Genomic DNA, 51677 nt, shown 5'->3' on the forward strand with positions numbered 1-51677 from the left:
CGCTGCCGCCCGGCGTCGGCGCCAAGGATATCATCCTGGCGATCATCGGCGAGATCGGCACGGCGGGCGGCACCGGCCACGTGATCGAATATGCCGGCGAGGCGATCCGCGCCCTCTCGATGGAGGGCCGGATGACGATCTGCAACATGTCGATCGAGGGCGGCGCCCGCGCCGGCCTGGTGGCGCCGGACGCCACCACCTACGCCTACGTCAAGGACCGCCCGAAGGCGCCCAAGGGCGCCGCCTTCGACAAGGCGCGCACCTATTGGGAGAGCCTGCTCACCGACGAGGGCGCGTTCTTCGACCGCGAAGTCCGCCTCGACGCCGCCAGCCTGCCGCCGATCGTCAGCTGGGGCACGAGCCCGGAGGACGTGATCTCGGTGCGTGGCCGCGTGCCCGATCCGGCCGCGATCGCCGACGAGAACAAGCGGCAGTCGAAGGAGAAGGCACTGGCCTATATGGGCCTGACGCCGGGCACCCCGATCACCGACATCACCCTCGACCGGGTGTTCATCGGCTCCTGCACCAACGGCCGGATTGAGGACCTGCGGGTCGTCGCCCAGATGGTCGAGGGCCGCAAGGTTCATGAGAGCGTCTCGGCCATGGTGGTGCCGGGCTCCGGCCTCGTGAAGGCGCAGGCCGAGGCCGAGGGCATCGACCGGGTGCTGAAGGCCGCGGGCTTCGACTGGCGCGAACCGGGCTGCTCCATGTGCCTGGGGATGAACGCCGACCGGCTCAACCCGCTGGAGCGCTGCGCCTCGACCTCCAACCGGAACTTCGAGGGCCGCCAGGGCCATCGCGGACGCACGCACCTGGTCTCGCCGGCCATGGCGGCGGCGGCGGCCGTGGCCGGTCGCTTCGTCGACATCCGGGACTGGCCGCAGGGCTGAGGCCAGAAAGCCAAAAACCCGATTGACGGACCCCGCCCGTCCGCATAAACGAAGCCGTCGCCGACCGCTGGGTCGGCGGCAAGCCCAGGTGGCGGAATTGGTAGACGCGCTGGTTTCAGGTACCAGTCTTGCAAGAGGTGAAGGTTCGAGTCCTTTCCTGGGCACCAATCGCTGAAATCGAAACGGATTTCACAGCGGTTTCCCCCTAAAAGTCCCAGCGGCTCACTGAGCCTCGAACACTGGGACTTTACCTGACCCCGAAGATCTCAGTCTATCCGGTGCATGGCACCGCCGCCGAGTGCTTCCGCCGATCGGTGCAGATCTGGCGCTTGGGTATTCCTGACCTTCCTCAACTCGATATCGTCGTGATCTGACGCGTCGTCGCGCCGGAAACGGAATCGGCGTGCCGGTCAGGTGGGCTGCATCCGCCGGCTTGGTGGGCCGGCGTCGGGCAGGACTGTGCCGGCAACGCAGTCGCAAGCCTCTGCGGCGCGCCCTCCGGCGCTCCGTTCAGTGCCGGCATAGATTTATTCCGCTGCGGCACGTGCGCGACGGCACGTCATAGCGTGATACCCATCCCCATATCGGTCTTACGCAAGAAAAAATGGGCCGGACAATCCGGACTGTACTGCGTTAATGGGTATGAACGACGTTATGAAAATCCGTATCGCCGCCGTCGCCACCGCTCTCGTCCTCGGCATCGCTCCGATCTCGTCCGCTATGGCCTTCGACGGCTCGCCCCGATGGGGCTACGCGCCCGACGAGGTCGAGACCACGGGCTCGCTCGGTGCTCCGTTCGACAGCCGTTATGACCGGAACCCCTTCACCTGCCCGCATAGCTCCGCGGCCGAAGGCAACGCCAACCAGCAGAACTTCCCGGTCAAGCAGTACGGCCAGACCGCGGGCGGGAATCGCTGCTGATCGCCGGCCCCGGTCGAGACCGTGCAGCTCAAGCTATTTTCCTACGCGATGATCGTGGTGTTCGCCTGCGGTCTCCTGGCGACGGCCCTCGGCTCCGCCGCCGTGCTTCTGGGGCCGTGACGCAGACGATCCGATAGACGGAAGGCGGGGTGGGAGCCCCGCCCTTTTTTTGGAACGCACCGGTCGCGATCCCGCGCGTGGGTCCCGTCCGCCGGCCGGAGCCGCCGTCGGTCCGTGTCGGCCGATACGGCGCAGTCCCGCCCCGATTCCAGCTTCGCGCCACCAAGACCTGTCATGGGATCGCCGCCCGCCGTCTATCCGGGGTCGGCAGCCCGTCGTACGGGGGAACGACCGCACCCTGGAGAGACCCTGACCCCGCTCGGATCAGGTGTCGCAGCACGCCGGAAGGTGGATCACGGGATGACGAAGTTCTCCACGACACTCGCGGCCGCCCTGCTCATGGCGGCGTCTCCCGGCCAGACCGCGGAGGCTCATGCCCAGACGCAGGCCGACGAGGGCGATCTCGCCGAGAAGATCGTCGGGACCTGGGAGCTCGTCTCCTACCAGGTCGAGGACAAGGCGACCGGGGCTCTCATCGACGCGATGGGCAGCGCCCCGCGGGGCCGGGCGATCTTCACCAAGGACGGCTGGGTCGCCTTCAACCTCGAAGGCACCGACCGCAAGCCCGCCGAGACCGATGCCGACCGCGCCGCGCTGATGAAGACGCTGGTCGCCTATATCGGCCGCTACCGGATCGAGGGCGACCAGTGGATCACCCAGGTCCAGACCGCCTGGGCGCCGGAATGGGTCAACACCGAGCAGCGGCGCTCGATCACGCTGAAGGGCGACGAGGCGGACGTGACGACGCCCTGGCGCATCATGCCGAACTGGGATGCTGGCCGGCTCTCGCGCAGCATCATCCGCTTCCGCCGCGCCCGATAGCGGTCTGTCGCCGGCGGGGCGACCGATTGCCCAACACCGTAGATTGTTCTTTCAGACCTCATCCTCTAAGACGCGGGCATCGACCCGCTGGGCCAAGTCAGCCAGCGTGTTTTCGCCTTCGGCGGCCGCCGAACGTCGTGCGGCCACCAAATCCGACCCTGGCTCTATTCGGCGTTGCCGTTCCGAACCCGGTGCTTGGTTAATAATAGACGCTTCGTTCCGGAAGTGGGCTTCTGGAATCTGCTTTCGTCGACGGCCCTGAAGCCGCTGCGACCGATAGACAAAAACGCGATCGCATAAGAACGATCGATCACGCAAAGTGTACCGCATCACCTGCGGGGGAAACGTTCTGGAAGGCTGGACGCGCGGGTCTCCCGATCGTGTCGATCCGACGCCTTCTGGACCGGAGCGTGCCAGCCGCGCAGTCCCGGTCCGCAAACGATGAGATGTGGCGATGCGTGCCGACGACAACAACAAGCCCCGGTCCGAGCTCTCCGCGCAGGACAGGCTTGCCTTCAGCCGCCGGCAACTCCTCGGCACCGCGGCCACCGGGCTCGCGGCGGCCTCCCTGCCGGGCTCCCTGGCTTTCGCGGACAGCGCCGACGGCAAGGTCGACGTGCTACTGATCGGCGGCGGCATCATGAGCGCGACGCTCGGCGTGTGGCTCAACCAGCTCGAGCCGACCTGGTCGATCCAGATGGTCGAGCGCCTGGACCAGGTCGCCCTGGAGAGCTCCAACGGCTGGAACAATGCCGGCACCGGCCACTCCGCCCTGGCAGAGCTGAACTACACCCCCGAGAAGAAGAACGGCCAGGTCGAGATCGCCAAGGCGGTGGAGATCAACGAGGCTTTCCAGGTGACGCGCCAGTTCCTGGCCTCGCTGGTCAAGACCGGGGTGTTGAAGAACCCCCATTCCTTCATCAACTACACCCCGCACATGAGCTTCGTCTGGGGTGACGACAACATCACCTACCTGAAGAAGCGCTGGGAGGCCCTGAAGGCCAGCCCGCTCTTTGCCGGCATGGAATATTCGACCGATCCGGAAAAGCTCAAGACATGGGTGCCCCTGATGATGGAGGGGCGCGACCCGAAGCAGAAGGTCGCCGCCACCTGGACGCCGCTCGGCACCGATGTCGAGTGGGGCGAGGTCACCCGCCAGTACGTCGCCCACCTGCAGGGTCAGCCGACCTTCAAGCTGAACCTCTCCACCGAGGTCGAGGGCATCACCAAGAACGCGGACGGCTCCTGGCGGGTCACCTCGCGCAACACCAAGGACGGGTCGCGGCGCAGCGTCGACGCCAAATTCGTGTTCATCGGCGCCGGCGGCGGCGCCCTGCACCTGCTGCAGAAATCCGGCATCCCGGAGGGCGAGGATTACGCCGGCTTCCCCGTCGGCGGCTCGTTCCTGATCAACGAGAACCCGGATGTCGCGACGCTGCACCTCGCCAAGGCCTACGGCAAGGCGTCTGTCGGCTCCCCGCCGATGTCGGTGCCGCACCTGGACACACGGGTGCTCGGCGGCAAGCGCGTGATCCTGTTCGGACCGTTCGCGACCTTCTCGACCAAGTTCCTGAAGGAGGGCTCGTATCTCGACCTCCTCAGCTCGACCACGACCAGCAACATCTGGCCGATGGTCCGGGTCGGAATCGACGAGTATCCCCTGGTCGAGTACCTGGCCGGACAGCTCATGCTGTCGGACGACGACCGGATCGCGGCCCTGCGCGAGTACTTCCCGAAGGCCAAGAAGGAGGAGTGGCGCCTCTGGCAGGCCGGTCAGCGCGTGCAGATCATCAAGCGCGACCCGAACAAGGGCGGCGTGCTGAAGCTCGGCACCGAGATCGTCAACGCCAAGGACGGCAGCATCGCCGCCCTGCTCGGGGCTTCCCCGGGCGCCTCGACGGCAGCGCCGATCATGCTGCAGGTGCTGGAGAAAGTGTTCGCCAAGAACGTCGCCACGCCCGAGTGGCAGGCGAAGATCAAGCAGATCGTCCCGAGCTACGGCACCAAGCTCAACGACGATCCGGATCGGGTGGCCGAGGAATGGGCCTATACCAGCGCGCAGCTGCAGCTTCCGGCCCCGCCGCAGATCGACAAGGCGGCGCTCAAGGCCGTCCCGAGCAGCAGCACGGTGCTGAACAGCAGCAACACTGCCGTCCCGGCGCCGGTGCACGATCTGGCCCCCTGAGCCGCCAAGATCCCGGGTCTCGCCACTTTGCGCGAGGCCCGGGGCCGGCTCCGGTCGAACCGCTCAGGCGGAGCGAACCGGGGTCGCGCGGCTGGCGAGGTGGAGCCAGCCGAAATCCACCGGATAGCCGAGGCCGTGGAGCATCTTGACCCGCTTCCACGAGGCCGAGCGGGCCGAGGCCTCGTTCTGCCCGGCCTCGATCTCCGCGGCTTCCATCTCTTGAAGCTCCCGGGTCAGCTCCTCGCGCAGCCCCGTCGCCTTCATGGCGCCGAGCGCCGCCGTGAACGCCTGTTCGGTGACCCGCACCTGATCGCAAATCTGACGCACGCTCATCAGTCCTGAGCCCTCTCGCGCAACCGTTTGACTGCTGTCTCGCAGTCGTCGGATCCTAGCATCCGGGTCCGCCGCGGGAGATGTACGTCTTTGGTACAGACAGATTTACTGTCCGATGTAGTAAATCTCAAACCCTACCGCAGTGGGAGCGAGCCGAGGCGGCGCGCGGCCCGAAACGAGCGGCGCCACCGCCGCTTGCGCCCGAAGGTCCGGCGCGGATCGATGATCCCGGCGGCGAGGTCATCCTTCTGGATGATCCGGGGCTGCACGGCGGCCCCGATTGCGACCAGAGCAGCCGATCCGACCAACGCGACGATCGCGGCGCCCCAGAACAGGCTCTCGAACATCTGGTCCATCCGATCGGCGAGTCCTCACATAGGCGTGAAGTCTGATCGAAATTGCGGCAGAATCTAGACTGCGCCAGTTATTTTGCACGGTTATCAGTATCCGCCGGGATAGTCCGAGCGAAAGCAGCGATTTCGACCGCCGTCATCGCCACGAACGATCAGTCTTCGCGGATCACGCCCACCGTCCGAGAGGCTTGTTCGGACAGAATTGGGCGCCGTGATTCTGGATCAGGCGATACCGAGAAACACCGCCAAGGCTCGGGTCACGGCCAGCATGGCTTCCGCTTCGAGATGGCCGATCGTCGGGCCGACCCTGTCGCGCTTCACCGACATCGCCTTGTCGATCATGACCTGTGACGGCTTGCGTAACCCGTTGGACGGCGTCGGCGCGATATCGGTCCGGATCAGGGGTGCGTCCACCAGGGTCCCGGATATCAGCAGGACCGTGACCGTGCCGGTCTGATCGAACAGGTCTGACTGGATGACGAGAGCCGGGCGCGGCTTGCCGAAATCGCCGGTCAGCGCAATCGTGACCAGATCCCTCCGCTTCACGCCTCGCTCTCGGGATCGAGATCGTCGAGCGCAGCGTCCAGGACGGCGCTTAAATCGTGATCGGCTGCGTCGGCCGCGGCCACCGCCCGCGCTTGGCGCCGGCATTCCTCGGCAAATCCGGGCCGGCGGGTGTCCGGCACCCAGATCTGGATCGGCCGCAGGCCGGAGGCACGGAGCGCATCGCGGCGCTTCTGGACGCGCTGGCGGATGGGTGCGGGCATGACGTCATTCTTCCGATCTCGTTACATGTAACATAGATCGCATGGCCCGAGCGGAAAAGGCGACGGGCGATGCTCCAGCGCTCACCAGTCGGATCGGGATCGCGCAGCGGCGCGCGGCGACGGATCTTTCGACCGCAGCCATAAAGCCGCCCCGCCGACAGGCCAGGGCATCCCGGACGCCGCAGGCCGGCTCGGCGGGTCACCTCTGGGTGTATGATTTACGACTCGTTCATCCTCTAGGTGTCCCCTGGTCTCAGCCGGACGCCGATCCAGGCCACCGGCGGAACGGGACGATCACGCGGGGCGAGGGCCCCATCCGCAGGACAGCATGCGAAACAGGGAACCGGAAGCGATGCCGCGCAAGTCCGAGACGACGACCCAAGAGCCGATCATGGAGCTCTGGCGGATCCTGGCCCTCGCGCTGATCGTCGCCGCCGGGATGCTGTTCGTTCACCTGGTCGTGCCGGAGGAGGCCGAAGCCTCCGGCGAGCCCGCGAGCGCCATCACGGTCGTCCGGTAGTCGGCCCCATCAGGGGAGCCTGGGCCAGAGGTTCGCCGGGTCCAGGGACGCGGCATCGCCAGCGACATCCGCCGGCGTCAGCCCGATCAGCACGGCAGCGGCGAGGATCGCGGCGGCCAGGACCAGGACGACCGCGACGCGCTCGGGATCGATCCGTGTCGATTTCAGCACGGCACACCCGATCGTGAAGGTCGCGGCCTCCGTCAGCGGCAGGATCTGCACCGGCCCCATGCCGGACGTCGCGGCCTACTCGGTCCCCGCCTGTCTGAGGCCGGCCGAGTCCAGGGCGGTCGTCGCGGCCCGCATATCGCGCCGGGCCTGCGCGATCGCCGCCGCCTTCGCGTCGCCCTGCGCGTTGAGCGCCTCCAGGAAGGCGATCCAATCCGCCCGCGCCTGATTTGGAATCTGCCCGTCAAGCTTCTGTCGCAGCTGGGCGACCCGGCCATCCGGGGTCGCGGCGGTGGGCGCGGATTGGTCGGTGTCGTAGACGCCGACCGCGCACATCTGGTCGCCGGCCTTGGTGTAGTAGGTTGTCTTGGGTTCCTCGATCGTGCTGCCGGGCTTCGGGAACAGGTAGTGGATCACCGCGATCTGCCCGGGCTTGGCGGTATCGAGCATCGTCTGGATGAAGCGGTTGCCGGTCTTGTCGTGCAGATCGCGCACGTCGTGACCCTTCAGGATCGGGTTGGGATGGGCGCTCATGACGCCGTCCGGCGCGACGCAAAAGACGTAGGTGTCGGCGGTGCGGAAGCCGTTCGTGCCCGCGGAGAACTCACCGAGGGCCTTGGCCGGGTCGGCCTGTAGAGCCCGGCCGACGCGCCCGAGCATCCAGGAGGCGAAGCCGTTCGGGCTCGGATCGTCGCAGGAGGTCGGCGCCTCGCCGTCGCCGCAGGCCAGGGCAGACATCGGCGGCTGCACGGCACACATCAATGTTGCCGCCAGCAGCGCTGCTCGCAGAGCCATGCGACGCCCCCAAAATCAATATAGTCGCTTCGATAACGGAGATAGAAGACCGGATCGATTGAATATGCAAGCGTGCATGATTGTCGCCACGGCCTGGGCAGGCCGCAACGCAACGCTAGACAATCCTGGGCCGAACGGGGCGCCGGACCCGTAACCGGGTCCCGGCGGCCTACTGCATCGGAAGCGGCAGCGCCTCGACGGCGATCTCGCCGATCCCGCGGGCGGCGAGTGAGGCGCGCAGCGGTGCGGTCAGGCAGGTGCCGGCCGTGAAGGCGCCGTGCACGGTCCCGTCCTGGTCCGCGTTTCGCCGGGCCGGGCCGATGAGCTGGATGACCCGCCGGGCGATGGCCGGGGCCGGATCGATCCAGGTCACCGGCCAGGGCGCGAGGGCTTCGAGGCGCGGCAGCAGCAGCGGATAGTGCGTGCAGGCGAGGCAGACCACATCGGTGCGCCGTCCCTCCGCATCCATGACGAAGCAGGGCGCGATCTCGGCGGCCAGGGCCGCGTCGTCGATCGGCGTGCCGGCAAGCTCGGCCTCGGCGAAGCCCGCGAGGTTCGGCGAACCGACCAGGGTGACCGCGCAGGATCCCGCATAGGTCGCGATCAGGTCGTGGGTGTAGGAGCGCGCCACCGTCCCGGGGGTGGCCAGCAGCGAGATCAGGCCGGAGCGCGTCGCCGCGGCCGCCGGCTTGATCGGCGGCACCACGCCGATGAACGGGGTCGCGAAGCGCTGGCGCAGGGCCGGCAGGACCAGGGTCGAGGCGGTGTTGCAGGCGATCACAACCAGATCGGGCCGGTGCGTCGCGAGGAGCTGCTCCATCACGGCGAGCACCCGGGCGACCAGGGCCGCCTCGCCGAGCCGGCCATACGGGAAGGCGGCGTCGTCGCCGGCATAGACGTAGCGCCCATCGGGCCGGGCGCGGCGCACGGCATCGAGGACGGTGAGGCCGCCGAGGCCCGAGTCGAACACCAGGATGGTGGGCTCCGGCGACACGCGAAACGCCGCGGCGGACAAGCTGGCCCCGGCCATCAGATCGATCCGCATGGAAATTCTGGACTCCGCACTCAGCGCCTCGAATCTCGATGCCGAGGGTTAAGGCCTCCTCACTGCGGCGCAAGAAAGGCCCGCCAATTCCAGTTCTCCCCATTAACCGCGCCTGCTGCACCGGCGAATGAGCGGATCGGACTGGGCGGCGGCAGAATCACTAGCGGAGGTTGTCTGACCACGGCGGGGACATATCTTCTGCGACCAAGCTGGGCGTCGATAAGACGATCCCAGGAGAAATGCGAATAAGGGAAGATCCGCATGGCAGCCACGGCGGCACTCCGCTCCGGCGACACGCGCGCGCAAACGGCAGCGGCTTTCCCGCCGCCGCCCGTGACGGCCCGGCCGATCGATCGCGCCGCCTGGATCGCGGCCTTTCGCTTCGTCCGCAGCGAGACCGAGCGCCGAGCCGCGCCGCTCTCGGCTGAGGACCAGCAGGTCCAGTCGATGGCCGATGCCAGCCCGACCAAGTGGCACCGGGCGCATGTGACCTGGTTCTTCGAGCAGTTCCTGCTGCGCGAGCACCTGCCGGGCTACGCCATCTACGACGAGCGCCTGCACTACCTGTTCAATTCGTATTACGTGGCGGCCGGCCCGCGGCAGCCGCGCATCCAGCGGGGCATGATCACCCGCCCGACCATGGCGGAGGTGACCGCCTACCGAGCCCATGTCGACCGGGCGGTGGAATCGCTGCTCGGCCAGGCCGCGGACGGCGCCCTGGAGGCCGTGCTGCCGATCCTCGAGATCGGACTCTATCACGAGCAGCAGCACCAGGAGCTCCTGCTCACCGACATCCTGCACGCCTTCGCGCAGAACCCGCTCGGGCCGGTCTACGATGCCGAATGGCGTTTCCCGGCAGTTGCGGGGCAGGGCGGTCAGGCCCCGCTCGCCCGCGGCATCGCGTGGATCGGGCACGAAGGCGACGGCTTCTCGTTCGACAACGAATCGCCCCGCCACGAGGCGCTGATTCTGCCCGGCCGGATCGACAAGGCGCTGGTGACCAACCGCGACTGGCTCGGTTTCATGGAGGCCGGGGGCTACGCCAAGCCCGAGCTGTGGCTCTCGGATGGCTGGTATGCCGGCCAGGCCGAGGGCTGGGAGGCGCCGGGCTACTGGCGCCGGGACGGGGAGGGCTGGGCGACGATGACGCTCGGCGGCGTCCGTCCGGTGGAGCTCGACGCGCCCGTCACCCACATCAGCTATTATGAGGCCGACGCCTACGCCCGCTGGGCCGGCCGCACCCTGCCGACCGAGTTCGAGTGGGAGGTCGCGGCCCGGGACGGGGCCTTGCCGGACGCGTTCGGCCTCGTTTGGCAATGGACCCGCAGCGCCTACGTCGCCTATCCGGGCTACCGGCCGTTGCCGGGGGCCCTGGGCGAGTACAACGGCAAGTTCATGGTCAGCCAGTTCGTGCTACGCGGCTCGTCCGTCGCCACGCCCGAGGGCCATGCCCGGCTGCCGTATCGCAACTTCTTCTATCCGCACCAGCGCTGGCAGTTCACCGGCCTGCGCCTCGCCGACGTCGCCTGACGCGCCCCGGAGCCTCCCTTGACCGTCAAGCCTACCTTTTCCGACGCGACCCCGGTCGCCCTGGACACACCCGCGTTGGCCTTCCTCGCCGATGTGCGGGACGGTCTCTCCCGGCCGCAGAAGGCGCTCTCGCCCAAATACTTCTACGATGCCGCCGGCTCGGACCTGTTCGAGGCGATCACGCGGCTGCCGGAATATTACCCGACCCGAACGGAGGTCGGCATCCTCGACCGCAGCGGGCCCGAGATGGCGGCGCTGCTGCCGGCGCGGGCCGCGCTGGTCGAATTCGGCAGCGGCTCGACCAACAAGCTGCGCCGTCTGCTGCGCCACCTCGACAAGCTCGCCGCCTACGTGCCGGTGGACGTGTCCGGCGAGTTCCTGCGGGCGCAGGCGGAGGTGCTGAGTGGCGACTTCCCGCATCTGCGGGTTGAGCCGGTGGTGGCTGATTTCACCCGCGATTTCGACCTGCCCGAGAGCCTGCGCGACATGCCCCGGGCCGGCTTCTTCCCGGGTTCGACCATCGGCAATTTCGAGCCGACCGAGGCCGAAGACCTGCTGCGGCGGTTCGGGCGGATCCTCGGGACGGGCGCCCACATGATCGTCGGTGTCGACCTCGTGAAGGATGCCGCGATCCTTGAGCGGGCCTACGACGATGCCGCCGGCGTCACCGCGGCGTTCAACCTCAACCTCCTGACCCGGATCAACCGGGAGCTCGCCGGCCGCTTCGATCTCGGCGCCTTCTCCCATCGCGCCGTGTTCAATACGCAAGCCTCGCGGATCGAGATGCACCTCGTCTCGGAGGGCGCGCAGGACGTAGGCATCGGCTCCGACACGATCGCCTTCGCGGATGGCGAGACGATCCACACGGAGAGCAGCTACAAGTACACGGTCGAGACCTTCCGGGCGCTCGTGGAACGGGCCGGCTGGACCTGGATCCAGGTCTGGACCGATCCGGAGGGCCTGTTCTCCGTCCACGCCCTCCGGCAGGACTGAGACCGGCACCGGGGACCGGCGTGTGGGGTGAGGACGCCCGGATGCGTTTCAGCCCACGCTGTTTCTACCTCGTCGCCCCCGGGCTCGGCGCCCTGGCCGGCCTGCTGTACGGATCGATCTTCCCGGTCGGTCCGCTGCTCGGCTCGGCGATCCGTGGCGCGATCATCGGCACGCCGATCCTGCTCTACGAGCGCCGGCTCCTGTGGCCGCGGATGCGCGAGCGGGTGCGCCAGATGGCGACGCCGCTGTTCCTGCTCGCCACGGTGGTGCTCTACATTTTCTTGATCGTCATCGGCAACGCCGCCGCCAGCACGGTGCTCAACCGCCTGTTCCGCTTCATGTACAGCGAGCGGAACGCGATGCTGATGTCGCAATCCGGCCTGCTCTACGCCCTCGGCATCTCGGCGCTGACGGTGTTCGTGTTCCGGGTGCGGGACCTGATCGGCCCGGGCGTCTTCGCCAACCTGCTGATCGGCCGCTACCATCGCCCGATCAGCGAGGAGCGCATCTTCCTGTTCCTCGACGTGACCGGCTCGACCCGCTTCGCCGACCGCCACGGCGACCGGGCGGCGCAGGCCTATCTCGGGCAGGTGTTCAACGCCCTGGCGCTGCCGGTCTCGCGCTCGCGCGGCGCGATCGACGACTATATCGGCGATATGGCCCTGGTCACCTGGACGATCGAGCGGGGAGTCCGGGATGCGGCCTGCCTGCGCTGCGTCTTCGAATTCGCCGAACGGCTCACCGCAGAGTCCGAAGCCTGGAGGCAGCGCTTCGGGCAAGTCCCGGAATTCCGCGCGGCCTTGCATTGCGGTCCGGTGGTGACGGCCGAGGTCGGATTGGAGCGCCACAAGATCGCGTATTTCGGCGACGTCGTGAACACCACCGCCCGGCTCGAGAGCCTGTCCAAGAGCCTCGGTGTCCACGTCCTCGTCTCGGCGGATCTTCTGGACCGGATCGGCCCGCTGCCGCCCGACCTGGTGGCCGAGGATCTGGGATCCCATGCCCTGCGGGGCCGCGACGCCCCCTTGGCGGTGGCGGCGATCCGAAGACGACCCTAGGCGCCCAGCACCCTCAGCACGTCCCGGGCGGCACGCTCGCCGTCGAGGGTGGCGCCGCCCACCGTCATGGCGCCGCCGCCGGCCAAGGCTTCGCCGGCGAAGAACACCCGCTCGCCCACCGGGTCGCGCAAGCGATCCCGGGCCTCCGCGTGGCCGGGCGCGACGATCGCGTACGAGCCGCAGGCATGCGGATCGGTCCACCAGCCGGCGAGCCGCCCGGCCTGAACCGCGCCCTGCGCTTTCGATCCCAGGATCACGCCGAGCCGCTCGGTGGCATGCGCGACGGCCGCGGGCTCGCCTGCGCGGCACAGATCGCGGGCCAAGTCGCCGCCGAGATTGGCCACCGCGAGGGGGCGGCCGAACGGGCCCATCTCGAAATACAGGGTCGGGCCGCCGGTGATCACCGACACCGCGTCGCCCAGCGCCGCCGGATCGACTTGCGCCGGGTCGAGACGCAGGCCAATCTTGGTGTAGGCGCCCATGCTCAGGCCTGCGAGGGCCGCCTCAGCGGGATCGGGCAGGCGCGGCGTGAACCGGAGCGCGCCGGATTTCAGCACTCCCACGGGCACCGTGACGATCACCGCTGCGGCGGCAAGGGTGCCGCCCCCGGTCTCGACCCGAACGGTCTTCTCGGACCAGTCGATCGCCCGCACCGGGCAGTTGAGGCGCACGGGAACATCGGAAAACCGCCGTGCCACGAGGTCGCCGTAGCCGTCGACCCAGAGGTCGGTCCCGGACCACAGCCGGTCGTAATCCACCGCCGAGACCCGCTCGGGATCCTCGCCCAACGACAGTCGGCTCAATCCCGCCGTCGCCCGCTCGGCATTCGGGCCGCCGGCGCGGGCGGCCTCGGCCAGCGAGGTATCATCGCCCTTCGGGACGAGCAGCGCGTCGAGCCCCGAGAAGCCGGCGCGGCGACCGGCATTCTCGGCATCGGTGGCCGGCCTGCCATCGATCGTGAGCGTGCGGGCCCAGCCACCGTCCTGGGCAAAGCGCACGCCAGCCGCCCGGGCGACCGGCGCCCAGGGGTTGCGCTCGGCCCAGTGAATGTATTCGGCGCCGGCGTCGAAGCGGCAATCCGGCCCGAGCGCCCGGTCTGTGAAGGCGCGACCGCCGATCCGGTCCCGCGCCTCGACCAGCACGACATCCCGGCCGGCCGTCCGCAAGGCCGAGGCCGCCGCTAGCCCTGCCGCCCCGGCACCGACCACCACCACGGTCCCGTCGCGCGCCGCCACGCGGATCGCGGGGGCCGCCAGCAGGGCGGAAGCCAGGATCGTGCGTCGGGTCGGACTCATGGCGTCCCCGCTCGGATTCTTTTTTCGATCGGGGCTCGCGCCGATCTCGGATCGGCTGCGCGTCGCGCTAGCCGCGCGCGCCCTGAGTGCCAGACCGCTTCTCCATCATGGTCTTGACCTGCATCAGCTGGTCCCAGACTTGGCCCGGCGAGGTCCCGAAGAAGTCGAAGCCGGCATTCACGCCGAGATAGATCCCGACGCAGATCAGCGGCACCAACACCCAGGCCAAGACCTCTTCGCCGCGGCGACGGCGCTGCCGACGGCGGCGGCGCTCCTCGCGCCGGGTCAGCTTCTGAGGCGGCGCAGGATGCGTGACGGGGGCGAGCGGCCCCTCGTGCAGATCGTCTGTCATCAGGCGCCTCCTCGCCGCGGCGCGTTCACGTCGCGGCGGTCATAGACCGGCAGGGCGGAGTCCGGAAGCCTGCCGGTCGGGATGCGCGCCCTTATGCACGCACCAGTGGCACCTTCGGCACGGTGCGGACGCCGCCCGAACCGCCATTGCCCCCGCCGCCCTTGTCGTCCTTCGGGGTCTTCTTGCGCGTGGCCGCGCGGGGCTTGGCCCGCTTGTGCCGCTTGGCGGCGTTGGTGACGTCCGCCTCGGGCTTGGGCGTGACCGGCCCGGCTGGGAACTCGAAGCCAAGGCTGTCCTTGGCGCCGGCCTTGGCCTCCTCGTCCTCGGGCTTGCGCACGACCACCCGCACGGCACCGCCATCCTTGAGCTTGCCGAACAGGACCTCGTCGGCGAGCGGCGTCTTGATGGTCGACTGGATCAGCCGGGCCATCGGGCGAGCGCCCATCGCATCGTCGTAGCCGTGCTCGACCAGCCACTCGCGCGCCTCGTCCGACAGCTCGATGGTGACGTTGCGGTCGGCGAGCTGGGCCTCGAGCTGGAGGACGAACTTGTCGACCACCTTCGCCACCACCTCCTTCGGCAGGTGGCCGAACGAGATGATCGCGTCGAGACGGTTGCGGAATTCCGGCGCGAACAGCCGGTTGATCGCCTCGACATCATCCCCCGTCCGCTTGGACTGGGTGAAGCCGTAGGCCGACTTCGCCAGGTCCGAGGCGCCGGCATTCGACGTCATGATGATGATGACGTTGCGGAAATCGACCTGCTTGCCGTTGTGGTCGGTCAGCTTGCCGTGGTCCATCACCTGCAACAGGATGTTAAACAGGTCCGGGTGGGCCTTCTCGATCTCGTCGAGCAGCAGCACGCAATGCGGGTGCTGGTCGATCCCGTCGGTGAGCAGGCCGCCCTGGTCGAAGCCGACATAGCCGGGAGGCGCGCCGATCAGGCGGCTGACCGTGTGGCGCTCCATGTATTCCGACATGTCGAAGCGCAGCATCTCGACGCCCAGCGACGCGGCGAGCTGCTTGGCGGCCTCGGTCTTGCCGACGCCGGTGGGGCCGGCGAACAGGTACGAGCCGATCGGCTTGTCCGGATCGCGCAGGCCGGCACGCGCCAGCTTGATCGCCGAGGTCAGCGCCTCGATGGCGCTCGGCTGGCCGTAGACCACCCGCTTCAGGTTCTCGGTGAGGTGCTGGAGCACCACCGCATCGTCCTTCGAGACGGTCTTGGGCGGGATGCGGGCCATCGTGGCGATGGTCGCCTCGATCTCCTTGATCCCGATGGTGCGCTTGCGGCGCGCCTCCGGCACCAGCATCTGCGAGGCGCCGGTCTCATCGATCACGTCGATCGCCTTGTCGGGCAGCTTGCGGTCGTTGATGTAGCGGGCCGACAGCTCCACCGCGGCCTTCACGGCCTCGGTCGTGTACTTGAGCTTGTGGAACTCCTCGAAATACGGGCGCAGGCCCTTCACGATCTCGATCGTGTCCGGGATCGACGGCTCGTTGACGTCGATCTTCTGGAAGCGCCGCACCAGGGCGCGGTCCTTCTCGAAGTACTGGCGGTACTCCTTGTAGGTGGTCGAGCCGATGCAGCGCAGCGTGCCGGAGGCCAGGGCCGGCTTCAGCAGGTTCGACGCGTCCATGGCGCCGCCCGAAGTCGCACCGGCGCCGATCACCGTGTGGATCTCGTCGATGAACATGATCGCGTTCGGGTGCGCCTCGATCTCCTTCATCACCTGCTTAAGGCGCTCCTCGAAGTCGCCCCGGTAGCGGGTGCCGGCGAGCAGCGTGCCCATGTCGAGGGAGAACACGGTGGCGTCCGCCAGGACCTCCGGCACCTCGTGCTGGATGATCTTGCGGGCCAGCCCTTCCGCGATCGCGGTCTTGCCGACGCCCGGATCGCCCACCAGCAGCGGATTGTTCTTCTGGCGGCGGCAGAGCACCTGGATCGTGCGCTCGACCTCGGAATGGCGGCCGATCAGCGGGTCGATCTTGCCGTCCCGAGCCTTCTTGTTGAGGTTGACGCAGTAGGCGTCGAGCGCGTCGCCCTTCTTCTTGGCGCCGCGGGGATCGCCCTCGTCGCTCGGACGCTCGGCAGCCCCTTCCTCCTCGGCGCCGCGCACGGGCTTCGCCTCGGACGCGCCGGGGCGCTTGGCGATGCCGTGGCTGATGTAGTTCACCGCGTCGTAGCGGGTCATGTCCTGCTCTTGCAGGAAGTAGGCGGCGTGGCTCTCGCGCTCGGCGAAGATCGCCACCAGCACATTGGCGCCGGTGACCTCCTCGCGGCCCGAGGACTGGACGTGGATCACCGCCCGCTGGATCACCCGTTGGAAGCCCGCCGTCGGCTTGGCATCCTGGCGTCCGTCGCCGGTCAGGTTCGAGAGCTCGGTGTCGACGTAATCGACCAGGCTGCGCTTGAGCGTGTCGATCTCGACGTTGCAGGCGCGCATGACCGCGGCCGCGTCCTGGTCATCCACGAGGGCGAGCAGGAGATGCTCCAGCGTCGCGTATTCGTGCCGTCGCTCGCCGGCGAGCGCCAGGGCTCGGTGGAGGGCTTGTTCTAGGCTGCGTGAGAAGCTTGGCAAAGCTGGCCTCTGTGTGGGTGCCTACCGCGAACGGCGCCTATTTCTTTTCCATAACGCACTGGAGAGGATGTTGGTGTTTGCGCGCGAAGTCCATGACCTGCGTCACCTTGGTCTCCGCCACCTCGTAGGTGAAGACCCCACACTCGCCGACCCCGTTCTGATGCACGTGCATCATGATGTGGTAGGCGTCCTCATGGCTCTTGTTGAAGAAGCGTTCGACGACCAGCACGACGAATTCCATCGGCGTATAGTCATCGTTCAGAAGGAGTACCCGGTAGAGGCTCGGCTTCTTGGTCTTCGGCTTGGTGCGGGTGATGATCGCGGTGTTGGACCGGTCGTCGCCGCCCGGGGCGCGCGAACCGGAGGCCGTGATCGCGAGCCGCGCCGGCCGATGAAGCGTCGTCGATATCGCGGTGCCCTGCAGGGGGACCTGTGTCATGTGCGTCGAACCGATCCCTCGATTGGAGCGGGCGTCGCCGGCCCCCAATACCGATCCTGTTATGACCCTGCCGGGAGCGGCGTCTGGGTCAACGGACATTAATCTACAGACCGTGAGGCCACTTCGCCAGACGCCTGCGCGCACTTGTCCGCCCCGCAAAGCTTGCGCCAGGCGCATCGCCGCCGTGCCGCTCACGCCGCCGGGCGGAGGGCAGGGCGATGGGCTCGCCTCACCTGAGGGGCTACGGGCCTCGCGCATCTCACGACTCGGCCAGGATGGCGGTGGCCGGCTCCAGGCACTTCTCACTCCCCCCTTTGCGGGGGAGGGTGGCCCCCGAAGGGGGTCGGGAGAGGAGAGTGACGCTTCCGGAAAGCGCGCGACGGGCGCGAGACCCGCGACCGTCGCGCTGCCCCTCTCCCGACCCGGCCTGACGGCCGGCCCACCCTCCCCCGCAGAGGGGGGAGGGAAGGGGTGCCTCATCTCTGGACCGGATATCCCGTCGAGCCGCAAAAAACCCGCCCGACGACATGTGGATTGCGTGGGCCGCGGGGCGGGCGGGGGATCGCTGCATAGCCGGCCTCCTTGGCGCTGCCGGGCCGGCCTGACGCGACCGACACGGATGGCGAAACCGGGTTTTTCCAGAGATTGTGCGCCGCCTCCGCCATCGTCAAGCAGCGCCCGGACCGGCAAGATTTGGAACGCGCAGGGTTCGCATTAACGGGCCTGTAACTGCACCCGCCTAATTCTCAAACGATGCAGCGAGGCCACGCGATCAGCGCAGGCCTGCACCAGAAAGACGACCGGCACAGAGCCGGTCCCGCGAGGCAATCAGGCGTGATGCGTAGCGTTGTAGGCCGCCCCCGGACGATTCCCGCGCTGCCGGCCGCCCTGGCGGCTGCCGCGGTCCTGACCGCCCTGGCCGCCCCGGCCGAGGCCCGGCGGGGCCGGCATCACCACCACGCGTCGGGCGGCGGCTACAACCCGCCCTACGCCGCCATGGTGGTGGACGTGAAGAGCGGGAAGACGCTGCACGCGGTCAACGAGGACGCCCTGCGCCACCCGGCCTCGATCACCAAGGTCATGACGCTCTACATGCTGTTCGAGCAGATGGAGCGCGGCAAGTTCGCCCTCGATTCCGACCTGACCATCTCGGCCCACGCCGCCGCCCAGGCGCCGTCGAAGCTCGGGCTGCGTCCGGGCCAGACCATCACGGTCGAGGACGCGATCAAGGCGATCGTCACCAAGTCGGCCAACGACGTGGCCTGTGCGATCGGCGAGAACATCGCCGGCTCCGAGGAGCGCTTCGCCCAGATGATGACCGCCAAGGCGCACGCGCTGGGCATGAGCCGGACCCGCTACGCCAACGCCTCGGGCCTGCCGGACCCCGACCAGCTCACCACCGCCCGGGACCTGACCGTGCTGGCCCGCGCCATCCAGGACCGGTTCCCGCACTATTACCGCTACTTCCAGACCCGCTCCTTCGCGTTCCGCGGCCGGGTGATCGGCAACCACAACCACCTGCTCGGCAACGTTCAGGGCGTGGACGGGATCAAGACCGGCTACACCCGCGACTCGGGCTTCAACCTGATGACAGCGGCGAAATCCGAGGGCCGCCAGATCGTGGCGATCGTGCTCGGCGGCAAGTCGGGCGGCAGCCGCGACCGGATCATGGCCGACCTCGTCCGCTCCAGCCTGCCCCGGGCCTATGCTGGCGTCCGCCAGGCGCCGCCGGTCACAGAGGTCGCCGAGCGCGCCCGGCCGGCGGTCGTGGCGGACGCGGTCTCGCGCACCCGCACACAGGTCGCCTCGGCCGACGACGAGGATGTCGAGACCACCGGCACCACCGGCGAGCCCCTGGACATCACGCCCTCCCGGGCGACCACGACCCCGGGCGGCACCTGGAAGCCGGGTCCGCAGGGTGTTTCGCCAGCCCTGCCGAAGGCGGCCCAGGCCTATGCCGGCACCAGCAGCGCCCAGGCGCCGTTCCCGGGCGCGTCCAAGACCATCGCCCGGATGGCCTCCGCGGAGCGCGACGAGCCGCCCAAGGCGATCACCGGGACCCGCGTCGTCCCCACCGCCTGGGTGATCCAGCTCGGCGCCATGGACGACGAGGCCAAGGCCCGCTCGATGCTGTCCGAGGCCCGCGCCAAGGCCGGCGGCAGCCTGTCGAAGGCGGCGCCCTACACGGTCAAGGTCGAGCATGGCGGGACCACGCTCTACCGCGCCCGCTTCTCGGGTTTTTCCGAGCAGGACGCGGCGCAGGATGCCTGCACCACCCTGAAGCGCAGCGGCTTCAGCTGCTTCGCAACCCGCAGCTGAACGGCCACAACAACCACCGGCGCGCCCACAGGGTGCGCCGGCACGGCGGAGCCGCGGCTGTGTTTGCCCGCGGCTGCGAATCAGTAAGTATCTGACAACGCGCGTGGAGTTCAGCGATGTCGGTTCAAAAGCCTGTCTCGGGCCGCGTTGACCTGCGCCGCCCGCTCGGCACTTCCGCCCTGGTCGGGGTGGGTGAGCTTCATCAGCGACCTGTGGGCCGTCCGGACCTGCTCAGCGGACGCCCCGCGCTGAAGCCCCAGGATCTGGTACGCCTCCTCCTGCGTCATCGACCCTGGATACGCCGGGCGTCCCGGCCGCGGGTCTCGATCGCGCTGAGCGTCTACACGCCAGCCGGGCGCCCGGCGGTCGAGATACGGCTCTAGGAGCGCCGCACCCTCGGGATCGGTCTGGCGGCAGGCGGCGAGCAGCTCGGCCACCTCGGCGTCCGACAGGGCGTCGAGCCAGGCCCCGGCCCTGGGTCCGGCGATCACCCGGCCCTCGCTGAGGCTGCCGTCCGAGCGCCGGCGGATCTCGATCAGCGCCGTCCGGTGCCGGCGCCCGCGATCGACCCAGGGCTTGAGGATCGGGGTGAGCCGGGCGGTCATCGCGGCCTGCCCCTCGATCATCCAGATGCCGCCGAGGCCGAGCAGGGCCGCCAGCACGAAGTTGCCGTGCAGCAGCAGGAACCCGGCCGCCCCGAGGGCGAGGACGCCGCCGATTTTTTCGGGCCGGATCGCGCCCACCATAGCGGTCACGCTCTTGCCGAAGGCGCGCCCGAGCCGGCCGCCGAGGCCGTCGCCGTTCTTCGAAAGCCACCAGAGCGTCAGACAGGCCAGAAGGGCCGCAAACAGCACCATCGCTCAGCGCCGCGCACCGAATTCGGCGCCGGCGCGGCCGCCGATCTGCACCGTGGTGCCGTCGCCGAGATCGTAGAAGCCGCGCCGCTGCGGCGTCGCCGGCTTCTGCGCCGGGCCATCGCATCCCGGGTGCGGCGGCAGGCGCACGCCCTCCGGCAGGTCCTCCGGGCAGAGGCGCGAGCGCACCGGCTGCTCGGCGGCTGCGGCGGCGGCAGCGATCAGCAACGTGAGAGCGAGGATCGACAGGCGCGTCACCGGCGGTTCTCCGCAACATCCGCGGTGGTGATCCGGACCTGACGGATCCGGCCGTCCCGCTCGACCTTCAGGGTCACGGGCGCGCCGAGGCCGGCCTCCTCGATCGCCGCCGTCAGGTCGGCGAGGCGATGGACCGGCCGGTCGTTGGCGGCCACGATCACGTCGCCGATATCGCCGGTTTGCGGATCGACCCCGCGCAGGCCGGCCTGGGCCGCGGGAGAGCCGGGCAGAACTCGCAGCACCACGACGCCGTCGATCCCGAGCCGGGCGGCGGCAGCCTCCTGGGCGGCGATGATGCCGATGCCGGGATTGCGCACCCGGCCGACCCGGATCAGCTCCGGGACGACGCGGTTGACCACGTCCACGGGGATCGCGAAGCCGATGCCGGCGCTGGCTCCCGAGGGCGACACGATGGCGGTGTTGACTCCGATCAGCCGTCCGGCGGAATCGAGCAGCGGGCCGCCGGAATTGCCGGGATTGATCGCCGCATCGGTCTGGATGACGCCGGACAGTTCACGCCCGGCGCTGGTCGGCATCCGCCGGCGCACCGCACTGATCACGCCGGTGGTCAGGGTGTGGTCGAGGCCGAACGGGTTGCCGATGGCGAAGGTCGATTGCCCGACCTTGAGGTCCGCCGAGGATCCGATCGCCAGCGGTGGTGGCATCTTGGTCACACGCCCGAGCCGCAGCACCGCCAGGTCGTAGGACGGCGCCAGCCCGACCAGGGTCGCCGAGACCACCTCGCCGTCGCTCATCCGGACCGAGACCGAGCCGCCCGACTGCGCGGCGTTCTGCACCACATGGGTGTTGGTGACGACGTGGCCGGCGCCGTCCCAGACGAAGCCGGTGCCGGTCTGGGTGCCGCTCTGCTCCCCATTCTCGTCATCCGAGTCGAACAGGTCGCGCCCAGTGGCGGCACTCTGCGCGAAGACGTGGACCACGGAGGGGCTCGCCCGCTCGAACAGCGCGACGGTCGCCTGCTCGGACTGCGCCAGATCGCCTCGGGCGGCCACCACCCTGGGCGCCTCGGCCGAGTAGAGCAGGGGCTGCAGGTAGGGCTGGGCGACGTAGAGCGCCAGCAGGACCAGGACCGCGGCGAGCACGAAGCGCACGGTACGATCCGGCAAGGGTCTGTCTCCAACCAGGGCCCGGAGGCGGGCGCGAGCCTTAAGTGCGCGTTCAGGATCGGGGCGTCAACACAGACGGAGCGCCGTCGCCGATAGGCCCAAGACGTGTCCTGGCGCACGTCGGCAGCGGGCGCAAACTGGCTAACGGAATGGTCATCTATCGATGGCCACAATTCTCGCAAGTTCACGGCGGATCAGAGGCGACCGGTTTGGACATGGAACACGGCATCGCACCTTATCCTACGGACTAGGACTTAATGCTGGTGCCTGAAATGCCCAAATTGATCGCAAAGCTGCCGCAGAGATGCTTGCATTGACGCTCAGCCTTTCAGTCCCCGCAGCAGGCCGGCACGTCCGGGCTGCGGGACTCTGAACGGTCCCAAACGGTTCGGAAGGACAAGACATCATGGAAACCGAAGCTCTCGAACGCCCGGCCGATCTGACGATCTGGCGCACGGCCCCGGCGAGCACCCCGCTGGCCCAGCCCGAGCGGTACGGCACCCTGCGCGAGGCGATCGCCGCCGCCGCCGGCGCCCTGACCGATCCGGCCAAGCAGCCCTGGATCATCACCGAGGAGGGCGAGATCCTCTCCCCGAACTGGATCCGCACCTATCTGAACTGAGCGGTTTCGGCGGGATCCGAAGTGGCTGTGCGGAAACAGGATCGACCTGCGGAGATCCTCGTCACGCAGAGCCCCGCCCATCGGTAATACCGGGAGTCGTGATCGATTGGTTTCGCCACGTGGATCGCATCCGGACGATGCGGTCGACTGACGATGCGCGGAGGCCGTTCGTATGTTACACGAGCGGAGCCTGAAGTTTCGCTTCGGGCAAGCCTCTTCTCAACCGCGCGAGCCGCGTCCGTGACCGCCGTTGCTTTCGACACCTTGCGGTTCGTCCGCACGCTCCGCGACAAGGCCAAGATGTCCTCGGAACAGGCCGAGGGCTTGGCCGATGCCATCGCCGAGGCGATCCAGAACGATCTGGCGACCAAGACCGACATCGCCGCGGTCCGGACGGACATCGAGGCGCTGCGGCTAACCACGAAATCGGACATCGAGACCTTGCGGCTGGCCACCAAGACCGACATTGCCGCGGTCCGGACGGATATCGAGGCGCTGCGGCTTTCCACGAAGTCCGACATCGAGACCTTGCGGCTGGCCACCAAGGCCGACCTCGCCGAGACGAAGGCTGAGATCATCAAATGGATGATCAGCTCCATCGGGTTCCAGGCGCTCGTGATCGTCGGGGGCGTCGTGGCCCTGGCGCGGGGCTTTCACTGAGCGGAGCCACACGCGGCTCCGGAACAGCGGGGATACCGGGGATCGTGGTCGGTACCTCGCCTGTCACTCCGCCGCGTCCGAGCGGCGGAATCCCTCGATCCCGACCTGCTCCGGATTGATCGCGTGCAGCGCCCGCCGGGCGGCCTCAAGGGGGTGCTCGGCCTCGATCCGCACCGATGTCAGATCCGGGCTCTTGTAGACGGTGACGATGGTGTCCATCACCTCGGTCAGCGTCGTGCGCTTGTCCTCGGGGGCGGCGATCAGCAGCTGCAGCCCCCAGGCGCGGTAGAGATCGACCAGCGCCTGGCTGTTGCGCACGTCGAGCTTCGAGAACGCCTCGTCGAGCAGGCAGAGCCCCAGGCCCGGATTCTCGTCGCCGGGCCGGTCGCCCGGATAATAGGCGCTGGCGAGCGAGGCCGCGATCGCCACGTAGAACGGCGCTTGCGCCTCGCCGCCTGAGCCGCGCAGGGCCCGCGCCGACATGGTCGTGCGGTTGCCCGCCGCATCCTTCATGCCGATCTCGTAGACGAAGTAGTTGCGGTAATCGGCGAGCCGGGCCGCATCTTCCTGGCCGGCGATCAGCGCCGTGATTTCTTCCAGCGCCGCCGCCATCGGCCCCTCGGTCTCGCCGGCCAGCAGCGCCTGCGCGGCCTCCGGCGAGCGGGCGGTCTCGGTGGCGAGCGCGTGGACGGCGGCGTAGCGGCGGTCCACCGCCGCCTCGAACGCGTAGGTCTGGCCGGTGAAGCTGCGCGCGGACAGCCGCTCGTTCAGGGCGGCGAGCCGGGCATGGACTCGCTCGAACCGGTCGGCCAGGCGGGTCAGCAGATCCTCGGTCATGAGCCGGCGCATCTCGACCTCGGCCCGCTCGGCCTGGGCGCGATAGCGGCGCAGCTCGTGGCCCTCCACGGCCTCGTATTCCTTGCGGACCCAGGCGTAGCCGTCGATCGCCGGGGCGTCGCCGGCATTCAGCGGGTTCTCGACCCGCCAGGCCGAGCAGGCCTCAGTCAACTCGCGCTCGGCGACCCGGCCGTGGGAACGGGCCGCCTCGGCGGCCTCCCGGGCGAGCCCGCGCTCGGTGGCGGCCCGCGTGCCGGCGGCCTTGGCGTCGAGGCCCGCGAGCGCATGCCGCGCCTCGGCGATCACGGCAACGCTGAACGGCTCGGAGCGGGCGAGGCGCACCCGCGCCGCGTCGCCGCCCATGAGCTGGCGCAGGGCCGAGCGTCTGGCCGCCAGGGCGGCCCGGGCCGCCTCGCGCACGGTCCCGAGGCGGGCGCGCAATGCCGCCTCGTCGGCGAGCAGGCGATCGAGCTTCGGCTCCAGCTCTTCGGACAATTCCCGCAGGTAACCCATCCGCTCGGTGGTCAGGGCGGCGATCTCGGCGGTCAGGCCGGCATTGTCGCGCTTCTCGAGGCCCTCGCGTTCGGTCTGGAGGCTGCGCCGCCGTCCCTCCAGACCGTCGAGCTCGCCCCGTAGGGCATCGACATCGTCGAGGCCGCGCGCGATCCGGGCGCGCACCACCGCGGCGGTGCGGGCGGCCTCACGCAGGACCGCGGCCTCCCCACGCAGCCGCCTGGCCTCGGCGACCGCCATCTCGTGCGCCCGGCGGCTGTCGACCGTCGGTCCGCGATGGCCGCGGGTCATCAACAGGTCGACGCTGCGGGTCACCGAATAGGCCATGCCGGCGGTGGTCCGGCCGCTCGGCGCCACGGCGCGGGACAGGCGGGCGAGCTCGGCATCATCCCGTGCGAGGTCGTAGCCCCCGAGCCGCACCCCCAGAAACGCCTCGGCGTGCGGATCGCTGGTCTCGATCACGGTGAGCGGCCCGTCATCGTAGCGGCGCGGGCGCTGCTTGGCGGTGTCGGTGGTCTTGACCAGGATGCAGCGGTGGAACCGGTCGCGGCCGGACTGGAGCACGCCCAGGGCCTCGCTCAGCCTATCGGGGGAAACCACCAGGGCCTCGCGGGCGCGGCCGAGCAGGCCTTCCAGCGCCGGCCCCCAATGCGGATCGACGATCTCGGCCAGTTCGCAGATCGGCAGGGCCTCGATCCCGCGCCGCTCCAGCTCACCCCGGAACGCCACCGTGTCAGAGGACAGGCGCGCCGCCGGGCCAGCGCCGGTGCGGGGCGCGGTGCGCTCGGCCTCGCTCTCCTGGGCGCGGGCCTTGAGCGCCGCATCCTCGGCCGCCCGCTCCAGGGCCTCGTCGAACTCGGGCAGGCGTGCCAGCCCGTCGATCAGCTCGGCCAGGGGGCCGTCCGGCCGCAGGATTTCTTCGGGCGAGGATTCGCGGCGCAGGCCCGCCCGAGCACAGGATTCGGCGAGCCGCGCCGCCGGCGGGCAGGCCTGGCGCAGGATCGGGGCGACCGGCTGCAGCTTGCCCATCTGGCCGACCACGCCGACGAGGTCGGAAATCCGCGCGACCAGCTCCTTCCGGTCGCGCTCCAGCATCGACAGGCCGAGCGTCGAGGCGGCGAGCCGGCCCTCCGCGGCGCTGCCGGCGAGCAGGGCCTTCTTCTCGGCGATCTCGCCGTCGATCTCTCGGACATGCCCGCGGCTCGCCGCGACCCGCTCCCGGGCGATCCGCAGGATATCGCTGCCTTCGTTGAGGCGAAGCCGGACCGCGGTGAGGTCGAGGCTGCGGCGGCGCAATTCGGCGCAGGCCGCCCGGAATTCGTGGTTGGCGGCGGCTAGCACCGCCTCGCTCCAGGCCTCGTAGCGGTCGCGCAGGCGGCGCAGCCGGGCGAGCCGGCTCTCCAGCTCGCCAATGGTCTCCAGCAGCCGGCGCCAATTGGCGATGGACAGCCGCACCCGCTCGACATCGAGCGGTTCCGGGTCGAGCACGAAGGCGCGCACGAAGGCGCTGGTGTCGAAGATCGGCTTGAACGCCACCGCGTTGGCGAAGCTGCGCAGAAAGTGCCGCGGCTCGGGGGAGGGCGCGCCCTCCCGCAGGGTCGCCAGGATGTCGGCGGTGAAGCGCTCGCCGGAGGTGCGGTACTCGGTGAAGCTCGCCGCCCGGGCGCGCAGATCCGCGGCGATCTCGCTCCACGGCGCCGTGAAGCTGCCCCCCGGGGCGGTGCGGGCGTAATCGGCGATCTCGAACCGGTGCCCAACCGCGATGAAGCGCGACAGCACGGTCTCGCGCGGCTCCACGGCCCGGGCAGCGAGCGCCAGCCCGACCGTGACGGTGCGGCCCGAGGCCAGGTTCTCGAACACCAGGGCCAGCACGGTCTCGCAGGATTCCCGCGTCGGCCGGCCGCCCTCGGCCGGGTCGCTGATCCAGCCGAGGCAATAGTCGCGCACCGTGCGGGCGCTGCGCCCGGAGGCCGAGGCGTTGAGCGCCAGCCGGCTGGCATTGTTGCCGGCCAGCACCGTGCCGACCGCGTCGAAGATCGTGGACTTGCCGGCCCCCGTCGGCCCGACCAGGGCGGCAGCGCCCCGCAGGCGGATCTGCTCCCGCCGGATCAGGTACCAGTTCGAGATGGCGATATCGGTGAGGACGTACACGATGTCGGAAGGCCGGGCCGCTGCAGGAAAACGCGCGGCCCAGTTGGCCGGGATCGGCCGCGCATGCAAGCTTCGGCCTCCGCGGCGCTGCGTTGTCACCGCAGCCGGGATTCACGACTTGTCAGACAAGTCCGCGCCTGTATCGTCCCCGCCCGGGGGGATTGATAAAAACCATGCGCGCCAGCCTGAAGCTCAAATTGAGCGGCCTATTCGCTCTGCTCCTCCTGGCCGCGGCGCTTCAGGGGGGATTCGCGATCCATAAGATGGTCGCCCTCGACCGCCAGCTCGCAGCCCTGCTCGACCACGCGGTCCTGTCGATGAACGAGGCGCAGGCGATCGAGGCCCTGGTGATCCGGACGCGGCTCGCCCAGGTCCGGTTCGTCACCGCGACGGCCGAGACCGAGCGGCAGCTCACCGTGAAGGAGGTCGACGGGCTGACCCGTGAGCGGAACGCCAAGGTCGAAGCCTATCGGGCGCTGATCGCTTCGCCCGACGAGAAGGCGCGATTCGACGACCTTCTCGCCAAGCTCAAGGTCCAGCACTACGACTGGGAGCGCCTGCGCGGCTTCACCCTCGACCAGCGCGAACCGGCAATGGCGTATTTCCGCGGCAGCATGAACGGCCATTACGTCGCCGCCGCCGGGGCCGCGCATGCGCTCGCCGACATGAACATCACAGCCGGCGACGAGGCCGGCCGGAACGCGCGCAAGAACCAGGCGGAGGCGGTCCGCTCGACCGTGGTCATGCTGGGCGTCACGCTCCTGATCGCGCTGGGCGCGACGCTCTACAGCTTCGTCGGCGTGTCGCGGCCGATCACCGTCATGACCCGGGCCATGCGCCGCCTCGCCGATGGCGACACGCAGGCGGAGATCCCCTACGCGGCCAAGCGAGACGAGATCGGCGCCATGTCGGCGACCGTGGCGGTGTTCAAGCAGAATCTGCTGCACGCGCGCAGCCTCGAGGCCGAGGCCGCCCGGGCTCGCGCCGAATCCGAGACCCAGCGCCGGGAGGCGACCCGCACCCTCGCCGACCGGTTCGAGAGCGCCATCGGCGGCATCGTCGGCTCGGTCACGGCGGCGGCGACCCGGTTGCAGGCCACGGCCGAGAGCCTGAGCGCGACGGCGACGCAGACCGCCGGCCAGTCGACCAGCGCCGCCGCGGCGGCGGAGGAAGCCTCCACCAACGTGACCACCGTGGCGGTGGCGGCGGAAGAGCTGGGATCGACGGTGGACGAGATCGGTCGCCAGGTCGGGTCCTCGGCGGATCTGGCCCAGACTGCTGTCCGCGAGGCGGCCGCGACCGTGCAGCTGGTCCAGGCGCTCAGCGCTGGGGCGAACCGGGTCGGCGAGGTCGTCTCGCTGATCGCGTCGATCGCCGACCAGACCAACCTGCTGGCGCTCAACGCCACCATCGAGGCGGCCCGGGCCGGGGAGGCGGGCCGGGGCTTCGCGGTGGTCGCCACCGAGGTCAAAGCGCTCGCCGCCCAGACCGCGTAGGCCACCGCCGAGATTTCCGCACAGATCGCCGAGATCCAGGGCTCGACCGGCGAGGCAGTGCGGGCCATCGACGGCATCGCATCCCGCATCCGCGAGATCAGCGGCATGGCGACCGCGATCGCCGCCGCGGTGGAGGAGCAGGGCGCCGCGACCCAAGAAATCGTCCGCAACGTTAGCCAGGCCGCCACCGGCACCGAGGCGGTGACCGCCAACGTCACCGGGGTCGCCGACGCCGCCGAGGCCACCGGGAACGCGGCCGGGCAGGTGCTCGATTCGGCCTCCGAGATGGCACGCCAGGCGGCGCAGCTCGGCGAGGAGGTGGAGCATTTTTTGGCGACGGTGCGAGCCGCCTGAAGCATCACGCCGTCCTTGCGAGCGCAGCGAAGCAGCCCAGGGCAGCGCGCGATCCCCGAAGGTGGCGCTTCTGGGTTGCTTCGCTCGCAATGACGGTGAGCTCTCAGAGCTCACCGGCTTCCGACCACGCCCGCAGGCGCTCCAGCCAGGCGTCGGAGGCCAGCACCGTCAGACCGGGCAGCAGCGACAGCGGCGTGACCCGCTCGACCCGGTCGCGCTCGCCCATCCTGAGGCCGCCGCGGCGGGCATAGAGGCGGAGGATGTCGGCGAGGCGCCCCTCCTCGGGGGGGTCGTTGCGGGCCACCGCGCGGATCTTTTCCACGATCTCGTCAGTGGTGCACTCGACGATCCCGTCCGTGCCGGCGCGGTTGTCGCGCAGGCCCTCCTCGTAGAGCAGCCGCAGCGCCAGCAGCACCAGGGTCTCGTCCTTGCGCAGGCGCTCGGAGGCGATGTCGTGCCGGGGCGCGTCGGCGGCCGGGCTCAGCGAGACCATCTGGTCCCGGTGCGAGACCGTGAGCGCGTAGCCGAGGCAGGCGAAATAGTCGGTGAAGAACGGCGCGTAGTGCCGGGCGAGCTCGTAGGAGCGGCCGATGCCGGGCGTGTCGGCGTAGATCACCTGCCCCTTGAGCATCACCTGGAGGGCGCGGCACAGTTCCTCGGCATCGGGGGCGCGGGCGCCGGGCGGCGGCGGCTCGTCGCCGTCGATGATCGCGCGAAATCCCTCAAGCACCGGCACGCCGCTCCACCACGAAATCCGGGCAGTCCAGCCAGCCGTTGGCCAGCCGCTCGGGCAGCCGGACCACGGCGTAACGGTCGCGCAGCCGCGCGTCGAACAGCACGTCGATCTCGCGCAGGCGCTGGAACACCACGAAGTCGTCCACGCCCTCGATCCTGATCTGCGAGCCGCGCAGCGACACCGCCTTGCCGAGCCGTGCCTCGACGAAAGCGGTCATGGTCTCCGGCGTCACGGTGGTGCGGCGGCGGAACTCCGCCTTGGCGGCCGCGAAGGCGTCGACCGCCGGATCGTAATCCACATCCGGCAGCGGCTCGACATCGATGGCGCTCCGGCGCGCCCGGGGCGTCTGGAGATGCCCTTGCCCGATCGGGGGCCGCAGCAGCGACACCATCGGGGGCACGTCGGGCGCCACCTCGGCGGCGCCGACGGCCCGCAGCATCGCGGCGGTGCGCTCGATTCCCGTCGGGTCCGGCCGGTCCATGGTGTGGAGCGCGGCACCGATCCGCCGTTCCAGGCGCGCCACCACGGCGTCGACCGCGTCGAGATGGTTGTCGAGGCCCTCGAACACCGAGAGGATCTGGGCGAGATCCGCCCGGACCGCTCGCTGGGCGGTGTCGAGATCGGGGCTGCGGCCCTCGCGGATCAGGCCCTCGGCGAGCGCCCGCACCGTGAGGGCGTCGCGCAGGGCCCGGCCGGCCTCGCGGACCACGCTGGCGCGGAACCGGAACGGGTTGAAGCGGGTGTGCAGCGTCCGGTAGTCGCTGATCAGGTGGCGCTCGACAAAATCCTCGAAGAACAGCCGGAAGGTCTTGGCCCGGTCGGGCTCGCGCAGGATCCGCTCCTCGACCTTGCGCATGCCGGCGGCGAGCCCGCGGACATGGGCCAGGAAGGCGGCGGACGCCCGGGCGGCGTTGGACAGCGCCTCGGACCGGCTGCCCGGATCGGAGACGGCGCTCTCCAGGCCGCCCAGCACCTCCAGCACCGCGCCGCCATAGGAGCGGGTCTCGCCACGCTCCAGCCGGGACAGCTCTTCGAGGAGGAGGCGCGCCTCGGGGTCGAACTCCACCACCGGCACATAGCGCTCGCGGCGCTCGATCAGCCAGCCGGTCTCGAGGAGGCGGCGGTAGAGCGCGTTGCGGCGCTCGGCCGGGTCGGCGGAGATCGGCTCGTCGCCCAAAATCTCCGGATCGCTCCAGCCGGCGGCGAAATCACCGATCTCAGCCAGCAATTCGGCCTTGCGCACCGGCTCCGCCCCGAGGACGCGCCGGTGCAGGTGCAGCAGCAGGGCCGCGTTGAAGCCCCGGCTCGGCGAAGCCAGGGGCTTGAACAACTCGTCAGGCAGCTGCGCGAACAGCATTTTTTTGGGACTCTCGCCGGCGCGCAGCGGTCAGGTTACTTCGCGCCGAGCAGTTCGACGTCGAAGATCAGCGTAGCGTTCGGCGGGATCACGCCGCCGGCGCCGCGGGCACCGTAGCCGAGCTCCGGCGGGATGATCAGGGTGCGCTTGCCCCCGGTCTTCATCGTGGCGACGCCGAGGTCCCAGCCCTGGATCACCTGGCCGGCGCCGAGCGGGAAGCTGAAGGGCTGGTTGCGGTCCCGCGAGGAATCGAACTTCTTGCCCTTCTTGCCGCCCTCATCCAGCCAGCCCGTGTACTGCACGGTGACCTGCTGGCCGGCCTTCGGCTCAGGCCCGGTGCCCACGACCTCGTCCTGATACTTCAGGCCCGAGGGCAGGGTGACGATCTCGGCATTCGCGGCTGCTGTCATGGCGATCAACGCGGCTCCGGCAATGAGGGACAGGCGAGGCATTGGAACTCCCTGGAGCCGGCGCCGTCCGCGCCGGCCGTCGGGGGGCCTTCTATCGACTTGGGTCCGTCCAGGCCAGGGAGGCGATTGGCGGTCTCGGCTCTGGGTATTCCGCGACGCCGGCCGAGGCGCGCTCTCCTCCCCCTTGTGGGGAGGAGCCGGAGGTGGGGGTGGTTCAGGATAAGGTGTCACGGTGCCTTCTGCACGACCCCCACCCCTGACCCCTCCCCACAAGGGGGAGGGGACGAGCGCAGTGTTTCAGCGGCTTGATCCGAAAACCGAGGTGGAATTCCCAAAGCCCGTTCAGGCTGCCCGGACGGTGTCGAGGAAGCGCGCCACCTCGGCGGTCAGCGTCTCCGACTGGCGGGACAGTTCCGTCGCCGCGCTCAGGACCTGGCCCGCCGCCTTGCCGGTCTCGTCGGCGGCACTGGCGACGCCGGCGATGTTGCTGGTGACCTCGCCGGTGCCGGCGGCCGCCTGCCCGACATTGCGGACGATCTCCTGGGTCGCCGCGCCCTGCTCCTCGACCGCCGCCGCGATGGTCGTGGCCACGCCGCTGATCTCCTGGATGCGGGCGGTGATCGAGCCGATCGCCGTCACCGCGCCGCCGGTGGAGGCCTGGATCCGGGCGATCTGGCCGGAAATCTCCTCCGTCGCCTTGGCGGTCTGTTCGGCGAGCGCCTTCACCTCGGAGGCGACGACGGCGAAACCGCGGCCGGCATCGCCGGCCCGGGCCGCCTCGATGGTCGCGTTCAGGGCCAGCAGGTTGGTCTGCCCGGCGATGGACGAGATCAGCCCGACCACGTCGCCGATCCGGGCGACGGCGCTGCTCAGCTCCTGCACCAGATTCGCGGTCTGCCCGGCCTCGGCGGCCGCGCCCAGAGCGAGCTTGGCCGAACCGTCGACCTGCCGTCCGATCTCCTGGACCGACGAGCCGAGTTCCTCGGCGGCGGCGGCCACGGTGTTGACGTTTGAGGCGGCCTGCTCGGCGGCAGCCGCCACCGTGGTCGACTGGCTCGCCGTCTGCGTGGCGGTGGCGGTCATAGTCTGGGCGGTGACCTGCAACTCGGTGGCCGAGGACGACACCATGCCGATGATGCCGCCGACCGCCTGTTCGAAACTCTCGGCCATCTGGCGCATGCCGGCCTTGCGCTGCGCCTCGGCGGCAGCGCGCGCCTGCGCGGTCTCCGCTTCCAGCGCACGGGTGCGGATCAGGTTGTCCTTGAACACCTGAACCGTCCGCGCCATCGCGCCGATCTCGTTGCCCCAGTCGCGCAGGGGCACCGTCACCGATGCGTCGCCGTCCGCCAGGACCTGCATGGTGCCGGTCATGGTCCGGATCGGTCGGAGCACGTAGCGGAAAAGGGCGACAAGGCCGAGGGCGACGAGCAGCGTGGAGCCCAGAAGCGCCGCGACGTTGCGGATGAGGCCGCTGCGCGCCTCCTGGGCCAGGGTCTCGGCGCGGGCGATCATCTCGTCGAGTGCGGCATAGGCCAGATCGACGATGGTGGCCTGTTCCGGCGTGTCGAGCTTGCGCGCCTCCTGAAGCGTGATCTTCGGCGGCTGATGCTCGGCCAACGCGGTCGAGACGGCCAGACGCCGGGCCAGTGGCGCGCCCTCGAAATTGTTGGCCCGGGCCTTCTCGAACGCCGTGCGAACCTTGTCCGAGAGGTCGCTCGTATTGTCCATGGCCGCCTTCCAAGTGGCGTCGAGACGGCCGCGCTCCTCGGCGGCGGCCACGGTCTCGGACGGAGACCAGGGCGTGCCGGCCGATAGGGAGGTCTGGATCCGCAGGGCGACGGCACCGACCGCCATGCGGGTCGCCCAGGCCGCCCGCTTGAGGGCGAGGTCGCGCTCCAGAATCGTGTCAGAGCGCGGGATCGCGGCATCGACCGCGTCCGTCGTCGCCGCGAGGGTGTCGAGCATGGCGAGGAACGCCGCCTGCGCCTCCGGGGTGACCGTCCCGTCCCGCTGGGCCTTGGCCACCTTCAGGGCCGCATCGACCCGGGGGCGGAGCCGTTCGACGCGCTCGCGTGCGGCTTGCAGCGGGCCGAGCGTCGCCTTGACGGCGGCCAGATCCAGGTCGCCGACCAACGCCGTCGCTTCGGCGAATCCAGCCACCGCCCGCTGCCGTTCGGCATAGAGCGAGGATAGGGTCTCCGCATCCATGGGTTGCTCGGCGGCGAGGAACTGCAGGGTGGCGCCGCGCTCCAATCGTGTCGCGTACAGGGTCTGGAGCAGCGCGCGGCTCGCGCGCACCAGGGAGATGCCGGCCTCCGATTGAGCCGCCTGCTGACGGGCGCCGATGAGGGCGTTCGATGCATAGATGAAGATGATCAGGCCCAAGACGAAGAATACCAGGCCCATCGTCGTTCGGATCGAGATATTCTGCAGGCGGATCATCGCACAACTCCAGCGACCGGATGATGGCGCGTTAATGTCTCAGACGGCCACACTTGTCGATGGAAATGATGTTTCAGTTTGATTTATTTCCTCTAGAAACTGCTGAGTATTGCAGTTTTTATTTGAAGTTTTGCAGATAATATCTACATCCATAAGTTAAATTTGTCGGCTTTGCTTCTGTATAAAAGTAGATTTTAATCTCGTTTACCCTCACATTCCATGCCGACATTGATCATGTTCGGGAGCGGCAAATCTCGCGCTCAAGCTGGATGGGCGGCACCGCAAGCTGTGCGAGATCTCCGGTCGCTTCCTTCGGTTTGTTGTCCTGGCCTGCTATCACGCGTGCAGCAAAGCGGCCCTCGGACTCGCGCGATCTGGAGGCCACCGGCGGAAATCGCGCGCCTTGCGGCTTCGCATCTCTCGCACAGCCGCCCAAGCCCCGTTCGGTCAAGGAGCAGTCGTCTTTGATTGCCGATCACTTGGCGCCTGACGGTTCCGCGTCGTCGATCTGACGCACGGGCTAGCAGCAGCGGGCGCAAAAAAAGCATCGTCGCGGATCCGAAATCCGCAACGATGCTCTGGGTCTTCGATCGTGAGCCGTTCCGAGATTCGGAAATCGCGGCTCGGAACGTGACTTTAGAAGGTGATCAGTGACTTCAAGCCCAACACCACCGCGTCGGTTTTCCGCAACGGACTTCCGTTTCGGGTAATGTACTGAATGTTTGGCCTGATAACAATGTTATCGGCTACATCGATGCTGTAAAACGCCTCGATATACCGTTCCTGGGTCGGAATCTTTCTAGGCTTGGTGCTGAGCAGGTTGCTCATCGAAAGGGTGTCGACCAGCCTGGGATTGGGGGTGGTCTGACCGACGCCGAGCCCGAGCCAGTCGTTGGGGCGCTCGGCACACCAGCCCTTGTAGATCACCCCGGCCGTCACGAGCGACGAGTAGGTAGCCGTCTCCTCATCGGCAGTCGCCGCCCGGACGAAAGCCGAGATGTTGCGCGTCTTGTTCGCGGGATCCGGGCGGTAAATTTCCTGAACGCCGGTGAAGTAGAAGCCGGTCCGATCGCCACGGTGAAGGGGTTGCCCCTTGTACATCGCGAGCGGGAGATGCCGTTCATTCAAATAGACGTCGTTGCCGCCGCCGGTCTCATACCAGCCACCGATCTTGTAGCTTCCCGAAAAGGCATCGCCTCCGATTTTGGGAAACCAGCCTGCCTCCGTAACGATGAGCGCACCGGTCGCGTTGCTGAAGCCGAAGTTGAACCCTTCGTTCACGTCATCCGGATTGACCTGATAAGCACCGACTTGCAGATAGACACTATCCGGTGTGCCGATGCGAAGACGAGTCGCCCATTGACTGACCGGAAATGTATAGATGTAGTTCGACGCGATCTTGCTGACCACGGAACCGCACAGGGAATTGAGCTGAAACTCGCAGGCGAAGCCGCCGAAATCGTCGTTCACCGGAAGACGGCCGAATTTCAGATCGACATACGGGCCCAGCTTCTGATCATACCAGAACTGGCTCAGTCGCCAGATCCGGCCGCGTCCGTAGATTTCCTGAACGCTCGTGTGCGTGTCGAGATGCGCATCCAGTGCGAGGCTGCGCCCCTCGCGATGGCTGATCGTGATCCCGCCGGATGCACCCTCCCAATCGAACATTTTCTGGAAGTCGAACAGGCCGCGTATCGCGAGCTGGCCGGCACCGAGCAACAGAGGCCCGCGATCACCGCCTGCCACGTTTGTGGCAGCCTCGTAGACGTAATCCATGTTGAACAGGACGCCGCGATCCCAGAGGAGGTCGCGGACCCCGCCGAGATTTCCGAGCAGTCCGTATTGCGGCTTCGGGTTCTGCGAATCCGCCGAGCCGGCAGCGGGACGCGTGCTCGGCGCCGGCGTCGGCGGCCGCTCGAGGGGCAAGCGCTGCGGTGCGTTCGGCGCCGGCAGAAGCGTTGATTCTTCCGTGTCTTCGGGCGCTGAAGGCTGTGCCTGCGCGATCCCGACAAATGAACTCGACCCGACGACCAGCAAAGCGGCTGACCATCTCAAGATAAGCCTACGTGACATAATCCATAATGCCCCCGAGCCGACAGTTTTCTGTTCGGCGCTGGGGACCTAAAGCCTACAAAAACGGCAGAATGCAAATTTTTGACGAGTACTTGTGTCTATATCGATGTTAATTTGAGCTCATAAGCGAATATTAATTTTGCAGTATTGATCTATTGTTCAATGATATCATAGATTTTCAGCGCAAATGCAGCACCCGATAACAATATATATTCGAAAAAAGGCCGGAAAGAGAAAGAAATCCTCCTCCCGCAGGTCAGGCGGCGACCGCATTCGCCATCCTCATCGCACGCGCGACCGCAACCGAAAGATGTTCTTTCGGCACACTGACAAGGCCGGGAAAGATTGGGGATTCGCGGACACACCCGCGGCGAAATCGGAACGTCCGGTTGCGTTTTGCCGGCGCAGCGCCGGCTCAGCGACCCAATAGGCCGGCTAAATGCGTGACCAGCCGGCGGGCGACCTCGCCCTTGCCGAGGCGGGGCCAGGTCTCCAGCGTGCCGTCGCGGTGGATCAGGTGGACCGTGTTGTCGGTCCCGCCCATGACGCCGCCCGCGACCGAGACGTCGTTGGCGACGATCAGGTCGCAGCCCTTCCGGGCGATCTTGGCCCGGGCATGGTCGAGGACCGTATCGGTCTCGGCGGCGAAGCCGACCACCAGGGGCGGGCGCCCGGTCTCCAAGTGCGAGACGGTGGACAGGATGTCGGGATTCTCTACGAGGGTCAGCGGCGCCGGGCCGCTGCCGTCCTTCTTGATCTTCTTCGAGCCGGCTTCGGTCTCCGGTCGCCAATCGGCGACGGCGGCGGCGAAGACCGCGATGTCGGCGGGCAGAGCCGCCGCGACCGCGGACAGCATTTCCCGGGCGGTCTCGACCCGGACCACGGTGACGCCCGCGGGATCCGGGATCGAGACCGGTCCGGAGACCAGCGTGACCGCGGCGCCGGCGGCGGCGGCGGCGGCCGCGATGGCGTGGCCCTGGCGGCCGGAGGAGCGGTTGGCGAGGTAGCGCACCGGGTCGATCGGCTCATGGGTCGGCCCGGAGGTCACCACGACCCGCCGGCCGGAGAGGGGACGCGCGGCAGTGCTCGGGCGGCCCGACAGGAAGCCGAGGCCCGGGGCCGCGGCGCCGGCCTCGGCCAGCATCGTTTCGAGGGCGTCGGCGATCTCGGTGGGCTCGGCCATGCGGCCGGGGCCGGTTTCCGCCTCGGCCATCTTGCCGGCATTGGGGCCGACGAGGCGCACGCCGTCGGCCTCCAGGGTGGCGCGGTTGCGCCGGGTCGCCGGATGCGCCCACATCTGCACGTTCATGGCCGGGGCGATCAGGATCGGCAGGGTGGTGGCCAGCAGGATCGTGGTGGCGAGGTCGGCGGCGTGTCCCCCAGCCATGCGGGCCATCAGGTTGGCGGTGGCCGGCGCCACCACCACGGCATCCGCCTGCCGGGCCAGCTTGATATGACCGATATCGGCCTCCTCGGCCCGGTCGAACAGGTCGGTATGGGCCCGCTCGCCGGCCAAAGCCGCCGCCGCGAGGGGCGTCACGAATTCCTGCGCCCCCGCGGTCAGGACCGGGCAGACGCTGGCGCCGCGCTCGCGCAGGCGCCGGATCAGGTCGAGGGCCTTGTAGGCCGTGATGCCGCCGCCGATGACGAGCAGGACGCGGCGGTTGGCAAGGGTCTCGGTCTTAAGCGTTTCGGTCATGGCGAAAAGCCTCTGCCTGAGCCGGCACGCCCGTCAAGCGGTCAGGCGGATCAGGCCGCCGCCGGGACCGCCGCCGTCTTCAGGCCGCCGAAGCGCCGATCCCGGCGGGCGAACTCGGCCATTGCGGCGGCGAGGTCGTCGGGGCCGAAATCGGGCCACATCCGGTCGGTGAAGTGGAGTTCGGCATAGGCCGCCTCCCAGAGCAGGAAATCCGAGAGCCGCTGCTCGCCGCCGGTGCGGATCACGAGGTCGACGTCCACCGGCGAGCCATGCATCTGTCCGGCGACCAGCGCGCCAAAGCTCTCGCGGGTGGCGTCGGCGCCCTTGAGGGCCTGCGCCGCCGCGATGATCGCGTCGCGGGCCGAATAGTCGACGCAGATGCGCAGATGCAGGCGGGTGCCGGCCGCCGTGGCGGCCTCGGCGGCGGCGATCGCCTCCGGGATGCCCCGGGGCAGGCGGTCGCGCCGGCCGACGACGCTGAGCCGGGTGCCGGTGCGGGCGAGCCGCTGGGTCTCATTGCGCAGGTAGGAGCGCAGCAGCCGCATCAGGCCGCCGACCTCATCCTCCGGCCGCTGCCAGTTGTCCGCCGAGAAGGCGTAGAGCGTGAGCGTGCCGATGCCGAGATCCGGGCAGGCCTCGGCGGTGCGCCGGATCGCCTCGACGCCGCGATGGTGGCCGGCGAGCCGCGGCAGGCCGCGCTGCGTCGCCCAGCGCCCGTTGCCGTCCATGATGATCGCGGCGTGCAGCCCCCCCGGCCCCGCTTCGCTTTGCATCGTAAAGTCTCCCGGCATGGGCGTATCGCTGAGGTCTATTCGATTTGCGTTGACAGTCTCTGCGCGATCCGGCGTTCTCAGGCCGGTTTCGTGGCCGGATCGAGGCCGCGCACCCCGCCCTCGGGACTTCGCTCGGCGGCCGCGGCCGCGTCGCGCACCACCTGCTCCAGCACGCCGAGATACCCGATGAAACGCCTTCGCCCGGTCGGCGTCATGCGGCAGATCGTCTGTGTGCGGTTGAACGCGAAGCCCTTCTCGAGGCTCACCAGGTCGGCCTCGCTGAGAACGGCCAAGTGCCGGCTCAGGTTGCCGTCCGTCAGCCCGCACAGGCGCTTAAGGTCCGGGAAGGGCAGGCCCTTGGGATGGGCAACCAGGGAAGTGAGCACGCTGAGCCGCGCACGCTCGTGGATGATCCGGTCGAGCCCCTCGTAGGAGAAGCGTCCGTCGTCGCGGTCAGAGGTCATCATCGAAGGCCCGGGCGCCGCGATGGATGATGCCGGCCAGCCAGCTCTGGCCGACCAGGAACGGAAGCCCCATAGCCCAGGGCGACAGGGCGTGACTCTCGGCCGAGATGGCGAGCACCGCGAGGCCGCTGAGCAGGTACCAGGCGCCGACCCCCTGGACCGCCCGGGGCAGGATCCGCGCCGAGGCGAACAGGCCGAGGCCGACCAGCACCTGCCAGAGGCCGGGCAGCATCCAGATCTCGGCCGGCGCGAACCGGGCGATGACCAGGGCGAGGCAGGCCCCGGTGCCGGCGGCCGGCAAAAACACCTCGATGGCGTTCCAGACCATGGCGTCGGCGAGGCCGGAATGGAGCCGGCGGCTGCGGCGGACTGCCTCGACGCCGATCAGCGCGAAAGCCACCAGGGCGGCGGCGATCCAGAGACCGAAGAACAGGACCGGCCGGGCGGCCGGATCGCCGAGCCAGAGGGCCTGGCCGACCGCGCAGGCCAACGCCAGGCCGCCGGTGCCGGCGACGGTGGCCGCGCCCAGGCCGCGGAACGCCGTGTCGCGGGCGATCTGCGAACGGATCGCCACGATATCGGCCAAGGCCTTGTCCAGATCCTGCATGAGCTCCAGCCCCCGCGCTGCATCATGCTTTGCACTGCAAAGTACCGACCGGCCCCGGCTGCCGCAAGCCAATTCCCGGTGTCATGAGGCCGAATTTTCTCAGCATCGGCCCGGCTGGTCCAGACCAACGCACGGTGAATTCTACCTAAGAGTTGTCATTATCCATCTTCGCGGCGGAGACTGTCCAAATCGAGTCGCGCCGTGACCATCCGCAGAGCGCCGTCGGGATCGCGCGGCCACTCCGCCTCCGGGCGGTCCCGGTACAGCTCGACGCCGTTGCCGTCCGGATCGCGCAGGTACAGGGCCTCGCTGACGCCGTGGTCGCTGGCGCCGTCGAGCGGAATGCCGGCGGCCTCGACCCGGCGCAGGGCATCGGCCAGGGCGGCCCGATTCGGGTAGAGCAGGGCGAGATGATATAAGCCGGTTGTGCCCGGGGCCGGCGGCGATCCGCCGAGACTTTCCCAGGTGTTGAGCCCGATATGGTGGTGGTAGCCGCCGGCCGCGACGAAGGCGGCGCGCTCGCCGTAGCGCTGGGTCAGACCGAGGCCGAGGACGCCGCAATAGAAGCCGAGCGCCCGGTCCAGGTCGGCGACCTTGAGATGCACGTGCCCGATGCGGGTCTCGGGATGGATCGGTTCGCTCATCGATGAGGCTCTTGCGTGGATGCCGAAAAACTCCGCGCCGCGCAGGGTTTCTCGCGGCGCGTGCGGGACCCATATTGAGACCATGCCCGCTCCGAAGAAACCGCGCGCCGCGTCCGTCTCGGCCACCTCCGCCAAGGCGTCGAAGCCCGAGCTGAAGCCGCTCGATACCTATCTGGCCGAGTTGCTGAACCCAGCGCTGAACCGCAACCGTTTGGCGCCGATCGAGCCGGAGCCCGAAAAGCCGCGCCCGGGCAAGCCCAAAGGTCGTCCTGCCAAGGAGCCGATCAGCAAGGCCGCCACCCGCCGGGCCGAGATCGCCCGGGACGGCTTCGCGGAGGCGCCGCAGGCCGGCTACGCGCTGGGCGATGCGGCCGATGTCGATCCGCGCCTCGCCCAGGCTCTCGGCCTTACCCCGCGCGAGGATGGCCCGGTGCCCGAGGGGGCCGAGCTGCCGGATCCGGGGGGCGACGGGGGCGCCTCGGCCACAGTGACGGCCCTGGAGCGGCTGCTCACCGAGGGCAACCCGCTGTTCAAGGACGGCCAGACCTGGGTGCCGCACCGGCCGGACCGGCCGCAGAAATCCGAGGGCGGCCTCCGGTTCACGCTGAAATCCGAGTTCGAGCCGGCGGGCGACCAGCCCACCGCCATCGCCGAGTTGGTGAAGGGCGTGCAAGCCCACGAGCGCGACCAGGTGCTGCTCGGCGTCACCGGCTCGGGCAAGACCTTCACGATGGCCAAGATCATCGAGGAGACCCAGCGGCCGGCCCTGATCCTGGCGCCGAACAAGACGCTCGCCGCCCAGCTCTACGGCGAGTTCAAGGCGTTTTTTCCGGATAACGCCGTCGAGTACTTCGTCTCCTACTACGATTATTACCAGCCCGAGGCCTACGTCCCGCGCTCGGACACGTTCATCGAGAAGGAATCGTCGATCAACGAGCAGATCGACCGGATGCGCCACTCCGCCACCCGCGCCCTGCTGGAGCGGGACGACGTGATCATCGTGGCCTCGGTGTCGTGCATCTACGGCATCGGCTCGGTCGAGACCTACACGGCGATGTCGTTCACCGTGAGCCTCGGCGAGAAGATCGAGCAGCGCCAGCTCGTGGCCGATCTCGTGGCCCTCCAGTACAAGCGGATCCAGGCGGATTTCGCCCGCGGCACCTTCCGGGTGCGCGGCGATTCGATCGAGCTGTGGCCGGCCCACTTGGAGGATCGCGGCTGGCGGATCGGCATGTTCGGCGACGAGATCGAGTCCATCGTCGAGTTCGACCCGCTCACCGGCAAGAAGATCGCCGAGCTGAAATTCGTGAAGGTCTACGCCAATTCGCACTACGTCACGCCGCGGCCGACGCTGCAGCAGGCGATCAAGGGCATCAAGAACGAACTGAACGCCCGCGTCGAGGAGTTGACCAAGATGGGCCGGCTGATCGAGGCCCAGCGCATCGACCAGCGCTGCACCTTCGACATCGAGATGATCGAGGCCACCGGCGCCTGCAACGGCATCGAGAACTATTCGCGCTACCTCACCGGCCGCCGGCCCGGCGAGCCGCCGCCGACCCTGTTCGAGTACCTGCCCGACAACGCCCTGGTCTTCACCGACGAGAGCCACGTCACCGTACCCCAGATCGGCGGCATGTATCGGGGCGACTTCCGCCGCAAAGCAACGCTGGCCGAATACGGCTTCCGCCTGCCGTCCTGCCTCGACAACCGCCCACTGCGCTTCGAGGAATGGGACGCGATGCGGCCGCAGACGGTCCACGTCTCGGCCACGCCCGGCAAGTGGGAGATGGAGCGCACCGGCGGCGTCTTCGCCGAGCAGGTGATCCGCCCCACCGGCCTGGTCGACCCGGTGATCGAGATCCGCCCGGCCCGCGCGCAGGTCGACGACCTGCTGGGCGAGGTCAAGGCGGTCGCGCTGGCCGGCTACCGGACGCTCGTGACCACGCTGACCAAGCGCATGGCCGAGGACCTCACCGAGTACCTGCACGAGAACGGCGTGCGGGTGCGCTACATGCACTCCGACATCGACACCCTGGAGCGGATCGAGATCATCCGCGATTTGCGGCTCGGCGCGTTCGATGTCCTCATCGGCATCAACCTGCTCCGGGAAGGTCTGGACATCCCGGAATGCGCCCTGGTGGCGATCCTCGACGCCGACAAGGAAGGGTTCCTGCGCTCCGAAACCTCCCTGGTCCAGACCATCGGCCGGGCGGCCCGGAACGCCGACGCGCGCTGCATCCTGTACGCGGATTCCATTACCGGCTCGATGGAGCGGGCGATGGCCGAGACCGAGCGGCGGCGGACCAAGCAGCTCGCCTATAACGAAGAGCACGGCATCACGCCCCAGAGCGTGAAGCGCGGGATCAGCGACATCCTCAACAGCGTCTACGAGCGCGACCACGTCCAGGTCGATACCGGCCTGGCCAAGGACGCGATCACGGTGGGCCACAATCTCAAGGCGGTGCTGGCCGACCTGGAGAAGCGGATGCGCGCGGCCGCGGCCGACCTCGACTTCGAGGAGGCGGCGCGCCTGCGCGACGAGCTCAAGCGGCTTCAGGCGACGGAGTTGCTGGTCTCGGACGATCCCATGGCCCGGCAGGGGGATGTGGAGCGCGAGGCCGGCAAGTACGGTCGCAAAGCCCCCCGGGGCGCCGGCCCAACCCGGATCTCGAAGCCCGACCTCGACAATATGGGCCCGGGCACCGACCGCGAGATGCCGGCCAACGCCGTGCCGTGGCAGGAGCGGCCCAAGCCGCGCTCGACGCAAGGGCTCGGCGGCCAGAAGCCGAAGTACAAGGGCGGGGGCGGGCGGAAGCGCGGCTGACCGGCGCCGTCAGGCGGCCCGGTCGTCCCGGCCAGCGAAGCGGCTCGCCACCGCCTCGCCCTCGTCGACCAGCGCCTCGGCGATCCGGACCGCCAGGGCGTTGCAGGCCTCGTCATAGGCGTGGGGATCCGCCTGGATGGCGGCCCGCGCCACGGCACCGGCCCGGTCGCGGACGATCTCGCGGGCGATGCGCAGGGCATCGGCGAAGGGCTCATAGGGGCGCGGCATGGTCGCTCCGGCGGCATCGGGCCGTCATGGCCCGGGTGGCGGCTGCAACGGCCGTCCAGGCGAAAGCGTTCCCGCAGCGCTGGACGGCGGAGCGGATCCGTCCCAGATCTGCCCGAGATCGAACCACGTGAGTGACGATGAACCCCGAGACGAACACGCCCCCGGTCCTCGACGACGAGACCCTGGCCTTTGCCGGCCGGGTCTTCCAGTACGCCCGGATGGGCCATGCCGAGGAGCTGGCCGAGCTGTTCGGGCAGGGGCTTCCGGCGAACCTCCGCAACGACAAGGGCGACAGCCTGCTGATGCTCGCCGCCTATAACGGCCAGGCGGAGACGACCCGGGTGATCCTGGAAGCCGGCGGCGATCCGGAACTCGCCAACGACCGCGGCCAGACCCCGCTGGCCGGTGCCGCCTTCAAGAACGACCTCGCCGTCGCCCGGCTGCTGCTCCAGCGCGGCGCCGCGGTGGACGGCACCGGCACCGGCAGCCGCACGGCCTTGATGACCGCGGCCATGTTCGACCGCACCGAGATGGTGACGCTGCTCCTCGAACACGGCGCCGACCCGGATTTTCGCGACGCCGCCGGCCAGAGCGCCGCCGACATGGCCCGGGCCATGGGCGCCCAGGTGACCCCGGACCAGCTTGACGCGGCGGCACGGAAGGCGGGGTGAGGGGTCAGCGCTGTCAGAGGCCGGGCAGCGCCGACCAGTCCCGCCCTTAATCTCTGGCGTCTGCGATCACGCCGACCTTTGCTTCAACAAGAGCTGGATCGCCAACGCCACGCGATCCCTGGCGGTCGCCGACCCGAGCTTTGCGATCCCCTCCTCGGCCAGTGCAATGACCGACAAGGCATCGGCACGGGTCACGCGATGCGTCGGGTCGTAATCCGCACTGTGCCGCTGGACCATAAGCCCTTGAAAGATGTCGCCGACCTCAATCAGCCCAGCCGGGAATCCCAGGCTGCGCAGCTGTTTACAGGCATTCTTGACGTCCCCGTGATTCAGGGCGCGATACGCGTGCCGCCATGCCTTATCGGGGCGATCCCGCCCGGTGCCCTCAAGCCGATCCGCACAGTCTTTCGCGAGCGCATGGAAGAGCGCGTAATAGGCCGTGCTGATCGCGCGCTTGAGATCCGACTGCCGCGGCTTGCCGGGATTCGCCCGCGCCAACCGCCGAGCAGTCCCGAGAAGCTCTCGGCTCACCGCCGGCCGCGCGGCTCGGGCGTGGCTTCCGGTACTTTGTGCCGTATGTAGGCGAAGCGCGGCTCCTTCAGTTCGAACAGCTTGTCGTTGAGCTTCGTGAGCGCCTTCGATGCCACCTTGAAATCGGGCTCGGCCTCGGGATCCCGATAATGGACGTTGACGAGGATGACCGGATCCCCATCGGCATCCTCGGAGTCGATCACCTCGACCTCGCTGACACCGAAACGGCCGAGCTCCTGCCGAACGACGGCTTCGATCGCGGCCTGAAGCGCCGGGGAGATTTCGGTGCCGATCATGTCCGTGCCCTACCGCGCCTGAGGACGATCCAAGCTCGAAACAGGCATCGGGCCAAAGATGAGCTCAGCATAGTGCCTCGGCGCGGGCTGTCGATCTCTTTTGCGAATGGGATGATGAGCCGGTCACTTATCCGAAGCGTTCAAGGCGACCTCATCGAGCCAAATCGAGATGGTGGCGGCCACGCCAAGAAATGTCGTAATTACAGGGGGGCAACTCCCACCTGAGCTCGCGACGGCCATGCGGCGCCGGAAGCAGCGCGTTGTGTTCGCGAGCCCTGCATAGGAGTGAACTGAGAACCAACCAACAAGAGGAAACGCCGTGCCGCCCATGACCGGACTTCGCCCCGCGCTGATCGCCCTTGCGACCCTCCTGCCCCTCCCAGCCATCGCCGCCGAGACCCCCTGGCCCGCCTTCGGGCACGACCACAGCAACCGCAACTTCTCCGACCTCACCCAGATCGATCGCGCCAGCGTCGGGCGGCTGCGGCCGGCCTGGATGTTCCAGACTGGGGTGACGGGCTATTTCCAGGCGCAGCCGGTGATGGTCGACGGCACGCTCTACATTTCGACGACCCAGAACAACGTCGCAGCGCTCGAGGCCCGCACCGGCCGGCCGCTCTGGACCTACACGCACAAGGCCCGCACCGAAAAGATCTTCGGGCCGCCCTCGAACCGCGGGCTCGCGGTGTCGAACGGCCTCGTGTTCGAGGCGACCATGGACGGGCGGCTGATCGCGCTGGACGCCAAGACCGGCCGGGTCGTCTGGGACAAGGAGGCGGTGCGCCCGGAGGAGGGCGAGAGCGAGACCGCCTCGGATCTCACCGCCAAGCTCGGCGGCAAGGCGGTGCAGGGCTCGAGCCGGCTCGGCTTCAAGATGCCGCCGCTGGTGGCCGAGGGGCTGGTGATCGTCGGCGTCACGGGCGCGGGCTACGGGCTGCATGTCGAGGACGAGTCCGGCGGCTTGGATGGCGGCGCCGTGGTCGGAATCGAGGGCGGCTACGGAAGGCGCGGCTGGCTTGCCGCCTACGATGCCAAGACCGGCGCGGAGCGCTGGCGCTGGTACGTCACCCCGTCCGAGGGCTGGGAGGGCGGCTTCGTCGCGCAGACCGTGGACGGCGTGCCGCTCCAGCGGGACATCGCCGCCGAGAAGGCGGCCGCGCCGGCCAATCGCGAGGCCTGGCGGGTGGGCGGCGGCTCGCTCTGGATGACCCCGGCCTACGACCCGGATCTCGGCCTGATCTTCCTCGGCACCGGCAACCCGGCGCCGCAGAATTTCGGCCTCTCGCGCCCGGGGGACAATCTCTACACGATGTGCCTCGTGGCGCTCGATGTCCGCACCGGGCAACTGCGCTGGTATTCCCAGCAGGTGCCGCATGACGAGTGGGGCTATGATGTCGCCGCGCCGCCGTTCCTGCTCGACGGGCCGAACGGCGCCAAGGCCGTGGCCTCGGCGAGCAAGACCGGCTGGATCTACGTCCACGACCGCGCGACGGGGACGTTGCTCGAACGCTCGGCCCCGCTGCTGGACCAAAAAAACCTGTTCGCGCCGCCGACCCCGCAGGGCACCGTAGTGGCGCCGGGACCCCTGGGCGCGGTCTCGTGGCCGCCCACCGCCTATGACGGGCGCCTCGCCTACGTGCAGGTCCGCCACGGGTCGACGACCTACACGGTCAAGACCGTGCCGGCCGCCGGGGACAGGCCGGAGATCCGCTACACTGAGACCAGCGAGGCCAAGGGCGAGCCGTCCTTCAGCACGCTGACCGCGGTCGACCTCGCGGATGGCGGCAAGATCGCCTGGACGATACGCTCGGGCAGCCGGCTCTCCGGCGGCACCCTGGCGACGGCGGGCGGCCTGGTCTTCTCCGGCGAGGAGGATGGGCATCTCAATGCCCACGACGCCCGCGACGGCACGCTGCTCTGGCGGTTCCAGTGCGGCGCCGGCATCAGCGGTCCGGCCATGACCTACGCGCTGGACGGCAAGCAATTCCTCGCTATGGCCGCGGGCGGCGCGTCCTACACCAAGGCGGCCGGGTTCGGCACCGGCGACGCACTGCTGGTCTTCGCGCTGCCCGATTGACGCCTGCCGAGCTTGACTGGAGGAGTTCCAGCCTTTGACGGCGGGGATTCGGCCAGATCATGACGCAGGAACAGGGCAGCGACGGCGCGGCCGCGGACACGCAGCCGAGCCATCGCGGGGCGCCGGTGATCCGCACCATCGCGATGCCGGCCGACACCAACCCGGCCGGCGACATTTTTGGCGGCTGGCTGATGGCCCAGATGGATCTGGCGGCCGGCAACGTCGCGGCCCGGCGCTCGCGCGGGCGCTGCGCCACCATCGCGGTGGACGCGATCACCTTCCACCACCCGGTCTTCGTGGGCGACGAGGTCAGCCTCTACGCCTGGTTGATCAAGGTCGGGCGCTCGTCCCTGCGGATCCAGGTCGAGGTCTGGCGGCGGGAGCGGGCGAGCGAGACCACCATGAAGGTCACCGAGGCGACCTTCACCTTCGTGGCCATCGGCGACGACCGCCGCCCGCGGCCGGTGCCGCCGGAGGCGGGCGGGATCTGACGCGGAATTGCGCGCATCGCGCAGCTATCAATGCAGGCATCGCGTCACAGAGCGGGTAAACCTGTTGGAGCGCGCCGGATCAGCGCTCCCCATCTTGGTGGTCTGCAATGGACGGCGTGTGTTGGCCTGCTGCTCTCGAAGGGTGATGCATAGGATCGGACATAACGGGGCGGGCGTCGTCGATGGTGTCATGCTACCATCGGGTTCAGTCAGGAGCGGTAAATGAAACTGGTCACTCCGCACGATGTCCTGTCAGCCTATGCCCAGGCCGAGATCGGCTCGGACGTTGCGGTCTCTTCGCTCGGTTTGAACGGGTTTCGCGACCTGATCGTCGCGATGGCCGATGCTGGACATCGGCTTCCGCGCCCGTCCCAGGCGGAAACCGAGGCCCAGGTGGATTCGGCGATACCGCTGCTGCTGGCTGTTCTCGATGACGGCCCTAGCGATGCTTGACCTCGTGATCCCGGATACGGGACCGCTGATCACGCTGGCGCTCATCGATCGTTTGGATCTGCTGGATCGTTTCCAGTGCCCGATCCTGGTCACCGACATGATCCACGCCGAATTGACGCGCGGACCGGATACGGCACCGGACAAAGCAGCGTTCGAGCACTGGTATCGCGCGCGGGGCAACCGGGTTCAAACGGTGGACACCCTGTACGGCACCATGTGGCGGGAACTTCCCGACGAGACGCGTCGGTCCATCAAAAGGCAGTTTCCGAATGCCGGAGAGGAATCCATCCGGGAGTTTGCGGGACGGGTCGCCGAGGTTCTGCCGGAGGATGACCAAATCCTCGTCCTGTTCGAGGAAGAGAAGGTCAAACGCATGTCCTTCGGCAGGCACGTCCATTTGCTCCATACCTGGGCCTTCATGGTGGCCCTGGAACGGATGGGTGTCATTCCCTCGGCTGACGATCTCCATAAGCAAGTCGAACAGCGTGGCAGGACCATCGCGCGCGACGTGTACGAACGCCGCGCTTCCGCCGGGGGTGGCGATGTGCAGGATTGGACGGACGACTACGACCGTCCAGCTGGTATCTGACCAATCATTCTGTTCTCGACTGAAGGCATTCGCGGAAGCGGCAACGCTCTGACGATCCCGAGGCCTGACACGTCACCGCTTTTGGGGCGTTCTGGCGACCTCAGGATGCCCAGATGGATTCGAAGCAGACGGTCCCCGGGGTCAAGCGAACGAATCGCCCGCCTCACCCCTTCGCAATCGCATACCGCGTGCGCAGCCGCAGGCCGAACACCGCCATCATGAACATGCAGCAGGTGGCGTTGTTGCCGTTGTACAGAACCGTCTCGAACGAGGCCGAGACGAGGCCGAGGAACCACAGGCGCAGGAACAACAGCGTCTCCGCGTCGAGGCCTCGGCCGCCGGCGACGCGCTGCAGGTCGCGGACCGGCGCCAGCACGAAGACCCAGAGGGTGAGCACCAGGAACGGGAAGCCGCCGATCAAAGCCGTGTCGAGATAGGCGTTGTGGGAGTGGTTGGCGGTGTTGACCCAGGTCAGCTCCTCGGAGCCGCCATACATGGTCCGCTCGGTCATCCAGAAGGCACCGATGCCCCAGCCCTGCCAGGGGCGGACCAGGATGTTGTCGAGGGCGAATTGCCAGATCTCGCTGCGGCCCGTGAAGGTCGCGTCGGTGAGCAAAGTGCCGATCGCGTCCTGGATCGCCGGGACCAGGATCGAGCCGATCGAGATCAGCGAGAACCCGACGATCGGCCCGAGCAACAAGAGGGCGCGCAGGGTGCCGCCAGTGAAGATCCGGCACAGGCCGGTGACGGCAAGGATCACCGGCAGCACCAGAAGCGCGGTCTTGGAGCCGCTCGCCACCAGCAGGCCGAGGGCCAGGGCCACGACGATCCAGCCGAGCACGCGGCTCGCCGCCGAGGCGACGTAGAGCCCGACGATCACCAGGATCACCATGGCCGCGCCGGACTCGTTCTTCTGCGGGAAGATACCCCGCCACAGGCCCGGATGGCTCGGATCGGAATTCACGTCGAAGGCCGAGTGGATCGCCAGATCCGGCACCAGGGCCACGGCGAGGTAGGAGGAGATCAGGATCACCAGGGCGGCGCCGGCCATCGTCAACGCCAGCTGGCGCGGCGAGCGGGCGACCAGCAGCACCCCGGCCGACAGCATCGCCGCGATGGCGAACAAGGCGAGCCGCCGCAGCGACAGGCTCGGCTCGACCGACAGGAGCGCGGTGATCCCGAGCCAGCCGGCGCTGAGCATCAGCGGCCAGGTCGCCAGCGGGCGCAGGTGGCGAAAGCCGATCCGGTGGAGCGCCGCGGCCATGCCGAGGCCGGCCACCACGAACAGCACCTGGGTCAGCAGGCTGCCATCCTCGGAGGCCGCCAGCGACGACCGGTCGGTCAGGTCCTTGAGCCAGACGTGGTTCCACAACAGGACGAAAACAGCTCCGTTCAGGAGCACGCGCAGGACATCCGGCACGTCGCGCGCAGCCGCGCCGTGCTGGGCCCTCTCGGCCGGGATCCCGATCGCCGCGTCCGCCGAAGCCATGCCGTTCCACCGCAGGGGCCGCGTGATGCGGCGCTGCTCATTGTAGCGGGTGTGGTCGCCGGGGCGATGGGTCGGCCGGTGGTTGCACTCGTGGATCTGACGATAACCTTAGCGGGTTGGTCGGATCGGGAAATGCCAGGCGTCCCGCAGGCTTGGGCGCTGCGCGAATGCCCGCTGGTTCACCTCGTCATTGCGAGCGCAGCGAAGCAACCCAGGGCAGCGCGCGTTCTCAAACCACAGCGTATCCCTAGGTTGCTTCGCTGCGCTCGCAATGACGGTGGGGTCCACGCGCAGCGTGCAACCATCGCGGCGGCTTTGCGTCTACAGACGCTCCCGAGCGGGCCGGCTCGCGTTGCAGTACGATCGGCCCGCGCAAAAAGACAGGTGCACCATGACCCAATCGGCATCCCGGGCGGTCATCGTCCAGCCCGGCGGCGGCTTCGACAAGGTGGGGTTCGGCGAGCGGCCCGTCCCCGAGCCCGGCCCCGGCGAAATCACCGTGCGGCTGCGGGCGAACTCGCTGAACTATCACGACTACGCCGTGGTCAGCGGACTCTGGGGGCCGAGCGAACCGCGGGTGCCGATGTCCGACGGCGCCGGCGAGGTCGAGGCGGTCGGCCCCGGCGTGGAGGCGTTCGCGATCGGTGACCGGGTGGTCAGCACCTTCTTCCCGACCTGGCTCGACGGCACGCCGCAGGTCGAGGGCTTTGCCACCGTGCCGGGGGACGGGATCGACGGCTATGCCCGCGAGCGGGTCACGGCGCCGGCCACCGCCTTCACCCGCGCCCCCCGGGGCTGGGACCATGCCGAGGCCGCGACCCTGACCACGGCGGCGCTCACCGCGTGGCGGGCGCTCCACGCCGATGCCGGCCTCAAGAGCGGCGACGTGGTGCTGGTGCAGGGCACCGGCGGCGTGTCGCTGTTCGCGCTGCAATTCGCCAAGGCGGCGGGCGCGACGGTGATCGCGACCTCGTCGAGCGACGCGAAGCTCGAGCGCCTGCGCGGCCTCGGGGCCGACCACCTGATCAACTACCGCGCCGATCCCGCCTGGGGCGCCACCGCCAAGCGGCTGACTGGCGGGCGTGGCGTCGACCACGTGCTCGATGTCGCCGGCCCGGGGACCCTGGAACAATCGATGGAGGCCGTGCGGGTCGCCGGCCACATCTCGGTGATCGGCATCCTCACCGGCGTGGCCGGGCCGCTGCCCCTGGTCCCGGCGCTGATCCGCCAGATCCGGCTGCAGGGCGTGCTGGTCGGCAGCCGCAGCCAGCAGATCGCGATGATCCGCGGCATCGACGCCTGCGGGCTGCGGCCGGTGGTAGACAGCGTCTACCCGCTGGCCGAGATCGTGGACGCGTTCCGGCACCAGGAGAGCAACCGGCATTTCGGCAAGATCTGCATCCAGATCTGAGGGGTGGGAATGGGTTAAGGTGGCGGCCTTCGCGGTCGCCACACCGTCGAGCCGATGCCCTCAGACCCTGCCACCCCTTTGCTGCCCGTCGGCTTCTCGGCTTTGCCGCCGGGGCACATCGCTGCCATCGTCACCAGCCTCGACATGGTCGGGCCGCCGACCCCGCGCGCGGCCAAACCCTTGCCGGATGGGATGGCGTTGCATCCGCTCGTCCGTTCGGATTGCGAGACCTATCGCGGGCTGTACCGAGCGGTGGGCGCCGACTGGCTGTGGTTCTCGCGCCTGACCCTGTCGGACCAAGCCCTGCGGGATATCCTCGACGACCCGCGGGTGGAAATCCTGACGCTCCGTCAGGACGGCACGGATCTCGGCCTGCTGGAGCTGGATTTCCGCCAGCCGGAGACCTGCGAGCTGGCCTTCCTCGGCCTCGTCCCGGAGGCACTCGGGCAGGGGCTCGGCCGCACCCTGATCAACACCGCGATCGAAAGCGCCTGGTCGCACCCGATCAAGCGGTTCTGGGTACATACCTGCACGTTCGACCATCCCGGGGCGCTCGATTTCTACCGCCGCTCCGGCTTCACGCCCTGCGCGGTCGCGGTCGAGGTGGCGCCCGATCCCCGCCTCACCGGCCTCCTGCCCCGGACCTGCGCCCCGCACGTCCCGCTGCTGGCGTGACCGCCGCGCCACGGCGCTCCCTCGGGACCGCGAGCATGCCCGGCCGAGGGTTGCGCCACCCGCCCCCGCAGTTCTAGAGCGGCATCCGATCATATTGGATCATATGCGTCGTAGCCTGCGGCGGCGAGATACCGGCGGCATTCGGCTGGCGTGAAGCGTCTGAAGGCTTGTCGGATCGTGTCCCAGAGGTCGCTGATCGTGCGAGCGGCTTCGGCTCGGAGGATGGCCTTGAGCTTGGCGAAGGCAAGTTCGATCGGGTTGAAGTCGGGGGAGTAGGCCGGCAGGTACAGCAGCCTCGCTCCGGCCGCCTCGATGCGTTCGCGGATGCCGCTGACTTTGTGGGCGGGCAGATTGTCGAGCACGACCGTGTCGCCAGGTC

Annotated in this window: 49 protein-coding genes, 1 tRNA gene and 1 pseudogene (1 of these 51 only partly in view); 21 read left to right on the top strand and 30 right to left on the bottom strand. The window is 68.9% G+C overall.

Annotated features, from left to right (window positions below):
- From leuC to mqo, 5 genes are all read left to right on the top strand, one after another.
- On the top strand, positions 1 to 890 hold the 3' portion of the coding sequence (gene leuC / locus BM228_RS21720; protein WP_092043884.1) for a 3-isopropylmalate dehydratase large subunit. The gene continues 523 nt to the left of window position 1, outside the view; only the last 890 of its 1413 coding nucleotides appear in the window; the start codon falls outside the window, past its left edge; its stop codon occupies positions 888 to 890.
- Positions 891 to 972: 82 nt separating this feature from the next.
- Positions 973 to 1057 (top strand) — tRNA-Leu (locus tag BM228_RS21725).
- A gap of 487 nt (positions 1058 to 1544) precedes the next feature.
- Positions 1545 to 1811 (top strand): hypothetical protein, encoded by a 267-nt coding sequence (locus tag BM228_RS21730; RefSeq protein ID WP_092043885.1) that lies wholly within the window; start codon positions 1545 to 1547, stop codon positions 1809 to 1811.
- A gap of 420 nt (positions 1812 to 2231) precedes the next feature.
- Positions 2232 to 2753 (top strand): lipocalin-like domain-containing protein, encoded by a 522-nt coding sequence (locus BM228_RS21735; protein ID WP_092043887.1) that lies wholly within the window; start codon positions 2232 to 2234, stop codon positions 2751 to 2753.
- 454 nt (positions 2754 to 3207) lie between these two features.
- The gene (mqo, locus tag BM228_RS21740; protein WP_092043889.1) at positions 3208 to 4938 is read left to right on the top strand and encodes a malate dehydrogenase (quinone); all 1731 of its coding nucleotides are present in this window, start codon (positions 3208 to 3210) and stop codon (positions 4936 to 4938) included.
- 63 nt (positions 4939 to 5001) lie between these two features.
- On the opposite strand, the gene BM228_RS21745 is transcribed toward mqo, so the two are convergent.
- The 4 genes from BM228_RS21745 to BM228_RS21760 form a co-directional block, all read right to left on the bottom strand.
- Positions 5002 to 5271: a hypothetical protein gene (locus tag BM228_RS21745; protein ID WP_092043890.1), complete on the bottom strand. Its 270-nt coding sequence runs from the start codon at positions 5269 to 5271 to the stop codon at positions 5002 to 5004.
- A gap of 134 nt (positions 5272 to 5405) precedes the next feature.
- Positions 5406 to 5627: a hypothetical protein gene (locus tag BM228_RS21750; protein ID WP_244537251.1), complete on the bottom strand. Its 222-nt coding sequence runs from the start codon at positions 5625 to 5627 to the stop codon at positions 5406 to 5408.
- 219 nt (positions 5628 to 5846) lie between these two features.
- Positions 5847 to 6170 (bottom strand): type II toxin-antitoxin system PemK/MazF family toxin, encoded by a 324-nt coding sequence (locus BM228_RS21755; protein ID WP_092043892.1) that lies wholly within the window; start codon positions 6168 to 6170, stop codon positions 5847 to 5849.
- Positions 6167 to 6391: an antitoxin MazE family protein gene (locus tag BM228_RS21760; protein ID WP_092043894.1), complete on the bottom strand. Its 225-nt coding sequence runs from the start codon at positions 6389 to 6391 to the stop codon at positions 6167 to 6169. The genes BM228_RS21755 and BM228_RS21760 overlap by 4 nt, the downstream gene beginning before the upstream one ends.
- A gap of 328 nt (positions 6392 to 6719) precedes the next feature.
- Between BM228_RS21760 and BM228_RS34775 the strand changes: the two genes are divergently transcribed.
- On the top strand, positions 6720 to 6911 hold the full coding sequence (locus tag BM228_RS34775) for a hypothetical protein (RefSeq protein WP_208612076.1): 192 nt from the start codon (positions 6720 to 6722) through the stop codon (positions 6909 to 6911).
- Between the two features lie 9 nt (positions 6912 to 6920).
- On the opposite strand, the gene BM228_RS21765 is transcribed toward BM228_RS34775, so the two are convergent.
- The 3 genes from BM228_RS21765 to murI form a co-directional block, all read right to left on the bottom strand.
- Entirely contained in the window at positions 6921 to 7142 is a 222-nt protein-coding gene (locus BM228_RS21765) for a hypothetical protein (protein WP_092043895.1), read from the bottom strand.
- Between the two features lie 15 nt (positions 7143 to 7157).
- Complete coding sequence (locus tag BM228_RS21770; RefSeq protein WP_092043897.1) at positions 7158 to 7874, bottom strand: cache domain-containing protein; 717 nt, start codon at positions 7872 to 7874, stop codon at positions 7158 to 7160.
- 169 nt (positions 7875 to 8043) lie between these two features.
- Complete coding sequence (murI, locus tag BM228_RS21775; RefSeq protein WP_092043898.1) at positions 8044 to 8919, bottom strand: glutamate racemase; 876 nt, start codon at positions 8917 to 8919, stop codon at positions 8044 to 8046.
- Between the two features lie 261 nt (positions 8920 to 9180).
- On the opposite strand from murI, the gene egtB reads away from it, so the two are divergent.
- From egtB to BM228_RS21790, 3 genes are read left to right on the top strand one after another with little or no spacing between them, the layout of a single operon-like run.
- Positions 9181 to 10449, top strand: coding sequence for an ergothioneine biosynthesis protein EgtB (egtB, locus tag BM228_RS21780; RefSeq protein WP_092043900.1), 1269 nt, complete (start codon positions 9181 to 9183; stop codon positions 10447 to 10449).
- 18 nt (positions 10450 to 10467) lie between these two features.
- Positions 10468 to 11442, top strand: coding sequence for an L-histidine N(alpha)-methyltransferase (gene egtD / locus BM228_RS21785; protein WP_092043901.1), 975 nt, complete (start codon positions 10468 to 10470; stop codon positions 11440 to 11442).
- A 41-nt stretch (positions 11443 to 11483) separates the two neighbouring features.
- Positions 11484 to 12500: an adenylate/guanylate cyclase domain-containing protein gene (locus BM228_RS21790; protein WP_092043903.1), complete on the top strand. Its 1017-nt coding sequence runs from the start codon at positions 11484 to 11486 to the stop codon at positions 12498 to 12500.
- Here BM228_RS21790 and BM228_RS21795 read toward each other — a convergent pair.
- The 4 genes from BM228_RS21795 to clpS form a co-directional block, all read right to left on the bottom strand.
- The gene (locus BM228_RS21795; protein WP_092043905.1) at positions 12497 to 13795 is read right to left on the bottom strand and encodes a flavin monoamine oxidase family protein; all 1299 of its coding nucleotides are present in this window, start codon (positions 13793 to 13795) and stop codon (positions 12497 to 12499) included. The genes BM228_RS21790 and BM228_RS21795 overlap by 4 nt on opposite strands.
- A gap of 67 nt (positions 13796 to 13862) precedes the next feature.
- Entirely contained in the window at positions 13863 to 14147 is a 285-nt protein-coding gene (locus tag BM228_RS21800; protein WP_092043906.1) for a hypothetical protein, read from the bottom strand.
- 91 nt (positions 14148 to 14238) lie between these two features.
- A complete protein-coding gene (gene clpA, locus BM228_RS21805; protein ID WP_092043907.1) occupies positions 14239 to 16728 on the bottom strand; it encodes an ATP-dependent Clp protease ATP-binding subunit ClpA in 2490 nt (829 codons plus the stop codon).
- Positions 16729 to 16765: 37 nt separating this feature from the next.
- Positions 16766 to 17167 (bottom strand): ATP-dependent Clp protease adapter ClpS, encoded by a 402-nt coding sequence (gene clpS, locus BM228_RS21810; protein ID WP_208612073.1) that lies wholly within the window; start codon positions 17165 to 17167, stop codon positions 16766 to 16768.
- 837 nt (positions 17168 to 18004) lie between these two features.
- On the opposite strand from clpS, the gene BM228_RS21815 reads away from it, so the two are divergent.
- Positions 18005 to 19486 carry a D-alanyl-D-alanine carboxypeptidase gene (locus BM228_RS21815; RefSeq protein WP_092043908.1) on the top strand — a complete coding sequence of 494 codons (1482 nt, stop codon included), beginning with the start codon at positions 18005 to 18007 and terminating at the stop codon, positions 19484 to 19486.
- 110 nt (positions 19487 to 19596) lie between these two features.
- Here the strand turns inward: BM228_RS21815 and BM228_RS21820 are convergent, their stop codons facing one another.
- From BM228_RS21820 to BM228_RS21830, 3 genes are read right to left on the bottom strand one after another with little or no spacing between them, the layout of a single operon-like run.
- Positions 19597 to 20343: a J domain-containing protein gene (locus BM228_RS21820; RefSeq protein WP_092043910.1), complete on the bottom strand. Its 747-nt coding sequence runs from the start codon at positions 20341 to 20343 to the stop codon at positions 19597 to 19599.
- A gap of 3 nt (positions 20344 to 20346) precedes the next feature.
- Positions 20347 to 20598: a hypothetical protein gene (locus tag BM228_RS21825; RefSeq protein ID WP_092043911.1), complete on the bottom strand. Its 252-nt coding sequence runs from the start codon at positions 20596 to 20598 to the stop codon at positions 20347 to 20349.
- Positions 20595 to 21725 carry a S1C family serine protease gene (locus tag BM228_RS21830; RefSeq protein WP_092043912.1) on the bottom strand — a complete coding sequence of 377 codons (1131 nt, stop codon included), beginning with the start codon at positions 21723 to 21725 and terminating at the stop codon, positions 20595 to 20597. The genes BM228_RS21825 and BM228_RS21830 overlap by 4 nt, the downstream gene beginning before the upstream one ends.
- Before the next feature lie 406 nt (positions 21726 to 22131).
- On the opposite strand from BM228_RS21830, the gene BM228_RS21835 reads away from it, so the two are divergent.
- Both BM228_RS21835 and BM228_RS21840 read left to right on the top strand, forming a co-directional pair.
- A complete protein-coding gene (locus BM228_RS21835) occupies positions 22132 to 22347 on the top strand; it encodes a hypothetical protein (protein ID WP_007569315.1) in 216 nt (71 codons plus the stop codon).
- A gap of 240 nt (positions 22348 to 22587) precedes the next feature.
- Positions 22588 to 23007 (top strand): coiled-coil domain-containing protein, encoded by a 420-nt coding sequence (locus BM228_RS21840; RefSeq protein WP_092043913.1) that lies wholly within the window; start codon positions 22588 to 22590, stop codon positions 23005 to 23007.
- 63 nt (positions 23008 to 23070) lie between these two features.
- On the opposite strand, the gene BM228_RS21845 is transcribed toward BM228_RS21840, so the two are convergent.
- On the bottom strand, positions 23071 to 26508 hold the full coding sequence (locus tag BM228_RS21845; RefSeq protein ID WP_092043957.1) for an SbcC/MukB-like Walker B domain-containing protein: 3438 nt from the start codon (positions 26506 to 26508) through the stop codon (positions 23071 to 23073).
- A 173-nt stretch (positions 26509 to 26681) separates the two neighbouring features.
- Here BM228_RS21845 and BM228_RS21850 point away from each other — a divergent pair.
- Positions 26682 to 28358, top strand: a pseudogene (locus BM228_RS21850) (methyl-accepting chemotaxis protein).
- A 103-nt stretch (positions 28359 to 28461) separates the two neighbouring features.
- On the opposite strand, the gene BM228_RS21855 reads toward BM228_RS21850, so the two are convergent.
- The 10 genes from BM228_RS21855 to BM228_RS21900 form a co-directional block, all read right to left on the bottom strand.
- Positions 28462 to 29088 (bottom strand): DUF4194 domain-containing protein, encoded by a 627-nt coding sequence (locus tag BM228_RS21855; RefSeq protein WP_092043959.1) that lies wholly within the window; start codon positions 29086 to 29088, stop codon positions 28462 to 28464.
- The gene (locus BM228_RS21860; RefSeq protein ID WP_092043915.1) at positions 29081 to 30451 is read right to left on the bottom strand and encodes a Wadjet anti-phage system protein JetA family protein; all 1371 of its coding nucleotides are present in this window, start codon (positions 30449 to 30451) and stop codon (positions 29081 to 29083) included. Before BM228_RS21860 ends, BM228_RS21855 begins: the two co-directional genes overlap by 8 nt.
- Before the next feature lie 35 nt (positions 30452 to 30486).
- Complete coding sequence (locus tag BM228_RS21865) at positions 30487 to 30903, bottom strand: FKBP-type peptidyl-prolyl cis-trans isomerase (RefSeq protein WP_092043916.1); 417 nt, start codon at positions 30901 to 30903, stop codon at positions 30487 to 30489.
- A gap of 300 nt (positions 30904 to 31203) precedes the next feature.
- Positions 31204 to 33303 (bottom strand): methyl-accepting chemotaxis protein, encoded by a 2100-nt coding sequence (locus BM228_RS21870; protein WP_208612074.1) that lies wholly within the window; start codon positions 33301 to 33303, stop codon positions 31204 to 31206.
- Between the two features lie 636 nt (positions 33304 to 33939).
- A complete protein-coding gene (locus tag BM228_RS21875) occupies positions 33940 to 35340 on the bottom strand; it encodes a carbohydrate porin (protein ID WP_167367787.1) in 1401 nt (466 codons plus the stop codon).
- A gap of 451 nt (positions 35341 to 35791) precedes the next feature.
- Positions 35792 to 37075, bottom strand: a complete 1284-nt coding sequence (gene coaBC, locus BM228_RS21880) for a bifunctional phosphopantothenoylcysteine decarboxylase/phosphopantothenate--cysteine ligase CoaBC (RefSeq protein ID WP_092043918.1) — start codon at positions 37073 to 37075, stop codon at positions 35792 to 35794.
- Positions 37076 to 37125: 50 nt separating this feature from the next.
- A complete protein-coding gene (locus BM228_RS21885; protein ID WP_092043920.1) occupies positions 37126 to 37848 on the bottom strand; it encodes a di-trans,poly-cis-decaprenylcistransferase in 723 nt (240 codons plus the stop codon).
- Positions 37849 to 37925: 77 nt separating this feature from the next.
- The gene (locus tag BM228_RS21890; protein WP_092043922.1) at positions 37926 to 38315 is read right to left on the bottom strand and encodes a transcriptional regulator; all 390 of its coding nucleotides are present in this window, start codon (positions 38313 to 38315) and stop codon (positions 37926 to 37928) included.
- Complete coding sequence (locus BM228_RS21895) at positions 38302 to 38919, bottom strand: hypothetical protein (RefSeq protein ID WP_092043924.1); 618 nt, start codon at positions 38917 to 38919, stop codon at positions 38302 to 38304. Before BM228_RS21895 ends, BM228_RS21890 begins: the two co-directional genes overlap by 14 nt.
- Positions 38920 to 39077: 158 nt before the next feature.
- Complete coding sequence (locus tag BM228_RS21900) at positions 39078 to 39563, bottom strand: VOC family protein (protein ID WP_092043925.1); 486 nt, start codon at positions 39561 to 39563, stop codon at positions 39078 to 39080.
- Positions 39564 to 39645: 82 nt separating this feature from the next.
- Here BM228_RS21900 and uvrB point away from each other — a divergent pair, with 82 nt between their 5' ends.
- Positions 39646 to 42387, top strand: coding sequence for an excinuclease ABC subunit UvrB (gene uvrB / locus BM228_RS21905; protein WP_092043927.1), 2742 nt, complete (start codon positions 39646 to 39648; stop codon positions 42385 to 42387).
- Between the two features lie 9 nt (positions 42388 to 42396).
- Here the strand turns inward: uvrB and BM228_RS21910 are convergent, their stop codons facing one another.
- The gene (locus BM228_RS21910) at positions 42397 to 42615 is read right to left on the bottom strand and encodes a hypothetical protein (RefSeq protein WP_092043928.1); all 219 of its coding nucleotides are present in this window, start codon (positions 42613 to 42615) and stop codon (positions 42397 to 42399) included.
- Between the two features lie 137 nt (positions 42616 to 42752).
- Between BM228_RS21910 and BM228_RS21915 the strand changes: the two genes are divergently transcribed.
- The gene (locus tag BM228_RS21915; protein ID WP_092043930.1) at positions 42753 to 43286 is read left to right on the top strand and encodes an ankyrin repeat domain-containing protein; all 534 of its coding nucleotides are present in this window, start codon (positions 42753 to 42755) and stop codon (positions 43284 to 43286) included.
- 66 nt (positions 43287 to 43352) lie between these two features.
- Here BM228_RS21915 and BM228_RS21920 read toward each other — a convergent pair whose 3' ends face one another.
- Positions 43353 to 43784, bottom strand: a complete 432-nt coding sequence (locus tag BM228_RS21920; protein WP_244537252.1) for a hypothetical protein — start codon at positions 43782 to 43784, stop codon at positions 43353 to 43355.
- A gap of 29 nt (positions 43785 to 43813) precedes the next feature.
- Positions 43814 to 44113 carry a hypothetical protein gene (locus BM228_RS21925; protein ID WP_092043933.1) on the bottom strand — a complete coding sequence of 100 codons (300 nt, stop codon included), beginning with the start codon at positions 44111 to 44113 and terminating at the stop codon, positions 43814 to 43816.
- A gap of 328 nt (positions 44114 to 44441) precedes the next feature.
- Between BM228_RS21925 and BM228_RS21930 the strand changes: the two genes are divergently transcribed.
- The 4 genes from BM228_RS21930 (at position 44442) to BM228_RS21945 (ending at position 47723) form a co-directional block, all read left to right on the top strand.
- Positions 44442 to 46190, top strand: coding sequence for a pyrroloquinoline quinone-dependent dehydrogenase (locus BM228_RS21930; protein ID WP_092043935.1), 1749 nt, complete (start codon positions 44442 to 44444; stop codon positions 46188 to 46190).
- Between the two features lie 59 nt (positions 46191 to 46249).
- Entirely contained in the window at positions 46250 to 46681 is a 432-nt protein-coding gene (locus tag BM228_RS21935) for an acyl-CoA thioesterase (RefSeq protein WP_092043937.1), read from the top strand.
- Positions 46682 to 46903: 222 nt separating this feature from the next.
- A complete protein-coding gene (locus tag BM228_RS21940; RefSeq protein WP_092043939.1) occupies positions 46904 to 47134 on the top strand; it encodes a hypothetical protein in 231 nt (76 codons plus the stop codon).
- Complete coding sequence (locus BM228_RS21945) at positions 47127 to 47723, top strand: PIN domain-containing protein (RefSeq protein ID WP_139234150.1); 597 nt, start codon at positions 47127 to 47129, stop codon at positions 47721 to 47723. Before BM228_RS21940 ends, BM228_RS21945 begins: the two co-directional genes overlap by 8 nt.
- A gap of 163 nt (positions 47724 to 47886) precedes the next feature.
- On the opposite strand, the gene BM228_RS21950 is transcribed toward BM228_RS21945, so the two are convergent.
- The gene (locus BM228_RS21950; RefSeq protein WP_092043943.1) at positions 47887 to 49212 is read right to left on the bottom strand and encodes an O-antigen ligase family protein; all 1326 of its coding nucleotides are present in this window, start codon (positions 49210 to 49212) and stop codon (positions 47887 to 47889) included.
- 391 nt (positions 49213 to 49603) lie between these two features.
- Between BM228_RS21950 and BM228_RS21955 the strand changes: the two genes are divergently transcribed.
- Both BM228_RS21955 and BM228_RS21960 read left to right on the top strand, forming a co-directional pair.
- Positions 49604 to 50623, top strand: a complete 1020-nt coding sequence (locus tag BM228_RS21955) for a zinc-dependent alcohol dehydrogenase family protein (protein ID WP_092043944.1) — start codon at positions 49604 to 49606, stop codon at positions 50621 to 50623.
- A 54-nt stretch (positions 50624 to 50677) separates the two neighbouring features.
- Positions 50678 to 51298: a GNAT family N-acetyltransferase gene (locus BM228_RS21960; RefSeq protein ID WP_092043946.1), complete on the top strand. Its 621-nt coding sequence runs from the start codon at positions 50678 to 50680 to the stop codon at positions 51296 to 51298.
- Positions 51299 to 51387: 89 nt separating this feature from the next.
- On the opposite strand, the gene BM228_RS21965 is transcribed toward BM228_RS21960, so the two are convergent.
- The coding region (locus BM228_RS21965) for a transposase (protein WP_208612075.1) at positions 51388 to 51677 on the bottom strand (290 nt) is incomplete at its 5' end.

It is taken from the genome of Methylobacterium pseudosasicola (genome assembly GCF_900114535.1).
In the GTDB taxonomy this organism is placed as follows: Bacteria; Pseudomonadota; Alphaproteobacteria; order Rhizobiales; family Beijerinckiaceae; genus Methylobacterium; species Methylobacterium pseudosasicola.

Coding starts and splice junctions, on each gene's coding strand:
- BM228_RS21730 (WP_092043885.1), top strand. CDS start 1,545: ATGAAAATCCGTATCGCCGCCGTCGCCACCGCTCTCGTCCTCGGCATC.
- BM228_RS21735 (WP_092043887.1), top strand. CDS start 2,232: ATGACGAAGTTCTCCACGACACTCGCGGCCGCCCTGCTCATGGCGGCG.
- mqo (WP_092043889.1), top strand. CDS start 3,208: ATGCGTGCCGACGACAACAACAAGCCCCGGTCCGAGCTCTCCGCGCAG.
- BM228_RS21745 (WP_092043890.1), bottom strand. CDS start 5,271: ATGAGCGTGCGTCAGATTTGCGATCAGGTGCGGGTCACCGAACAGGCG.
- BM228_RS21750 (WP_244537251.1), bottom strand. CDS start 5,627: ATGGACCAGATGTTCGAGAGCCTGTTCTGGGGCGCCGCGATCGTCGCG.
- BM228_RS21760 (WP_092043894.1), bottom strand. CDS start 6,391: ATGCCCGCACCCATCCGCCAGCGCGTCCAGAAGCGCCGCGATGCGCTC.
- BM228_RS34775 (WP_208612076.1), top strand. CDS start 6,720: ATGCGAAACAGGGAACCGGAAGCGATGCCGCGCAAGTCCGAGACGACG.
- BM228_RS21765 (WP_092043895.1), bottom strand. CDS start 7,142: ATGGGGCCGGTGCAGATCCTGCCGCTGACGGAGGCCGCGACCTTCACG.
- BM228_RS21770 (WP_092043897.1), bottom strand. CDS start 7,874: ATGGCTCTGCGAGCAGCGCTGCTGGCGGCAACATTGATGTGTGCCGTG.
- murI (WP_092043898.1), bottom strand. CDS start 8,919: ATGCGGATCGATCTGATGGCCGGGGCCAGCTTGTCCGCCGCGGCGTTT.
- egtB (WP_092043900.1), top strand. CDS start 9,181: ATGGCAGCCACGGCGGCACTCCGCTCCGGCGACACGCGCGCGCAAACG.
- BM228_RS21790 (WP_092043903.1), top strand. CDS start 11,484: ATGCGTTTCAGCCCACGCTGTTTCTACCTCGTCGCCCCCGGGCTCGGC.
- BM228_RS21795 (WP_092043905.1), bottom strand. CDS start 13,795: ATGAGTCCGACCCGACGCACGATCCTGGCTTCCGCCCTGCTGGCGGCC.
- BM228_RS21800 (WP_092043906.1), bottom strand. CDS start 14,147: ATGACAGACGATCTGCACGAGGGGCCGCTCGCCCCCGTCACGCATCCT.
- clpS (WP_208612073.1), bottom strand. CDS start 17,167: ATGACACAGGTCCCCCTGCAGGGCACCGCGATATCGACGACGCTTCAT.
- BM228_RS21815 (WP_092043908.1), top strand. CDS start 18,005: ATGCGTAGCGTTGTAGGCCGCCCCCGGACGATTCCCGCGCTGCCGGCC.
- BM228_RS21820 (WP_092043910.1), bottom strand. CDS start 20,343: ATGGTGCTGTTTGCGGCCCTTCTGGCCTGTCTGACGCTCTGGTGGCTT.
- BM228_RS21835 (WP_007569315.1), top strand. CDS start 22,132: ATGGAAACCGAAGCTCTCGAACGCCCGGCCGATCTGACGATCTGGCGC.
- BM228_RS21860 (WP_092043915.1), bottom strand. CDS start 30,451: ATGCTGTTCGCGCAGCTGCCTGACGAGTTGTTCAAGCCCCTGGCTTCG.
- BM228_RS21865 (WP_092043916.1), bottom strand. CDS start 30,903: ATGCCTCGCCTGTCCCTCATTGCCGGAGCCGCGTTGATCGCCATGACA.
- BM228_RS21870 (WP_208612074.1), bottom strand. CDS start 33,303: ATGATCCGCCTGCAGAATATCTCGATCCGAACGACGATGGGCCTGGTA.
- coaBC (WP_092043918.1), bottom strand. CDS start 37,075: ATGACCGAAACGCTTAAGACCGAGACCCTTGCCAACCGCCGCGTCCTG.
- BM228_RS21885 (WP_092043920.1), bottom strand. CDS start 37,848: ATGCAAAGCGAAGCGGGGCCGGGGGGGCTGCACGCCGCGATCATCATG.
- BM228_RS21890 (WP_092043922.1), bottom strand. CDS start 38,315: ATGATGACCTCTGACCGCGACGACGGACGCTTCTCCTACGAGGGGCTC.
- BM228_RS21895 (WP_092043924.1), bottom strand. CDS start 38,919: ATGCAGGATCTGGACAAGGCCTTGGCCGATATCGTGGCGATCCGTTCG.
- BM228_RS21900 (WP_092043925.1), bottom strand. CDS start 39,563: ATGAGCGAACCGATCCATCCCGAGACCCGCATCGGGCACGTGCATCTC.
- uvrB (WP_092043927.1), top strand. CDS start 39,646: ATGCCCGCTCCGAAGAAACCGCGCGCCGCGTCCGTCTCGGCCACCTCC.
- BM228_RS21910 (WP_092043928.1), bottom strand. CDS start 42,615: ATGCCGCGCCCCTATGAGCCCTTCGCCGATGCCCTGCGCATCGCCCGC.
- BM228_RS21915 (WP_092043930.1), top strand. CDS start 42,753: ATGAACCCCGAGACGAACACGCCCCCGGTCCTCGACGACGAGACCCTG.
- BM228_RS21925 (WP_092043933.1), bottom strand. CDS start 44,113: ATGATCGGCACCGAAATCTCCCCGGCGCTTCAGGCCGCGATCGAAGCC.
- BM228_RS21930 (WP_092043935.1), top strand. CDS start 44,442: ATGACCGGACTTCGCCCCGCGCTGATCGCCCTTGCGACCCTCCTGCCC.
- BM228_RS21935 (WP_092043937.1), top strand. CDS start 46,250: ATGACGCAGGAACAGGGCAGCGACGGCGCGGCCGCGGACACGCAGCCG.
- BM228_RS21940 (WP_092043939.1), top strand. CDS start 46,904: ATGAAACTGGTCACTCCGCACGATGTCCTGTCAGCCTATGCCCAGGCC.
- BM228_RS21945 (WP_139234150.1), top strand. CDS start 47,127: ATGCTTGACCTCGTGATCCCGGATACGGGACCGCTGATCACGCTGGCG.
- BM228_RS21950 (WP_092043943.1), bottom strand. CDS start 49,212: ATGGCTTCGGCGGACGCGGCGATCGGGATCCCGGCCGAGAGGGCCCAG.
- BM228_RS21955 (WP_092043944.1), top strand. CDS start 49,604: ATGACCCAATCGGCATCCCGGGCGGTCATCGTCCAGCCCGGCGGCGGC.
- BM228_RS21960 (WP_092043946.1), top strand. CDS start 50,678: ATGCCCTCAGACCCTGCCACCCCTTTGCTGCCCGTCGGCTTCTCGGCT.